Annotated in this window: 54 protein-coding genes, 2 pseudogenes and 1 riboswitch; of the genes and pseudogenes, 25 read left to right on the top strand and 31 right to left on the bottom strand. The window is 64.2% G+C overall.

Annotated features, from left to right (window positions below; translation table 11 throughout):
* Positions 1–15: 15 nt before the first annotated feature.
* Positions 16–249, bottom strand: a pseudogene (locus FXB40_RS39905) (IS5/IS1182 family transposase); the annotation flags it as partial.
* Positions 250–477: 228 nt separating this feature from the next.
* On the opposite strand from FXB40_RS39905, the gene FXB40_RS39900 reads away from it, so the two are divergent.
* From FXB40_RS39900 to acuR, 3 genes are all read left to right on the top strand, one after another.
* Positions 478–996, top strand: a complete 519-nt coding sequence (locus tag FXB40_RS39900; RefSeq protein ID WP_148777750.1) for a hypothetical protein — start codon at positions 478–480, stop codon at positions 994–996.
* An 84-nt stretch (positions 997–1080) separates the two neighbouring features.
* The gene (locus FXB40_RS39895) at positions 1081–2709 is read left to right on the top strand and encodes an alpha/beta hydrolase domain-containing protein (protein WP_148777749.1); all 1629 of its coding nucleotides are present in this window, start codon (positions 1081–1083) and stop codon (positions 2707–2709) included.
* A 127-nt stretch (positions 2710–2836) separates the two neighbouring features.
* On the top strand, positions 2837–3469 hold the full coding sequence (gene acuR, locus FXB40_RS39890; RefSeq protein ID WP_148777748.1) for an acrylate utilization transcriptional regulator AcuR: 633 nt from the start codon (positions 2837–2839) through the stop codon (positions 3467–3469).
* Between the two features lie 37 nt (positions 3470–3506).
* Here the strand turns inward: acuR and FXB40_RS39885 are convergent, their stop codons facing one another.
* Positions 3507–3959: a hypothetical protein gene (locus FXB40_RS39885; protein WP_148777747.1), complete on the bottom strand. Its 453-nt coding sequence runs from the start codon at positions 3957–3959 to the stop codon at positions 3507–3509.
* 157 nt (positions 3960–4116) lie between these two features.
* Between FXB40_RS39885 and FXB40_RS39880 the strand changes: the two genes are divergently transcribed.
* Entirely contained in the window at positions 4117–4389 is a 273-nt protein-coding gene (locus tag FXB40_RS39880; RefSeq protein WP_148777746.1) for a helix-turn-helix domain-containing protein, read from the top strand.
* Here the strand turns inward: FXB40_RS39880 and FXB40_RS39875 are convergent.
* Together FXB40_RS39875 and FXB40_RS39870 are read right to left on the bottom strand one after the other, a co-directional pair.
* Positions 4386–5618 carry an aminotransferase-like domain-containing protein gene (locus tag FXB40_RS39875; protein ID WP_148777745.1) on the bottom strand — a complete coding sequence of 411 codons (1233 nt, stop codon included), beginning with the start codon at positions 5616–5618 and terminating at the stop codon, positions 4386–4388. The genes FXB40_RS39880 and FXB40_RS39875 overlap by 4 nt on opposite strands.
* A gap of 265 nt (positions 5619–5883) precedes the next feature.
* Positions 5884–6411, bottom strand: a complete 528-nt coding sequence (locus FXB40_RS39870) for a DUF3124 domain-containing protein (protein WP_187437474.1) — start codon at positions 6409–6411, stop codon at positions 5884–5886.
* A 67-nt stretch (positions 6412–6478) separates the two neighbouring features.
* Here FXB40_RS39870 and FXB40_RS39865 point away from each other — a divergent pair, with 67 nt between their 5' ends.
* The 4 genes from FXB40_RS39865 to FXB40_RS39850 all read left to right on the top strand — a co-directional run bounded on the left by FXB40_RS39865 (position 6479) and on the right by FXB40_RS39850 (position 11930).
* Positions 6479–8209: a cation:proton antiporter gene (locus FXB40_RS39865; protein WP_148777743.1), complete on the top strand. Its 1731-nt coding sequence runs from the start codon at positions 6479–6481 to the stop codon at positions 8207–8209.
* Positions 8210–8398: 189 nt separating this feature from the next.
* Positions 8399–9475 carry a 3,4-dihydroxy-2-butanone-4-phosphate synthase gene (ribB, locus tag FXB40_RS39860; protein WP_148777742.1) on the top strand — a complete coding sequence of 359 codons (1077 nt, stop codon included), beginning with the start codon at positions 8399–8401 and terminating at the stop codon, positions 9473–9475.
* Between the two features lie 138 nt (positions 9476–9613).
* Complete coding sequence (locus tag FXB40_RS39855; protein ID WP_148777741.1) at positions 9614–10828, top strand: acyl-CoA dehydrogenase; 1215 nt, start codon at positions 9614–9616, stop codon at positions 10826–10828.
* A 178-nt stretch (positions 10829–11006) separates the two neighbouring features.
* Entirely contained in the window at positions 11007–11930 is a 924-nt protein-coding gene (locus FXB40_RS39850; protein WP_148777740.1) for an MBL fold metallo-hydrolase, read from the top strand.
* A 7-nt stretch (positions 11931–11937) separates the two neighbouring features.
* On the opposite strand, the gene FXB40_RS39845 is transcribed toward FXB40_RS39850, so the two are convergent.
* Positions 11938–12792 (bottom strand): DUF1499 domain-containing protein, encoded by an 855-nt coding sequence (locus FXB40_RS39845; RefSeq protein WP_148777739.1) that lies wholly within the window; start codon positions 12790–12792, stop codon positions 11938–11940.
* 193 nt (positions 12793–12985) lie between these two features.
* Between FXB40_RS39845 and FXB40_RS39840 the strand changes: the two genes are divergently transcribed.
* The gene (locus FXB40_RS39840; RefSeq protein WP_148777738.1) at positions 12986–14194 is read left to right on the top strand and encodes an HTTM domain-containing protein; all 1209 of its coding nucleotides are present in this window, start codon (positions 12986–12988) and stop codon (positions 14192–14194) included.
* Between the two features lie 63 nt (positions 14195–14257).
* Here FXB40_RS39840 and FXB40_RS39835 read toward each other — a convergent pair whose 3' ends face one another.
* On the bottom strand, positions 14258–15886 hold the full coding sequence (locus tag FXB40_RS39835) for a fatty-acid--CoA ligase (protein ID WP_148777737.1): 1629 nt from the start codon (positions 15884–15886) through the stop codon (positions 14258–14260).
* Positions 15887–15951: 65 nt separating this feature from the next.
* Between FXB40_RS39835 and FXB40_RS39830 the strand changes: the two genes are divergently transcribed.
* Entirely contained in the window at positions 15952–17040 is a 1089-nt protein-coding gene (locus tag FXB40_RS39830; protein WP_148777736.1) for an extensin family protein, read from the top strand.
* 42 nt (positions 17041–17082) lie between these two features.
* Here the strand turns inward: FXB40_RS39830 and FXB40_RS39825 are convergent, their stop codons facing one another.
* Positions 17083–17763 carry a L,D-transpeptidase gene (locus tag FXB40_RS39825; protein ID WP_148777735.1) on the bottom strand — a complete coding sequence of 227 codons (681 nt, stop codon included), beginning with the start codon at positions 17761–17763 and terminating at the stop codon, positions 17083–17085.
* 337 nt (positions 17764–18100) lie between these two features.
* Between FXB40_RS39825 and FXB40_RS39820 the strand changes: the two genes are divergently transcribed.
* Complete coding sequence (locus FXB40_RS39820; RefSeq protein ID WP_148777734.1) at positions 18101–19078, top strand: magnesium transporter CorA family protein; 978 nt, start codon at positions 18101–18103, stop codon at positions 19076–19078.
* A gap of 186 nt (positions 19079–19264) precedes the next feature.
* Positions 19265–19498, top strand: a complete 234-nt coding sequence (locus tag FXB40_RS39815; RefSeq protein ID WP_148777733.1) for a hypothetical protein — start codon at positions 19265–19267, stop codon at positions 19496–19498.
* A gap of 83 nt (positions 19499–19581) precedes the next feature.
* On the opposite strand, the gene FXB40_RS39810 is transcribed toward FXB40_RS39815, so the two are convergent.
* The 3 genes from FXB40_RS39810 to pdxH are packed head-to-tail and all read right to left on the bottom strand — an operon-like array spanning position 19582 to position 21811.
* The gene (locus FXB40_RS39810) at positions 19582–20352 is read right to left on the bottom strand and encodes a class I SAM-dependent methyltransferase (RefSeq protein ID WP_148777732.1); all 771 of its coding nucleotides are present in this window, start codon (positions 20350–20352) and stop codon (positions 19582–19584) included.
* 26 nt (positions 20353–20378) lie between these two features.
* Positions 20379–21131, bottom strand: coding sequence for an SDR family NAD(P)-dependent oxidoreductase (locus FXB40_RS39805; RefSeq protein ID WP_148777731.1), 753 nt, complete (start codon positions 21129–21131; stop codon positions 20379–20381).
* A gap of 38 nt (positions 21132–21169) precedes the next feature.
* Entirely contained in the window at positions 21170–21811 is a 642-nt protein-coding gene (gene pdxH, locus FXB40_RS39800) for a pyridoxamine 5'-phosphate oxidase (RefSeq protein WP_148777730.1), read from the bottom strand.
* Positions 21812–21924: 113 nt separating this feature from the next.
* Between pdxH and FXB40_RS39795 the strand changes: the two genes are divergently transcribed.
* Both FXB40_RS39795 and FXB40_RS39790 read left to right on the top strand, forming a co-directional pair.
* Entirely contained in the window at positions 21925–22332 is a 408-nt protein-coding gene (locus tag FXB40_RS39795; protein ID WP_187437473.1) for an RT0821/Lpp0805 family surface protein, read from the top strand.
* Positions 22333–22491: 159 nt separating this feature from the next.
* Complete coding sequence (locus tag FXB40_RS39790) at positions 22492–23457, top strand: DnaJ C-terminal domain-containing protein (RefSeq protein ID WP_148777728.1); 966 nt, start codon at positions 22492–22494, stop codon at positions 23455–23457.
* A 326-nt stretch (positions 23458–23783) separates the two neighbouring features.
* Here FXB40_RS39790 and FXB40_RS39785 read toward each other — a convergent pair whose 3' ends face one another.
* Together FXB40_RS39785 and FXB40_RS39780 are read right to left on the bottom strand one after the other, a co-directional pair.
* Positions 23784–24557 (bottom strand): anti-sigma factor family protein, encoded by a 774-nt coding sequence (locus FXB40_RS39785; RefSeq protein ID WP_148777727.1) that lies wholly within the window; start codon positions 24555–24557, stop codon positions 23784–23786.
* Between the two features lie 106 nt (positions 24558–24663).
* Positions 24664–25152, bottom strand: a complete 489-nt coding sequence (locus FXB40_RS39780; protein ID WP_148777726.1) for an RNA polymerase sigma factor — start codon at positions 25150–25152, stop codon at positions 24664–24666.
* Positions 25153–25323: 171 nt separating this feature from the next.
* Between FXB40_RS39780 and fabI the strand changes: the two genes are divergently transcribed.
* The 5 genes from fabI (at position 25324) to FXB40_RS39755 (ending at position 29719) form a co-directional block, all read left to right on the top strand.
* Positions 25324–26145, top strand: coding sequence for an enoyl-ACP reductase FabI (gene fabI / locus FXB40_RS39775; RefSeq protein ID WP_148777725.1), 822 nt, complete (start codon positions 25324–25326; stop codon positions 26143–26145).
* Positions 26146–26157: 12 nt separating this feature from the next.
* Positions 26158–26757: a histidine phosphatase family protein gene (locus tag FXB40_RS39770; RefSeq protein ID WP_148777724.1), complete on the top strand. Its 600-nt coding sequence runs from the start codon at positions 26158–26160 to the stop codon at positions 26755–26757.
* 88 nt (positions 26758–26845) lie between these two features.
* A complete protein-coding gene (gene aroC, locus FXB40_RS39765) occupies positions 26846–27934 on the top strand; it encodes a chorismate synthase (RefSeq protein WP_148777723.1) in 1089 nt (362 codons plus the stop codon).
* An 83-nt stretch (positions 27935–28017) separates the two neighbouring features.
* The gene (locus tag FXB40_RS39760) at positions 28018–29208 is read left to right on the top strand and encodes an adenylate/guanylate cyclase domain-containing protein (protein ID WP_187437472.1); all 1191 of its coding nucleotides are present in this window, start codon (positions 28018–28020) and stop codon (positions 29206–29208) included.
* A gap of 16 nt (positions 29209–29224) precedes the next feature.
* Entirely contained in the window at positions 29225–29719 is a 495-nt protein-coding gene (locus tag FXB40_RS39755; protein ID WP_148777721.1) for a GNAT family N-acetyltransferase, read from the top strand.
* Positions 29720–29753: 34 nt separating this feature from the next.
* Here FXB40_RS39755 and FXB40_RS39750 read toward each other — a convergent pair whose 3' ends face one another.
* From FXB40_RS39750 to leuC, 3 genes are all read right to left on the bottom strand, one after another.
* Positions 29754–31067 carry a 2-hydroxycarboxylate transporter family protein gene (locus FXB40_RS39750; RefSeq protein WP_148777720.1) on the bottom strand — a complete coding sequence of 438 codons (1314 nt, stop codon included), beginning with the start codon at positions 31065–31067 and terminating at the stop codon, positions 29754–29756.
* Positions 31068–31128: 61 nt separating this feature from the next.
* Complete coding sequence (gene leuD / locus FXB40_RS39745; RefSeq protein WP_148777719.1) at positions 31129–31731, bottom strand: 3-isopropylmalate dehydratase small subunit; 603 nt, start codon at positions 31729–31731, stop codon at positions 31129–31131.
* Positions 31728–33152: a 3-isopropylmalate dehydratase large subunit gene (gene leuC / locus FXB40_RS39740; RefSeq protein WP_148777718.1), complete on the bottom strand. Its 1425-nt coding sequence runs from the start codon at positions 33150–33152 to the stop codon at positions 31728–31730. The genes leuD and leuC overlap by 4 nt, the downstream gene beginning before the upstream one ends.
* Positions 33153–33266: 114 nt before the next feature.
* Between leuC and FXB40_RS39735 the strand changes: the two genes are divergently transcribed.
* Complete coding sequence (locus FXB40_RS39735; RefSeq protein ID WP_148777717.1) at positions 33267–34226, top strand: LysR family transcriptional regulator; 960 nt, start codon at positions 33267–33269, stop codon at positions 34224–34226.
* A gap of 4 nt (positions 34227–34230) precedes the next feature.
* Here FXB40_RS39735 and clpS read toward each other — a convergent pair whose 3' ends face one another.
* The 5 genes from clpS to FXB40_RS39710 are packed head-to-tail and all read right to left on the bottom strand — an operon-like array spanning position 34231 to position 36976.
* Positions 34231–34536, bottom strand: a complete 306-nt coding sequence (gene clpS / locus FXB40_RS39730; RefSeq protein WP_148777716.1) for an ATP-dependent Clp protease adapter ClpS — start codon at positions 34534–34536, stop codon at positions 34231–34233.
* A gap of 43 nt (positions 34537–34579) precedes the next feature.
* The gene (locus FXB40_RS39725; protein WP_148777715.1) at positions 34580–34921 is read right to left on the bottom strand and encodes a DUF190 domain-containing protein; all 342 of its coding nucleotides are present in this window, start codon (positions 34919–34921) and stop codon (positions 34580–34582) included.
* A 2-nt stretch (positions 34922–34923) separates the two neighbouring features.
* The gene (gene crcB, locus FXB40_RS39720; protein ID WP_148777714.1) at positions 34924–35352 is read right to left on the bottom strand and encodes a fluoride efflux transporter CrcB; all 429 of its coding nucleotides are present in this window, start codon (positions 35350–35352) and stop codon (positions 34924–34926) included.
* 6 nt (positions 35353–35358) lie between these two features.
* Positions 35359–35748 carry a fluoride efflux transporter CrcB gene (gene crcB, locus FXB40_RS39715; protein ID WP_187437471.1) on the bottom strand — a complete coding sequence of 130 codons (390 nt, stop codon included), beginning with the start codon at positions 35746–35748 and terminating at the stop codon, positions 35359–35361.
* A 19-nt stretch (positions 35749–35767) separates the two neighbouring features.
* Positions 35768–36976 (bottom strand): MFS transporter, encoded by a 1209-nt coding sequence (locus tag FXB40_RS39710; RefSeq protein ID WP_148777712.1) that lies wholly within the window; start codon positions 36974–36976, stop codon positions 35768–35770.
* Between the two features lie 88 nt (positions 36977–37064).
* A riboswitch (Fluoride riboswitch) is annotated at positions 37065–37143 on the bottom strand.
* Positions 37144–37380: 237 nt separating this feature from the next.
* Between FXB40_RS39710 and FXB40_RS39705 the strand changes: the two genes are divergently transcribed.
* The 3 genes and pseudogenes from FXB40_RS39705 to FXB40_RS50215 all read left to right on the top strand — a co-directional run.
* Positions 37381–38259: a DUF1194 domain-containing protein gene (locus FXB40_RS39705; RefSeq protein WP_148777711.1), complete on the top strand. Its 879-nt coding sequence runs from the start codon at positions 37381–37383 to the stop codon at positions 38257–38259.
* A gap of 126 nt (positions 38260–38385) precedes the next feature.
* Positions 38386–39021, top strand: a complete 636-nt coding sequence (locus FXB40_RS39700) for a hypothetical protein (RefSeq protein WP_148777710.1) — start codon at positions 38386–38388, stop codon at positions 39019–39021.
* A 160-nt stretch (positions 39022–39181) separates the two neighbouring features.
* A pseudogene (locus FXB40_RS50215) lies at positions 39182–39709 on the top strand (VOC family protein); the annotation flags it as partial.
* A gap of 122 nt (positions 39710–39831) precedes the next feature.
* Here FXB40_RS50215 and FXB40_RS39685 read toward each other — a convergent pair.
* Positions 39832–40890 carry a class I SAM-dependent methyltransferase gene (locus FXB40_RS39685; protein ID WP_187437470.1) on the bottom strand — a complete coding sequence of 353 codons (1059 nt, stop codon included), beginning with the start codon at positions 40888–40890 and terminating at the stop codon, positions 39832–39834.
* A gap of 234 nt (positions 40891–41124) precedes the next feature.
* Here FXB40_RS39685 and FXB40_RS39680 point away from each other — a divergent pair, with 234 nt between their 5' ends.
* A complete protein-coding gene (locus FXB40_RS39680; RefSeq protein WP_148777707.1) occupies positions 41125–41718 on the top strand; it encodes a hypothetical protein in 594 nt (197 codons plus the stop codon).
* 12 nt (positions 41719–41730) lie between these two features.
* Here the strand turns inward: FXB40_RS39680 and FXB40_RS50210 are convergent, their stop codons facing one another.
* The 10 genes from FXB40_RS50210 to FXB40_RS39635 all read right to left on the bottom strand — a co-directional run bounded on the left by FXB40_RS50210 (position 41731) and on the right by FXB40_RS39635 (position 52044).
* On the bottom strand, positions 41731–42084 hold the full coding sequence (locus FXB40_RS50210; RefSeq protein WP_347339803.1) for a hypothetical protein: 354 nt from the start codon (positions 42082–42084) through the stop codon (positions 41731–41733).
* Positions 42063–42788: a nitroreductase family protein gene (locus FXB40_RS39675; protein ID WP_347339802.1), complete on the bottom strand. Its 726-nt coding sequence runs from the start codon at positions 42786–42788 to the stop codon at positions 42063–42065. The genes FXB40_RS50210 and FXB40_RS39675 overlap by 22 nt, the downstream gene beginning before the upstream one ends.
* A gap of 152 nt (positions 42789–42940) precedes the next feature.
* Positions 42941–44185, bottom strand: coding sequence for a class I SAM-dependent RNA methyltransferase (locus FXB40_RS39670; protein WP_148777706.1), 1245 nt, complete (start codon positions 44183–44185; stop codon positions 42941–42943).
* The gene (locus FXB40_RS39665) at positions 44178–44912 is read right to left on the bottom strand and encodes a TlyA family RNA methyltransferase (RefSeq protein WP_187437469.1); all 735 of its coding nucleotides are present in this window, start codon (positions 44910–44912) and stop codon (positions 44178–44180) included. Before FXB40_RS39665 ends, FXB40_RS39670 begins: the two co-directional genes overlap by 8 nt.
* 26 nt (positions 44913–44938) lie before the next feature.
* Complete coding sequence (locus FXB40_RS39660) at positions 44939–45493, bottom strand: nucleoside 2-deoxyribosyltransferase (RefSeq protein ID WP_148777705.1); 555 nt, start codon at positions 45491–45493, stop codon at positions 44939–44941.
* A 186-nt stretch (positions 45494–45679) separates the two neighbouring features.
* Entirely contained in the window at positions 45680–47608 is a 1929-nt protein-coding gene (dxs, locus tag FXB40_RS39655; protein ID WP_187437468.1) for a 1-deoxy-D-xylulose-5-phosphate synthase, read from the bottom strand.
* A 591-nt stretch (positions 47609–48199) separates the two neighbouring features.
* Positions 48200–48451, bottom strand: a complete 252-nt coding sequence (locus tag FXB40_RS39650; protein WP_008132970.1) for an exodeoxyribonuclease VII small subunit — start codon at positions 48449–48451, stop codon at positions 48200–48202.
* Positions 48452–48526: 75 nt separating this feature from the next.
* Positions 48527–49456 (bottom strand): histone deacetylase family protein, encoded by a 930-nt coding sequence (locus tag FXB40_RS39645; RefSeq protein ID WP_148777703.1) that lies wholly within the window; start codon positions 49454–49456, stop codon positions 48527–48529.
* 121 nt (positions 49457–49577) lie between these two features.
* A complete protein-coding gene (locus FXB40_RS39640) occupies positions 49578–51236 on the bottom strand; it encodes a bifunctional metallophosphatase/5'-nucleotidase (protein WP_148777702.1) in 1659 nt (552 codons plus the stop codon).
* A 49-nt stretch (positions 51237–51285) separates the two neighbouring features.
* Entirely contained in the window at positions 51286–52044 is a 759-nt protein-coding gene (locus tag FXB40_RS39635; protein ID WP_148777701.1) for an enoyl-CoA hydratase-related protein, read from the bottom strand.
* Positions 52045–52338: 294 nt separating this feature from the next.
* Between FXB40_RS39635 and FXB40_RS39630 the strand changes: the two genes are divergently transcribed.
* Complete coding sequence (locus FXB40_RS39630; protein ID WP_148777700.1) at positions 52339–53568, top strand: MFS transporter; 1230 nt, start codon at positions 52339–52341, stop codon at positions 53566–53568.
* Positions 53569–53641 lie beyond the last annotated feature (73 nt).

Raw genomic sequence — 53641 nt, 5'->3', positions numbered from 1 at the left:
TCTGCCAAAGTAGTGCTAGGACGCGGACTCATGAAGGCGCAGCCATCGTCGGATTGATGCGAGCTGAACGACGGCAAGGTCGTTGGCGGCGAGCCTGTCGTCGCGCGTCGCCACCCGACGACATTGTTTGATCCAGTTGAAGGACCGCTCGACCTGGTTGCGAGCGCGGGAGAGCTGGGGGCTGAAGCAAATCGGATCGCTGCGATTGTTCAACGGGATGTTGGCCCACGCGCCCGGCTTAGCGGGCAAGCCTTGTCCGACAAAACGCTGTCAAAAAAGATTGATGGGCGAGATCGCCTGCAGCCACGCCGAATGCTAGACGATCGGTCTAATTTATGGCACCTCGGAAAAGCGCGGCGAAATCAGCTTCGGTTGGGGCTCGGTCGCTACCGAGCGTTGACCGGTTGATGAGGGAATTTTCAACAACGTCCGCCGATACCTTCACGATTGGGTGGATACCAGCATGAGAGGTCACGCATGTTTCGCAATATCGCGCTTGGAATGACGATCACTCTCGCAATGGTTCTAACCGCGCCGGTGGCCATTGCGCAGCAAAAGCACCACATCAGCTATGATACGCCGGCAACTCAGACGGTATACACCCAACAACACGTCATCGATGTTGGCGACATTCCGGGACATCAAGCTCGGCTCTTCGAAATTCGGCGGACCTATGGTGACGATGCCCCTCTCATCAACGGATCGAGGTTGAAGGAGCAGTGGACACGCGGCATGTCGGACTACATCGACAACAACGGTCCGGCTCTCATCTACAACGTTTGGATACTGGAGAACGGAGAGAAGTTTTTTGTCAGGACATCTCTCGTTGCTCAAAGCAGTGGAGATGGGAAGCTTACGAACATGACATCCGGCGTCATTACCGGTGGCACGGGCAGCCTCGCCCGGATACGTGGCATCATCAGCAGTCATGGCCCGTCCGAGCCGAAGGCCGGCCTCAATGCCAATCAGACGGACATTGATTATTGGATGGAGTGAGAAGGCCTTCGCGATAGGCGATGGCCCGGTGAAAAAGGTGCCGGTCCATCGTGTTCGCTCTGATACGGCGTGTCGGGATCAAAAGTGCTCGAAACCTTCCGCGATCCCCTATGGAGAATTCTCATGCCGCTCCGTCGAAACGGGCGAATCGTGATGTTCTTGTTCTGCTTGTTCAGCCTGATTTCGACGGCGCGACCAGTGAGCGCAGAAGTTACCCGGATCGAGTTCACGTCGAAGCAGCCTTCCGGCACATTTCGCGCCGGCGACTATGTGATTTGGCAGGGCAAGATCCGCGGCGATCTATCGCCACAAGAGGCCATCCCTGGGATCGACAAGGCGCCGCGCAATGAACGCGGGCGCGTCGACTACGCGGCGAAGATCATTCTCATGATGCCGGCGGCTCCGCGCGGGGAAAACTACGCGTTGCTGGTGGACGTACCCAACCGCGGGCAAGTCTGGGCCGAGGCGATCTACAACTCGCCGCGCGACGTGCGGTTTCTCCCGGGCACGCTGGAGCAGGGGACCGGCTTTCTTCAGGACCATGGTTTCGCAGTTGCGGAGGTTTTCTGGGAGCTTGGACAGGGTGCGGACCTGCCTTCGTTCACTGACGCTGATGGCAAGACACGCTTCGTCGAGGGAGTGGGCTTTGCGATCGTCCGCGATGCCGCGGATTTCTTCGCGCATGCAGCTTATGACAAGAGCGGAACGCCCAACCCGCTCAAGGGAGCGATCAACCGCGTACTCGCGAGCGGCAGGTCCCAGGATGGACGATTCCTGAAGACCTTTCTCCTGAACGGCTTCAACATGATGGGCAACCGGCGCGTCTTCGACGGAATGCATGTGTTCGTCTCGGCCGCCGGCCTTCTTCCGATCCTGCAGACGGGCCTTGGACCAATGTCGAGCGCCGAGGGAGCTCCCACATTCGACAACCCCGATTTTCCCGGCGTGAATGACGGACCGCTCACGATCGGGGAGATCACGGCCAAGGTCGAGGCGCGCGGCGAGGTGCCTCCGAGGATGATACTCGTGAACTCCACCACGGACTACTATTCGCTGCGCGCTTCGCTTGGCCGCACGGGCGCGTCCGGAACCGCGGATCAGCCACTGCCCGCCAATGTGCGGATGTACGATATCGCAGGAGGCCCGCATGTACCCGCTCCCAAGTCACCGGCCTGCAAACTGACGCCGGGCCGCCTCGATTGGTCGCCGCTGTCGCGGGCCCTCCTGCTGCACCTTGATGCCTGGGTAAGCCGCGGCTCCAAGCCGCCCGCCAGCGAACTGATGCCGCTTGAAGCCGCGGGCGGCGAGCCACCTGCGCTGCGCGCCCCCACTCGGCTTTCCGCCGCAGTGATACAAGTGCCGAAGCGCGATCAGGACGGCAATGCGCTCGGCGGCGTGCGGCTGCCGGATGTTGCGGTGCCGACCGGCACCAATGGCGCCCAGAACCAGCCGCAGACATTCACCTGCATGCTGATCGGGTCCTTCTTGCCATTCGCAGCGACGAAAGCGGAACGAGAGCGTACCGGTGACGCCCGCCCATCGATCGAAGAGCGCTATCACGGCCGCGACGATTACGTGAACCGGATCCGGATCGCCGCCCAGGATCTGATGGCGCGTGGGTTTCTGCTGCCGGAAGACGCGGCAGTGATCGTTCAGGAAGCCGCGTCGACGAACCTGTTCGCACCCGCGCCAACGAATGCCGAACCACGTTGAGTGAGCCAAGCCGGAGCCCAGGCCTGCCACCGAACGAGTAGATGAAGTGCGGGAGTCTCCGCCATTTGCAGAGCACCGCATCGCGGGCAGTTTGCTTCTCCTAGACGGTCGGTCTATTACGAACTGCATGAGCAAAACGCTGCCTCGCCGCCGTCGCGGGCGACCTCCTAAGGAACTTGCCGGCACCAGCGCGACCCGTGACGCCCTGGTCCGTGCAGGCGTCGTTATGCTGACGGAGAAGGGCTATTCCGCGACGGGGATCGAGGAAGTCTTGCGGAGCGTCGACGTGCCAAAGGGTTCCTTCTACCACTACTTTCCGAGCAAAGAGGCATTTGGAGCCGAGCTGATCGACAGCTACGCTGGCTACTTTTCGCGGAAGCTCGACAGCTTCTTCCTGAACGAGCAGCATTCCCCGCTCGAAAGGCTCAGAGCTTTTACCGACGATGCAACGTCGGCCATGAAGCGCTTCCGTTATGCGCGAGGCTGCTTGGTGGGCAATCTCGGGCAGGAGATGGGCGTACTTCCAAAATTATTTCGCCAGCAGCTGTTCGATGTGTTCATCGACTGGCAGCAGCGCACTGCCAAGTGCTTGAGAGCTGCCCAGGCTACTGGTGCAATCTCTCCCAACCAGGATTGCGACTGGCTTGCCGAGTTCTTCTGGATCGGTTGGGAGGGCGCGGTTCTTCGCGCCAAACTCGAACGCCGTTCCGAACCGCTTCATTCCTTCTCGAAGGGCTTTTTCAGGCTCCTCGGTGAATGAGTCGTTTTTCGTGTTGATGGCCGAAGGCACAAACCGCCTAATTGCAGCGTTGTTGTATCGGCGTCTTCGCGCCGGTCTTGACGTATTTACCGTCCCTGATCGTGTACTCGCCGCGCTCGCTGCGATTGTAGATCGCGCGCAAGCTGCCTTGCTCTGAGAGCAACAGTCCGAACTCCCGCGTCTGCTGCAGCGAGGGGAAGTACACCATCACATTGAGCAGGCCTTCCGCGTTGACCGTGGCCGACACCACCTCGTTCTCGTCCTTGGCGTCGCCGAAATTGCGCCGGTAGATCACCCGGCCGTCCTTCCGGATTTCGTAAGTCAGCAGTGCGCCCTTGTCGCGGTCGGGACTGACAGCGCAGTCGACCGCCCATGAGCCGAGCAAGCCCCATTGCTCGACCGTCGCCGCAAGCGTCTCGGCACGCGCGAGCGACGCGAACGCAGTCCAAAGCACCGCCGCTGTCATCCAGCGGCCCAAACAACGCATCATGTCCCGAAAAGCCCCGCCTCGAACATTCCAAGTTCTAGCATTCGGGGCGCGGCCGTCCACGGCAGCCGGGTAATCGCGCGCGAATTTGATCCGCGTCAATGAGGCCATACCCGTCGGGGGTAAGATGGCGCTCCCGAAGGCGAAATTGGTGAGAGCGATGCTGAATCAAGTGATGGATTTCGCGGGCGAGGTGCTGCCGGGAAGCTGTGCGCTGCCGCCTTATTCTGAGACCGCGTTTCTGGCGGAGCTGGGCGAGCGCCTGAGGTCCTCGCGCGCGCGTTGCGAGCTGTCGCGTCGGGAGTTGGCCCGCCGCTCCGGGATCTCAGGGCGCTACATCGCCCAGATCGAGGCCGGCAAGGGCAACGTCTCGATCGTCCTGTTGCTGCGGCTGGCCTCCGCGATCCACGGCAGCAAGCCACGGGCGGCTTAGGCGCGCTTCTCCACATTGGCGCTGCGGGCCGGCACGCCGAACTCCTTGCGGCAGACTTCGGCCAGCACCGCGACGCCTTCGCGGATCTGCTGATGCGAGGGGCTGGCAAAGCACAGCCGCAGGCGCGAGCCTGAGTGGCCCTTGTTGGTCGACCATTCCGGTCCGGGATTGATCGAGACACCGGCGGCGAGCGCAGCCTGATAGAGCTTGAGCGTATCGACCTGATCGGGCAGCTTGACCCAGAGGAAGATGCCGCCCTTGGGCTCCTCGAATTCCGCCGCCGTCCCGAACTGCTCGTTCAGAGCTTCCATCAGCGTGTCGAGCTTGGTGCGCAGCGTTTTCGTCAGCGCCGGCACGTGGCTGGCGAAATGCGGCTTGCAATAGGTGGCGAGCACCATCTGCTCCAGCGCGCCGGAGCCAGCATCCGTCTTCAGCGCCAGCATCCGCGACATCACATCCCAGGGCGCCACGATGAAGCCGACGCGCAACGCCGGCGCGATCGACTTCGAGAACGAGCCGATATGGATCACGCCGCCGTGCTTGCTCAAGGCGTGAATCGCGGGCGGCCGTTGCCCTGACCAGATGAGGTCGGCATAGCAATCGTCCTCGAACACAGGCACGCCATATTCGGCCGACAACCGCAGCAACTCGACGCGGCGTGTCTCCGGCATGATGCTGCCGGTCGGATTCTGCACGGTCGGAATGGTGTAGATGTATTTCGGCCGGATGCCGCGGCCTTTCAGCTCGGCCAGCGTCGAGGCCAGCGCGTCCATGCGCATGCCGTCGTCGTCGAGCGGAATGCCAACCACGTTGACGCCGAGGCGTGCCAAGCGGGTCAACGCGCCCTGATAGCTCTCCTGCTCGACGATCACGGTGTCGCCGCGGGCCAGCAGCGTGTTGTTGACGAGGTCGAGCGCCTGCAGCGAGCCGGAGACGATCATGAGATCGTCGACCGCGCAGCTGATGCCGGCATCGCGCTTCAGTTTTGTCACTATGAATTCGCGCAGCGGCAAGTAACCCTGCGGCCCGTGCGCGAGCCCGTAGGTGGCGAGCGACCGGCCCTCGCGCCGCAGGGCCTGATTGGCAGCCTCGATCAGCTCGTCGAGCGGCAGCTGCTCGGAATCGTTGTTGCCGCCGACAAAGCTGTATTTGGCGAGGCCCGTCCAGCGCGCAGAAGGGGCCGGCAGCCCTGCGGGAAACAGGGGCGCGAAATCGAAGCTGGACGTCATGGGAGCGTTCCTCGTTGTTTTTATTGAGCGGCCGGTCTGGTGCCGACCGGGTGCTGTGATTTCGATGATGTGATCATGCCAGTGTTTTGCCCGACGGGTCAAACAAAATTCGTAAAATCCGCATCTTCATCGCGCGTGCCAACAAGGCATTGATTTTGCTGGGCGTGGCTACTGTGCATGGGGTTGTTTTCGTGTTTTCGATCTGCGGTCGCGACAGCGCTCGCTTGAAGCCGCGGCCAATAGATGCGGGACGCTTCGACCTGCTTTACTTCTTACCCGCCGTCCTGGTCGGACGTCCCTGGCTGATGAAAGCGTAATGCGCATTGGCGATGCCGCCAACCATCAAGGCCTCGACCACCGGTTCGGCGATCTCGCCGGTGGCGGCCCAGTCGACGATGAAATTGGCTCCGGTCCCGCCGCGCACGTCGTCGGTCGGAATGAAGATCGAGATGGTCGCGAGCGGCTTTATCGCGACCGGCGCCTTCAGATAGCTTTCGACCTGCTTGCCGGTCGTGTCGAAATAGGCGATGCGCCGGACCACCAATGCTTGCGTCTCGGAGGCGTTGTGGACGCTCAGGGTCACCGAGAAATCGACCCGCAGCTTGCCCTGGCTCATCGCGACGCTGGAATAGGCCGGTACGTAGAAGCCGCCGGAAGCCGCGAGTTCCTCCTTCGGCAGCGCTGTGAGCGAATCGGCGAAGGTCTGTTCAAGGTTCACTTTGGGCTGCGCGGCCGCCGGGCCCGCGAAGGCGAGGGGGCATAGCAGCATTGCAGCGGCGAAGCCCGCCCGCATGTGACGAATTGCTCGCTTGCCGCGCTGCACTCGGTCTCTAGGGTGCGACGAAACGGACCGATCTGGCATGCACGAGCTCATTCGCGACATCACTCTCTGTATCCTGTTTGCCTGGATGCTGGGCCTGCTCGCCCATTTTTCCCGGCAACCGCTGATCCTGGCCTACCTTATCGCCGGCTTCTGCATAGGTCCATTCGGTGCCGGCTGGGTCAAGTCGCAGGAATCGATCAGCGTCATCTCCGAGCTCGGCCTGATCTTCATGCTGTTCATGATCGGGCTCGAGATCGACCTGAAGAAGATCGTGCGGGCGGGCAAGGTGATCCTGTTCGCGGCCGGCGGCCAGCTGATCGGCGGCTGCCTGCTCGGCATCCTGTTCTTTGCAGGCATCGGGCTCTCGCTCGGCGGCGGGCATTTCGATGCGCTCTATCTCTGCATTGCCTGCGCGCTGTCCTCAACCGTCATCATCGTCAAGGTGCTCTACGAGAAGCGCGAGCTCGACACCTTGCCCGGCCGTATCACGCTCGGCGTGCTGGTGCTTCAGGACATCTTTGCCATCCTGTTCCTGGCGGTGCAGCCGAGTCTCGCGAACCTGCAGATCGGCGTCATCCTGCTGTCCATCGGTCGCGTCGCAGTGCTGGTCGCTGCCGCGCTGCTGGTCAGCCGCTATGTGCTGCCGAGGTTATTCCACCAGATCGCCCGCCGCCCCGAGCTGATCCTGCTCGGCGCTCTTGCCTGGTGCTTTCTCGTCGCCGAGACCGCCGAGCAGCTCTCGCTCTCGCGCGAGATGGGCGCGCTGATCGCCGGCGTCTCGCTCTCGACCTTTCCTTACGCGCTCGACGTCACGGCCAAGGTCACGACGCTCCGCGACTTCTTCATCACGCTGTTCTTCGTGGCGCTGGGCATGACCATTCCCGTGCCCGGCCTCTCGGTGATCGGGCTGGCCTTGATGATTGCCGCGTTCACGGTGGTGAGCCGCCTCGTCACTACCTTCACGCCGCTCTATCTGATGAAGCAGGGTCTGCGCGCGAGCCTGCTGCCCGCGATCAATCTGGCGCAGATCTCCGAGTTCTCTCTGGTGGTGATCCAGACCGGCGTCGCCGACAATCACATCGCGGCTGAAACGGCGAATGCGGCCTCCTTCGCCTTCGTGGTGCTGGCGGTGCTCTCGACCTTCGTCATGGCGCGCAGCGACAAGGTCACCCGCTGGGCCATCGGCCCGCTCAAGCGGATCGGCTTGCGCGATCTCGACCATGGCAGCGGCCACGCCGAGGAGGGGGGCGAAGGCGGCCATGGCGAAGCGCGCCGCATCGTCATCCTCGGCTTTTTCCGCAGCGCGAGCGCGCTGCTGGCCGAGATCGAACGGCAGACCCCGGTCCTGCTGGAGCAGATCACGGTGATCGACTTCAACCCCAATGTGTACCAGACCCTGCTTTCGCGCGGCCTGCACGTGATCTATGGCGACATCAGCAGCGCCGACACGCTGCTCCATGCCGGGATCGGCAAGTCCGAGATGATCATTCTCAGCGTGCCGGATGCGCTGCTGAAGGGGGCCAGCAATGAGAAGCTGGTCCGCCACGTCCGCACCCTCAATCCCAAGGCCCTGATCGTCGCCACCGCCGATCTCCTGTCCGACGTCGGCGAGCTCTACGCGGCAGGCGCCAGCTATGTCACCGTGACCCGGCTCAGCGACGCTCATGAATTGTTTACGGTGATCGAGGCCGCCCAGGCCGGCCTGTTGGCCGACAAGCGCGCCGAGCTCGATGCTCGGCTTGGCGAGCGGCGCGAAGTGCTGCCCTGAGGGCGGTGCGGCCGTCTTCCGTCCGGGCCGGGCGCGCCTATATCCGTGGTATCTTCGGTGCAAGCGTGAAAGCCTGGCTGGGAGCGGCCTCCGGGCATATGCGGTTGCATCCAGGACACTAGCGCTTGGGCCCAAGTCCAGCTAAGGCGTCCGCTAAGCCTCCGGCCCATAACCAATAGAGATTGGGACATGCCCGATACCGTTCAGGAAGTTTTGCAGGCCTTTGCCCGGGGCGAGCTTGTCGTCGTGACCGACGACGAGGATCGCGAGGGCGAGGGCGATCTGATCGTCGCCGCCTCATTCTGCACAGCGGAAAAGATGGCCTTCATCATCCGCCACACCTCCGGCATCGTCTGCGCGCCGATCACCACCGAGGACGCGCGGCGGCTGCGGCTCGATCCGATGGTCGCCCACAACGATTCCGCCCACACCACAGCCTTCACGGTCTCGATCGACTACAAGCCCGACGGCGGCACCGGCATCTCGGCCGAGGAGCGCGCCTCCTGCTGCCGTGCGCTGTCCAATCCCAACGCTGGCGCCAACGACTTCGCCCGTCCGGGCCACATCTTCCCGCTGATCGCCAAGGACGGCGGCGTGCTGCTGCGCTCCGGCCACACCGAGGCCGCGGTCGATCTCTGCAAGCTCTCAGGGCTGCCGCCGGTCGGCGTCATCAGCGAATTGATGAACGACGACGGCAGCGTGATGAAGGGCGAGCAGGTTTCCCAGTTCGCCGCCAAGCACAAGTTGAAGCACGTCACCATCGCCGACATGATCGCCTATCGCCAGGCACGCGAAAAGCTGATCGAGCGGGTCTCGACCTTCACCACCGAAAGCCCGATCGGGCCGCTCCAGGGCTATGCCTACCGCTCGCCGTTCGATTCCATCGCCCACGTCGCTTTCGTCTACAACGGCGTCGGCGACGGCAAGAACGTGCTGACGCGCTTTCACAAGCCGAACATCGTCAAGGACACCTTTACCGGCCACAAGCGCATGGCGGCCGTGCTCGAGCAGTTCAAGAAGTCCGGCCGCGGCGTGCTGGTTTATCTGCGCGATGGCGCGGCCGGCGTCCCTGTGGCCCCGCTGGCTGATGAGAGCGCGACGGAAGCCGACCGCAACCGCCAGTGGCGCGAAGTCGGCGTCGGCGCCCAGATCCTGCGCGATCTCGGCGTCACCTCGATCCGCCATCTCACCTCGTCGGTGCATGACTACAAGGGCCTCTCGGGCTTCGGCATCGAGATCGTCGCCAACGAGCAGCTTGAAAGCTAGCGCTGTCATTCCGGGGCCTGCGACGCGCATCCCCGGGATTCACGCAGACCGATACATCTGCAATGCAATTGCACTTGTTGCCGCGGCGTTTTAGTTTGTCGGCAATTTTTAGACGGAACCAGACCGAAAGGACGTTTCATGAGCGTGCGCCCTCAGACCAAGGACAAGCCGGCTGCGGCTTCCTTCCAGTGGGACGATCCGTTCCTGCTCGATGAGCAGCTGACCGAGGACGAGCGCATGGTGCGCGACACCGCCCGCGCCTACGCCCAGGACAAGCTGCTGCCGCGTATCACCAAGGCCTATCTCGAAGAGACGACGGATCGCGAGATCTTCAACGAGATGGGCGAGCTCGGCCTGATCGGCATCACGCTGCCGGAGGAATATGGCTGCGCCAACGCGAGCTACGTGGCTTATGGCCTCGTCGCGCGCGAGATCGAGCGGGTCGATTCCGGCTATCGTTCGATGAATTCGGTGCAGTCCTCCCTGGTGATGTACCCGATCTACGCCTATGGCGACGAGAACCAGCGCAAGAAGTACCTGCCGAAGCTCGCCAGCGGCGAGTGGGTCGGCTGCTTCGGCCTGACCGAGCCCGATGCCGGCTCCGACCCGTCCGGCATGAAGACCCGCGCCGAGAAGGTCTCCGACGGCTATCGCCTGACCGGCAGCAAGATGTGGATCTCGAACGCGCCGATTGCCGACGTGTTCGTGATCTGGGCCAAATCGGCCGAGCACGGCAACCAGATCCGCGGCTTCGTGCTGGAGAAGGGCATGAAGGGCCTCTCCGCGCCGAAGATCGGAAGCAAGCTCAGCTTGCGCGCTTCCATCACCGGCGAGGTCGTGATGGACGGCGTCGTGGTCCCGGAAAGCGCGCTGCTGCCCAACGTTTCCGGCCTCAAGGGTCCGTTCGGCTGCCTCAACCGCGCCCGCTACGGCATCTCCTGGGGCGCGCTCGGCGCCGCCGAGGACTGCATGCATCGCGCCCGCCAGTACACGCTCGACCGCAAGCAGTTCGGCAAGCCGCTCGCCGCGACCCAGCTGGTGCAGAAGAAGCTCGCCGACATGGAAACCGAGATCGCACTCGGCCTCCAGGGCTCGCTTCGCGTCGGTCGCCTGATGGACGAGGGCAAGTTCGCGCCCGAGATGATCTCGATCATGAAGCGCAACAATTGCGGCAAGGCCCTCGACATCGCCCGCGTCGCCCGCGACATGCACGGCGGCAACGGCATCTCGGCTGAGTACCACGTGATGCGCCACGTCCATAACCTCGAGACGGTCAACACCTACGAGGGCACCCACGACGTCCACGCCCTGATCCTGGGCCGCGCGATCACGGGCATTCAGGCGTTTTTCTGAGCAAAGCCGCCCGAGCGCGGGATGCGACTGAACTCTCCAAGTGCGTCATGGCCGGGCAAAAGCGCGAAGCGCGTCTTCGCGCTAGATGTCCCGGCCATCCGCGTCTTAGACCACGCGAAGAACGTGGATGCCCGGCACAAGGCCGGGCATGACGAAGTCAGCAAGGTATGTGCAAGCCATGTCCGACAACGACGATGTCCCGTTCAACCGCAACTTTCCGCTTAAAGCCGGTGTCGTCGAGGAAGTCCGCCCTGGCGTGCGGCGGGTGCTCTGTAACAATCCGAGCCCGTTCACCTTCACCGGTACCGTCAGCTACATCGTAGGCACTGGCAACGTCGCGATCATCGATCCCGGTCCCGACGATGAGGCTCATGCGGCCGCGCTGCTCGACGCCGTGCGCGGCGAGACGGTGAGCCATATCTTCGTCACCCACACCCACCGCGACCACTCGCCCAACACACCGCGCATCAAGCAGGCGACCGGCGCGCCGGTTTATGCCGAGGGCCCGCACCGCGCCTCGCGCCCGCGCTTCGAGAGCGAAAGGCACAATCCGGAATCCGGCTCTGATCGCGACTTCGTCCCCGATATCAGGATCGCTCATGGTGACGTCGTCGAAGGCTCCGGCTGGCGGCTCGAGGCCGTGGCGACGCCCGGTCACACCGCCAACCATCTCGCCTTTGCCTGGCCCGAGCGCAAGTTCAACTTCGTCGGCGATCACGTCATGGGCTGGTCGACCTCGATCGTGGCGCCGCCCGATGGCTCGATGATCGACTACATGGAATCGCTCGACCGGCTCGCTGCGCGCGAGGAGGATCTGTATTTCTCCGGCCATGGCCCCGAAATCCCAGACGGCCCGCGCTTCGTGCGTTTCCTGATCCGCCACCGCAAGGCGCGCGAGGCCTCGATCCTGCACCGCCTTGCCAAGGGTGAGACCGACATCCCGACCATGGTGCGCGCAATCTATATCGGCATCGATCCCAGGCTGACCACGGCCGCCGGCTATTCCGTGCTGGCGCATCTGGAGGATCTCGTCGCGCGCGGCGTTGTCGCGACAGACGGCGATCCCGTGATCGGCGGAACGTACCGGATGGCGAACGCCTAGCTCGCGGTTACTTCTTCACTGTCTTCGCCGGCGCCTTCGGCGGCGCGACCGGGGTCTTCTTCACCGGCTTCAGCGCGTCGGCGTCGGCTGCGGTGTTGAGGTCATCGATGAATTTCGTCACGCGCGCGGCGTTGCTTCCGAGATCGCTCTCGAAATAGCGCGAGGCGGAGCGGATATCGACCCGGGAATCGTCGCCGTCAGGCACGACCCTGATCGAGATGTCCTCGCGAAAGCCCATGATCGGCGTGCGCGCCACCGCCTCGATGCGGCCCATGCGGCGCGGTGGCTGCGGCTCGCGTTCGTCGATGACGGTCCATTTGCGCTTGATGACGAGCTGGCGCGCGATCGCATAAGCGCGGTCAACGGGGATCTCGAGCTCGATCGGCTCGATGTCGGGATAGAAGTGGCGCTGCTGCTCGGCCGAATAGAGACCGGCATAAACGGCGGTGTTGGTGCCGTCGCCGGTGCGCAGGCGCGACAGCGCGTCGAAGCGCGGCGGATCGATCGGGTCGGTGGTGATGTCGTGGATCGGCGGCAGCTTGCGGTACAGCAGGGCCTGATAAGCGGGATAGGCGAGGATCGCCCCGTCGATCAGGAAGGCGAGCAGGATGCGCGCCATGCCGCGCGACCCGTTCTGCCAGATCGCGGCAAAGCCGGCGAGGCCGAACAGAATGGAAAGCGCGGCGATCGCGAGCCCGCCGAAGAAGGTCGCCAGCGCCGGCTTCATCTCCAGGAAGTCGAAACGGACGATGATGATCGATACCACCACCGCCACCACCGCGAACACGGCCAGATTGCGCGCCCAGCTCGCGAGGCTGGACACGGGCTCCGACTGGTAGGGAGCGGAAAACCTGCGGGCCATGCTGTTCCATCACCGATGTAAGTCGCCGGGAGAGGGCACGGGCGACCGGAGCAAGCTGACCTAGCGCATTTTCCGCAGGGCTGTGAAGCGGTTTATCCCCGGTCCTGAACCGGTGAAAGTCCGGGCAGTGGCGATCGAACCAACGGCCCGCGACGCGCCACATAGGTGTGTATGGCGGTTCGAGGGAGAGGCCATGGGGAAGCAAGGGCATATGGGGAAGCAGGGCAACGCGGAGGATAGCGGCGCGGCACAGCCGCAGCGCCTGTTTCTGCTGCGGCTGACGATCCTTGTCGCATTTTGCACCGGATTAGCGATGTCCCCGGGACTATGGATGGGGCCCCGGTCTTATCCACAGGTGCCGGTCTGGTCGCTGCTGCCACCGATCGAGGGCGCCGTGGCGGCAGCACTCTATGGCGCGCTTTTCGTGCTGGCGGCGCTTGCCGTGATCGTTCCTCGCTCGCGCTGGCCGATCGCAGGATTTCTCGCCATTATTGTCGCGTTCTGCCTTGCCGACCAGACGCGGTGGCAGCCCTGGATGTTTCAATACAGCTTCCTGCTCGCGGCCGCAGGGCTCGCGGGCGGAGGCGGCGCGGCGCCGGTCGACGATCTCCAGACGCTGAACCTGGCCCGCCTGGTTATCGTCTTCACCTACGTCTTCTCCGGACTCCAGAAGATCAACCTCAACTTCATGGAGAACGAGTTTTCCTGGATCATCACGCCGATCACCAGCCTGCTTCCGTCGATGACCACGCCTCTCGATGCCTTCGGCTTCTTGGTCCCCTTCGTTCAGGTTGCGTTCGGCGTCGGTCTATTGACCCGCCGTTTCCGTCGCGCCTCGCTCGCGGCCGCGGTTGGCATGCATGTCTTCATTCTGGCGATGTTCGGTCCCCTGGGCTTGAACTGGAACGACATCGTCTGGCCATGGACTGCGGCGATGGCGATGTTCGACGTGCTGCTGTTTTCAAGCCCCGATGACTTCACCTGGCGCGACATCGTCTGGAACGTGCGCGACCTTCGTCATGGCGCGGCAGTGGCGCTGTTCGTGGTGCTGCCGGCGTTGAGCTTCTTCAATCTCTGGGATTCCTACCTGTCCTCGGCGCTCTATTCCGGCAATCTCACCGAGGCGCAGATCTATCTCAGCGATCTCGGCGCGGCGTCGACGCCGGGCAACGTTCGCCCGTATCTGGTCCACACCTCGGAGAATACCAACGTGCTCAATCTCCAGCGCTGGGCGATCGCGGATCTCAACGTGACGCCTTATGCCGAAACGCGCGTCTTCAAGACCATTGCCGGCGATCTGTGCCACGCCCTGCGCGATCGCAGCCAGCTCGTGCTCGTGGTGAAGGAGCAGCGTCTGTTCTTCAGCCGCCCGGAGGTTGGCCTTCGCTGTTCGCAATTGTGAGCGGCCCGAAAACAATGCGGCCCCTCGAGGGGCCGCATTGCCGATGCCGTTGCAGCGCAGCGCTTACGCTGCCGCGTTCGGGAAGCGATATTCCTTGAACTGGTCGCGCAGCGCGGTCTTCAGGATCTTGCCTGTCGCGGTATGCGGGATGCCGTCGACGAAGGCGACGTCGTCGGGCATCCACCATTTGGCGATCTTGCCGTCCATGTATTTGAGGATGTCGTCGCGCGTGGCCTGCTGGCCCTGCTTGAGCTGCACGATCAGTAGCGGCCGCTCGTCCCATTTGGGATGGAAGACGCCGATCACGGCGGCTTCCGCCACCGCCGGATGGCCGACCGCGAGGTTTTCGAGGTCGATCGAGGAAATCCACTCACCGCCGGACTTGATCACGTCCTTGGAGCGGTCGGTGATCCGCATATAGCCAGCCTCGTCGATGGTCGCGACGTCGCCGGTGTCGAAGAAGCCCTCCTCATCGAGGATGTTGGCGTCGAGGCGGAAATAGGCCTTGGCGACCGCGGGCCCGGAGACCTTCAGGCGGCCAAAGGTCTTGCCGTCCCACGGCAGCTCCTTGCCGGCATCGTCGGTGATCTTCATCTCGACCGCGAACGGCGCATAGCCCTGCATTTGCAGCACGTCGAGCCGTGCCTCGCCGGTCGCATTCTGGAACGGCGGCTTCAGCGCCGCGACGCTGCCGATCGGGCTCATCTCGGTCATGCCCCAGGCGTGGCGGACGTTCGCGCCCATGTCGAGGAAGGCCTTGATCATCGAGCGCGGCATCGCCGAGCCGCCGCAGATCACCATCTTCAGGTCCGGCAGCTTCAGATTATTGGCGGTCATGTGCTGGAGCAGCATCAGCCACACCGTCGGCACGCCGGCGGTGTGCGTCACTTTCTCGGTGGAGAGCAGCTCGTAGACCGAGGCGCCGTCGAGCTTGGGCCCGGGCATCACCAGCTTGGTGCCCTGCGAGGGCGCGGAGAAGGCGATGCCCCAACTGTTGGCATGGAACAGCGGAACCACCGGCAGCATCGTCTCCGAGGCGCTGGTGCCGAGCGCGTCGACATTGTTGGCCATCAACGCGTGCAGCACGTTGGAGCGATGCGAATACAGCACGCCCTTCGGGTCGCCGGTCGTGCCGGACGTGTAGCACATCGCCGCCGCCGTGTTCTCGTCAAAGTCCTTCCATTTGAATTTGCCGTCGGCCTCGGCGATCCAGTCCTCGTAGGCCACGACGTTCTTCAACGTGGTCTCGGGCATATGCGCCTTGTCGGTGAGGATGATGTACCGTTCGACGCTCGGCAGCTTGTCGGCGAGCTTTTCCAGTACGGGGACGAAGGTGAGATCGACCATCACGATGCGGTCTTGCGCATGGTTGATGATCCAGCCGATCTGCTCGGGGAAAAGCCGGGGATTGACGGTGTGGCAGATGGCGCCGATGCCCATGATGCCGTACCAGACCTCGAGATGGCGCCAGGTGTTCCAGGCGATCGTGGCGACGCGGTCGCCGAGCTTGATGCCGTCGCGCTCCAGCATCTGCGAGACCTTGAGCGCGCGCTGGTGGATTTCGGCGTAGGTGGTGCGATGGATCGGTCCCTCGACCGATCGCGTCACGACCTCCTGCTTGCCATGAATCTTGGCGGCGTGTTCGATGATCCGGTGGCAGAGCAGGGGCCAATCTTGCATCAAGCCGAGCATTCAGACGTTCCTCCGAGAAGTCGCTGGGCGCGTTATCGCTCTCAGCGCAGGGCCAAAGAATTGTCATGAGTTTTAGCCTGCCGGACTTTCGCCGCAAATGGTCTTGTCGCGGCAATATGTCCACCCGCGCGGCAATGGTTACCGCTGCGCTGGGGCTAACGCTTGTGCTCGCGGATCGGGCGGAGGCGCGAAACTATGCTGCGCCGCTCGATATCTTTGGTCTTGGTACCCCACGGCCGCACAGAAGCCCTCGTTCCGCCAAGATACCGCTACCAAAGCCTCGCCCCGAGGAGGCCCCCAAAGCAACGGACAAGGCCGCGACGGAGACCGACGGCAAGCCTTCGCTAGACAAGCCTTCCCCGGACAAACCCAGCAAACCGGCCGAGGCCGCGCCGCCGCCCGAGAAGCAACTCTCGGCCTGTCGTATCGCGCTGACCGAGGAGATCGCAGTCGCGCCGTCCATTCCCGATATCCATGGCCCCGGCGCCTGCGGCGGCGAGGATCTGGTGCGGCTGGAAGCGATCGTGCTGCCGGACAAGCGCAAGGTCGCAGTCAAGCCGGCGGCAATCCTCCGCTGCACCATGGCATCGGCGATCGCCGATTGGGTCCGCACCGACATGGTGCCGCTGGCCGCGAGCCTCGGCTCGACCATCACCGACCTCGACAATTTCGACAGTTTCGAGTGCCGCGGCCGCAATCGCATCGTCGGCGCGATGCTGTCCGAGCACGGCAAGGCCAACGCGCTCGACGTGCGCTCGCTCAAGCTCGCCAACGGCCAGTCGATCGGCCTGACGGAGCGCACCATGTCGCGCGACGTGCGCGAGCGCGTGCTGCATTCGGTCTGCTCGCGCTTTTCCACGGTGCTCGGCCCGGGCTCGGACTGGTATCACGAAGACCACATCCACCTTGATCTGGCGCAGCGGCGCAACGACTACCGGATCTGCCAGTGGAACATCTGGGACCCCTTGCCCCAGGTCGCGCCTCTGCTGCCGGCCGAGCGCCCCGAGGAGGCGCCGCCCCGCGAGGTCGCGGCCAAGTCGGAGGGCACCAAGGATGGGGCTGACGATCAGGAGAGCGCGAAACCTGCCGCGCCGGCGGACAAGCCGGCAGCCGACTCCGGCAAGAGCAAGCCGCCAACAAAAAAGCGCCGGTAAAACCGGCGCTTTTCAAAAACCTTCAGATCACGCGGAGATCAATTAGTTGCTGGTCTGATAACCACCGCCCTGGAGGGCCAGCCGCGAATTGTACGGCGAGTCGCCGTGCTTGGGCTCGAGCACAACCACGATGGTGCCGAGCTTGACGCGGCCGTAAAGATCGATCGCATCCTCGTTGGTCAGGCGGATGCAGCCCGAGGAGATCGAGGCGCCGATATATTCAGGCTGGTTGGTACCGTGGATGCGGAACAGCGTGTCCTTGCCGCCGGAATAGAGGTACAGCGCGCGCGAGCCCATCGGATTGTCGGGGCCGGGAGCGACAAAGGTCGGCACGCCCAGGCGCGAGATCTCGCCGGGCGTCGGATGCCACGCCGGCCATTCCGTCATGCTGCCGACCTTGGCGATGCCCGACCAGGCCATGGCCTCTTCGCCGACGGTGATGCCGTAGCGGATCGCCTTGCCGCCATCCATCACGTAATAGAGGTAGTGGTTGTCGGAATCGACCACGATCGAGCCCGGCGATTCCTTGCGGTGGTAGTCGACGATGGCGCGGCGGAAGGGCTCTGCGACCGGGGTGTTTTCATACCGGATCTTGGCGAGCAGTTCCTTGTCCTTGGGCTTGAAGCTCTGGGTGTTGGTGGCCTCATAATGCGTGCCCTGCATGCAGCCCGACAACATGAAGCCGGCGGCCAAAATACCAAGCGTAACTTTCAGCGACGACATGATTTGGTTCCAATCGAAAACAACAAGCTTTCGCGGGGCTTGAGCCAAGCTCAATTCCACGACTCCTTGGACCCTATTATCGTTGAAATCTGCCACAATTCCAGCTTTTAGGGGCTTGTCCCGCGCTGCGAGACCCAACCTGTGGCTTTTTTGCCGCAATTTTTGCGACCTTAAGCTGGATTTTGGGCGTGGAATTCCGGATTGTCGATTCTGTGCCACAGTTGGGCCATGCCGTCGCCATAAATGCAAACGCCCCGTTAATGTGCTTGTCATCATGAACTTGTCAGAATCGCGCTAAGGGCTGTCATTCTGTCGCAGGCCCTCCCTGGAGTTGTTCATGTTTTCTGTGTTCGTTCCCACCGACTCCTCCCTGAAGAAGGCCGTTGTCGACGATCTCGCCGCTGTGCCGGAACACGCCGTGTGGATCGATCTGTTCAATCCGACCGCAGCCGAGGACAAGGCGGTGGAGAAGCTCTCGGGGATCGCGATCCCGACGCGGGAGGACATGCAGGAGATCGAGATCTCGAGCCGGCTCTATATCGAGAGCAGCGCGCGCTACATGACCGCGACGCTGATGTGCCACTCCGACACCGACATGCCCCGGACCACGGCGGTGACCTTCATCCTTGGCGACCATCGCCTGGTCACGGTCCGCTACGACCAGCCCAAGCCGTTCGCCCTGGTCGAGGCCAAGCTGGCGCGGTCCTGCACCCCGGGGATCACCGGCGAGATGGTGCTGATGGAACTGCTGGACGCCGTGATCGACCGTTGCGCCGACATTCTGGAACGCTGCGGCGCCGAGATCGACCAGGTCTCGCATGACATCTTCGAGCCGGAGAGCGAGCGTCACGGCCACGCCAAGCAATATTCTCAGATCCTGATCTCGATCGGCCGCAAGGGCGATTTGACCTCCAAGGTTCGCGAGAGCCTGGTGTCGATCGGCCGTGTCGTCGCCTTCCTTTCGGCGGTGGTGGAGGGCGTGAAATGGTCAAAGGACATGCGCGAGCAGCTCAAGACCATGCAGCGCGACGTCGTCTCGCTGACCGACCACGCCTCCTATCTCTCCAGCAAGATCACCTTCGTGCTCGACGCCATGCTCGGCGTCGTCAATCTCGAGCAGAACAACATCATCAAGCTGTTTTCGGTCATGGCTGTTGTCCTGATGCCGCCGACACTGATCGCCTCGATCTACGGCATGAACTTCAAGTCGATGCCGGAACTCGAATGGACGCACGGTTATCCCTTTGCGCTCGTGTTGATGGTGTGCGCTGCGATCGTTCCGTACTGGATCTTCAAGTGGAAGAAGTGGCTTTAATAGCTACCGAGACCTTACGCCGGTCGCAGAGACAGGGCTGATGGTGTCGCAGAATAGAGCGCCATTGCGGCGACGCGGTGATGCGTGTGCTGCGCCCCAATTCCTCCGGTAAAATTTGAGCGGTGGGCTGAACGTTTGCGCGAAACTTGTCTGCGATAAGCAGAGGGTTAGCCGCGAGGAAAAACCATGGTTGAAAAACACATAACGACGCCCCGCAACGTCATCGATCTGACGAGCTATCGTCAGGCCGTGGCGAGCGGCAAGGCGCCGTCGTTGTCGGCACGCATGTGCCGGCACTGTGGTGCTCCGCTGCTCGATGGCGAGAACGACGATGACTGCTCGACTGCATTCGACGCTGCCGCTCCAAATGCTGCAGCTTTGAGGCTGCGCGAACGGTCGCGTCGGATTCGCCTGGATTGAGGAGCGGAAGGAAGGGCGGGCGATCCAGTCTTGCGGCGGCGTTGTCTGGATCGCCTTGCTTCCCGCCTTTCGCGGCAAATCCCCTAGCGCTTCACGATCTGCGCCGTCGAGACGATGGTCTCGGCGATTAAGCCGTCGCGGCTGAACGATGCCAGATGGCTCTCGACGTCCCGCAACACGGCCTCGACGTTGTCGCCCAATGCTTCCGGTGAGGACGACGAGTAAGTAAGGGTGCGTTGCGCCAGGTCCTGCATGCTGACCATGTGGCTGGTCTCGACGGTGACGAGCTCGGTCGGGGCAAAGGCGCTGCCGCGGAAGAACGCGGGCAGGTCGCGATGGGTCCGCGTGCCCTTGCCGGCCTCCTCCCAGAGCTTGGCGGGCGACCAGCGGCGGCGGATCTCGTTGTAGCCATCAAGCCATGGGTTGCGGCCGTCGGTGACCGAGAACGAAGCGCAGATCAGGATCGCGCCGTCGCGCGCAACCAGCCGGTCGAGCCGCGCGAGCGTTGCATCGCGATCCATCCAGTGCAGCGCGCGGCCGATCGTGACGATGTCGAACGTGCCGATCTCGGAGGCGAGCGTCTCGGCCTTGCCCGCGATCAGTGCAAGCTCTTGCCCCGCGCGCGCCGCCGCCTGTCGCGCAGCCTCGAGCATCGCCGTTTCAGGGTCGACGCCGACGATACGGCCGACATAGGGCGCGAAGCCGAGCGCGAGCAGCCCGGGCCCGGTCCCGAGATCGATCAAGGCGCATCGTTCGGAGAGGCCGAGCTTGTGCGCGACGCGGCGAAAGAACTCGCTCGGGTAGGGTGGTCGCAAGTGCTCGTAAGTTGACGCCGTGCTCGCAAACCGGCCCATGCGTCACCCTCGATGCGTCACCTGGCCTAGACGTGCTGGCCGCCGTTGATGTGGATCTCGGCGCCGTTGACGTAAGAACTGGTGTCCGTGCACAGCACGTAGATGATCTTGGCGACCTCGTCCGGTGTGCCGAGGCGGTGCATCGGAATTTGCTGGTCGACGATCTTCTCGGTGCCCGGCGACAGGATCGAGGTGTCGATCTCGCCCGGCGCGATCGCGTTGACGCGCACGCCGACGCGGCCGAAGTCCGAGGCCATCTCGCGCGTCAGGGACGCGAGCGCCGCCTTGGAGGTCGCGTACGCCGCGCCCGCGAAGGGATGCACGCGCGAGCCCGCGATCGAGGTGACGTTCACGACCGAGCCCCTGGCCGCCTTCAGCTCCTCGATCAAGCCGCGCGCGATCATGATCGGCGCGAAGAAGTTGACGTGGAAGACGTGCGTCCAGGTGTCGAGGTCGGTGTCGACCGAACCGAGGCGTGAGCCGCCTGGGCCTTTCGGCGAGATCGCGGCGTTGTTGACCAGCGCGTGCAGCATGCCGCCTTCGAGGCGATCGCGGATGTCGGAGATCGCGCGCGTGGTGTCCGCGGGATTGCCGAGGTCGACCTGGATGTGATCCTCGGGGCCTGCGTCCCACGGGCAATCTTCCGGGAAGGGATGCCGCGAGCAGGTGATGACGCGCCAGCCCGCCGACGAGAAGCGGATCACGGTGGCGTGGCCGATACCGCGACTTGCTCCGGTCAGGAGTAGCGTGCGGCGCGGCGCATTGGACGAATGCGGCATGGACATCTTTCAGGTCGGCCTAAAGATCGAGACAAGGCTCAAGGATACATCCGCGTCTTGGACCACGGCCGACCGGCCGCGTCACGGCGAAATTCGATGCGGTCGTGCAGGCGGAATGGGCGGTCGTGCCAGAACTCGATGCGTGAGGGCGTGATGCGCCAGCCGCTCCAGCCCGGCGGCCGCGGCACGTCGCCGATGACGTGTTTGGCCGCGACCTTTGCGATGGCCTGCTCGAAGGCGAAGCGGCTCTCGAGCTCTTGCGACTGCTTGCTCGCCCAGGCGCCGATCTGCGCCTGTTTCGGTCGCGTCGCGAAATAGGCGTCGGCCTCGGCATCGGTCACCGGCGTCACGTTGCCGCGGATGCGGACCTGACGGCGCAGCGACTTCCAGTGAAAAAGTAAAGCCGCCTTAGGATTTGCGGCGAGTTCGCGGCCCTTTTGGCTTGCGATGTGGCTGTAGAAGACAAATCCTTCGGTATCGAAGCCCTTCATCAGCACCATGCGCACGTCAGGCAGGCCATCGGGATCGACGGTTGCGAGCGCCATGGCGTTCGGATCGTTCGGCTCGCTCTTGATCGCCTCGTTCAGCCAGGCCTCGAACAGCGCAAAAGGCTCGTCGGCGGCGGTGAAATCACCGGATGTTAAGGGTGTCTGGTGTTTCATCGAGGTCGTGTCGGTCATGTCTGGAGTCCGAATTGCGTCCCGCGGCCCAAAGCGCGCTGTTGTCTGCTACGGCCCTATATAGGGCATGGCGACGCGTTGGCCTATCGGCGATGCGGCCGTCGGGCCTTGCGATGACGATGATTTTGATCGGGCTCGGCGCCGGCGGCTGCAGTCTGTCCCGCACTGACACCAACGCCTATGCCAAGGCCGACGACAACGACCTCACCGGCTCGGTCGCACGGCCGGCGAAGGAAGCTCCGCCGACCGAGACCGATCTCGCCTTCGCCCGCAACGCCGCCTCCGACGTGCTGAGCATGGGCGACAAGGATGCCAGTCAGCACTGGGAGAATCCTGAAACCGGCGCGCGCGGTTCGGTGACGCCGATCGCGCAATCCTACGCCGCCGAGGATGGCCGCAAGTGCCGCGATTTCCTGGCGAGCTACGTCAACGGGACGACCGAAAGCTGGCTCCAGGGCGCCGGCTGCCAAAGCAGCCGTGGCCGTTGGGAGATTCATACGCTAAAGCCGTGGCGGAGCTGAGCATGATCCGGGAACCCATTTTCCGATAAGATCGTGCTCGAATCGTAACGGGTCGCTTCACTCGACTAGTTGCAAAAATGCCACTCGCCCCCCACATGAGGCTCAGCTGGGGCGGGGAGCCCTTTGAACAATCGACTTTCCCTAGAGGAGACGTGACGGATGCGCGACCCCTATGAGGTCTTGGGGGTGCCGCGGAGCGCCAACGCTGCCGCGATCAAGAGCGCCTATCGCAAGCTGGCCAAGAAGCATCATCCCGACAGCAACAAGGATGATCCCAAGGCCGCCGAGCGCTTCTCCGAGATCAATTCGGCCAACGAGATCATCGGCGACGAGGACAAGCGCAAGCAGTTCGACCGCGGCGAGATCGATGCCGATGGCAAGCCGCGCTTCCAGGGCTTTCCGGGCGGCGGCGGGCCGCGCGGTCGTGCCGGTCCCGGCGGGTTCGAGAGCTACAATTTCCGTGGCGGCGGGGCAGGCCCCGGCCAGGGCGCGGGCGCCTTCGAGGACATCCTCAACAGCATGTTCGGCGGCGGGGTGCGCGGTGCGCGGCCCGGGGCCGGCGGCGGCGCCCAGTTCGAATTCGACACCGGCGGGGTCGGGCTCGATCTCGACGTCAACGTCGCCATGTCCGTCTCACTGGAAGAATCGGTCAAGGGCGGCGAGAAGCGCGTCCGGCTACCGAATGGCAAGGAACTCAACGTCAAGATTCCGGCCGGCGTCGTCGAGGGTCAACAGATCCGGCTGCGCGGCCAGGGCGAGAGCGCCCAGGGCCATCCGCCCGGCGATCTCCTGATCACCATCAGCATCGCGCCGCACCCGTTCTTCAAGATCGAGGGTGCTGACCTCAGGATCGACCTGCCGGTCACGCTCTACGAGGCTGTGCTCGGCGGCAAGGTCCGCGTGCCCACGCTCGGCAATGCCGTGGAATTGTCGGTCCCGAAAAACACCTCCAGTGGCCGGACCTTCCGCCTCAAAGGTAAGGGCTTGCCGAAATCTGGCGGGACCGGGGATCTCTTCGTCACCGTCAGGATTATGCTACCGGACGGGAACGACGCCGAGCTTGAAGCATTGATGGAAAAGTGGCGGGACCAACACCCCTACAATCCACGTAGCGGACTTGGTTAGGGCGAGATCGGAACTGAAGGGGTTCTCCTAAAGACTGTGAGCATTGCCCGTACGGATGATGCTCGTCATATCTCCGAGGCGTGGTAGCGCTTCTTGGCTTGCATGGTCGACGCGTCGACTGTCCGGCGGGGCAGCCGATAAAAAGGTGCGGCCTCGAGAGGGGGACCAGCGCGGTACCAAAAACCCCAATCGAGGCCGCCCGCGTCGATCGGCGGATCGAACGCTGCTCATAATCGCGTGAGCACCCGGTGCGATAATGAGACGCACACATGTCTTGATTCCAAATTTTCAATGACGGAATCGAGGCACGGCGTTTGCGCGGTTGTTTAGCCGCCGGTTTTCTCTGCCTGGTCGTACACCGCCTGCGCCACCTTGGTAAGGCGATCGCGGTCGGCGCCGCCGCCGCTGACGACGTAGCCGACGCCGCGCTCGGCCCAGAACAGCGCCCCGTCCTTGTCCGCCCTGGCGTATCGCATCTGCGTTGCGCCGCTCTCGGTCTTGGAAGTGTAGATCGTGTAGCGCTCGCCGGAGGCGCCCTCATACATCAGGAAGGACGCCGGCCCGTTCGGGCCCGGCAGCAGCCGGCCGCCGACCAGTTTCAGCCCGCTCGCCTCCAGATTGGGCGCGAACACGGTCCAGCCGCAACGCCGGGTCAGCCAGGCCTGGAGGTGGTCGCGCTCGTTGCCGCCGACCTCGACGGGATGGCGGACCTCGACGACATAGAGGCGGTGGGCATCGAGCGCATCCGTCGTAAAGCTCTGGAAGGTCGAGGGCGCGTTGGCGGCGCCATGCGCCACCCAGCCGGCCGTGCCGCCGGCGACGAAGGCGACCAGCGCAGCCGCGACCGCACCGTAGAGCCATTGCCGCGGACGGCGCTCCAGCCGCTCGAGCTCCAGCCGGGCCGGCACCGGCTCCTGGGCGACGTTGTCGTAGCGGGCGTGCAGCATCTCGGCCATGGCGCGCCAGGACTGCACCCGCTCGGCATCCTCGGGGTGCGCGGCAAGCCAGGCCTCGACGTCGGCGCGGCGCTCGGTCGGCAGCTCGCCATCGACAAAGGCGTGCAGCTCGTCTTCGGTCACGGGAATATTGCGGTCGTTCATATCGGTCGTCTCTGGCTCTGCGGCCCAAAATATCTGACGCGGTTCAACTGCGCTGCTTCTCTCTCCGTGCAGCGGACGCGGTATGCGCGATGCATCAATCCTGCCATCATTTCACCCGCCTGAGCGACGGACGCTCACCCTCCAGCGACGCTTTAACGTGTGCGCGGGCGCGCGCCAGGCGGGACATGACGGTGCCGATCGGCACGCCCTGGATGTCGGCGACCTCGCGGTAGCTCATGCCTTCCAGCATCACCAGGAGCAGCACCGAGCGTTGCTCCTCGACCAGCGTCGAGAGTGCCCGTTCGATGTCGCGTCCTTCGGCCTCCGTCCCGCTGGCATCCGGGTTGTTCTCCGTCAGCTGGATGAATTGCGGACGCCTTGCCAGCGAGCGCCGCCGATTCTTGTTGAGGTTGGTCAGGATCGTGTAGAGCCAGCTCCTGACGTCGCCTCCGAGAAACAATCGCTCCGAACGCAGCGCACGCACCAGCGTGTCCTGCACCAGATCGTCGGCCGCATCCGCATCGCGCGTCAGCGCACGGGCGTAGCGGCGCAACGCCGGGATCATGGCTTCCACGCTCTGGCGAAACGCACTCATTGCCGTCTGGACGTCCTTCACATCAGGCGCGAGCGCCTCAACGATCATAACACCCGAACGGAACGGCTATTCCGGCGCTGGAAACAGCGTTAACGCCGCGTATTAGGACTGTACCGCAGGGGAGGGCTGGTGTACCTCCAGACCTTAACGGGAGCTACAGGACGTTAGCAAATGGCGCAGAATTCAGGTCTGATGCAAGGCAAGCGCGGGGTGATCCTCGGCGTCGCCAACAACCGCTCGATCGCCTGGGGCATCGCCAAGGCATGCCAGGCCGCCGGCGCCGAGATTGCACTCACCTACCAGGGCGATGCGCTGAAGAAGCGGGTCGAGCCACTCGCCGCCGAGCTCGGCGCGCTCTTGCTCGGCCATTGCGACGTCACGGATGCTGCGACCATCGATGCGGTGTTCGACGTGCTGAAGGAGAAGTGGGGCAAGATCGATTTCGTCGTGCACGCGATCGCATTTGCCGACAAGGATCAGCTCGAGGGCCGCTACGTCGACACCACCGCCGACAACTTCTCCAAGTCGATGCTGATCTCCTGCTACTCGCTGACTGCGGTCGCGCAGCGCGCCGAGAAGCTGATGACCGACGGCGGTTCGATCATCACGCTGAGCTATTACGGCTCCGAGAAGTGGATGCCGAACTACAACGTCATGGGCGTCGCCAAGGCGGCGCTGGAGGCGAGCGTGCGTTATCTGGCCGCCGATCTCGGCGAGAAGGCGATCCGCGTCAACGCAATTTCTGCGGGACCGATCAAGACGCTGGCGTTCGCCGGCATCGCCGATTCACGCCTCCTCCTGAAATACAACGAGGTCAACGCGCCGCTGCGCCGCAACGTGACGATCGAGGAGGTCGGCGACAGTTCGCTGTATTTCCTGTCCGACCTGTCGCGTGGCGTCACCGGCGAAGTGCATCACGTCGATGCCGGTTACCACGTGCTCGGTATGAAGCGCCCCGACGCGCCGGATGTGTCGATCGGTAGCAAGGACTAACCACCACCCGGAATGCCCGTGCCCACGATCTACTACCTTCGCCACGGCGAGACCGAGTGGAATGCGCTCGGCAGGCTCCAGGGCACCAAGGACGTTCCGCTGAACGCGCGCGGCCGCGGCCAGGCCGTGCAGGCAGGCCTCATCCTGGCCGATCTCTTCAAGCGAGACGGCCGCGACAAGGCGGCGCTGCCCTATGTATCGAGCCCGCTCGGCCGTGCCCGCCAGACCATGGAACTCGCGCGCGGCAAGCTCGAATTGCCGGTCGGGGATTATGCGCTGGACGATCGCCTGCGCGAGATCGGCTACGGCGTTTGGGAAGGGCTGACGCTGGCCGAGAGCGAGGCGAAAGATCCCGACATCTATGCCAGGCGCCTCGCCGACAAATGGACGGTGGGGCCCGCGGGCGCGGAGACCTATGCGGATGTGCAGGTCCGCGTTCGCGCCTGGTACGACGAGCTTCGGACCGACACCGTTGCGGTCGCCCATGGCGGCACCTGCCGGGCCCTGATGGTCTCGCTCGGCCTGGAGACGCCGACCAGCGCCGCCGAGCTCTATATCGAGCAGGGCGCCGTCTACGTGTTCCGCGACGGTCGGCTGGACAAGTATAGTTAAGCCTTGAGGTCCTTCCGGAGCGACAGCCGGGTTTGACCCCCGGCCCCCCGCGCGTTACCACACGCCGGAACCGAGCCAGCGAGCAGCGATGTCCTTCAACACCTTCGGCCACATGTTTCGCGTCACCACCTTTGGCGAGAGCCATGGGGTGGCGATCGGCTGCGTGGTCGACGGCTGCCCGCCCATGATCCCGCTCACCGAGGCGGACATCCAGCAGGATCTCGATCGCCGCAAGCCGGGCCAGTCGCGCTTCACCACCCAGCGCCAGGAGCCGGACCAGGTCAAGATTCTGTCCGGCGTAATGGCGCATCCCGAGACCGGCGTGCAGGTGACGACGGGCACCCCGATCGGGCTCCTGATCGAGAACACCGACCAGCGCTCGAAGGACTATTCGGAGATCAAGGACAAGTTTCGCCCCGGTCACGCCGACTTCACCTATGAGGCGAAATACGGCCTGCGCGACTATCGCGGTGGCGGCCGCTCCTCCGCGCGCGAGACCGCGATGCGCGTCGCCGCCGGTGCGATCGCGCGAAAAGTGCTGCCCGACGTCAAGGTCCGCGGCGCGCTGGTGCAGATGGGGCCGCACAAGATCGACCGTGCGAAGTGGGACTGGGACGAGATCGCCAGAAATCCGTTCTTCTGTCCGGACAAGGACAAGGCCGCGTTCTTCGAGACCTATCTCGACGGCATCCGCAAGAGCGGCTCCTCGATCGGCGCGGTGCTCGAAATCGTCGCCGAAGGCGTGCCGGCAGGCCTGGGCGCACCGATCTACGCCAAGCTCGATTCCGATCTGGCGGGCGCGATGATGACCATCAACGCGGTGAAGGGCGTCGAGATCGGCGCCGGCTTTGGCGCCGCCGAACTGACCGGCGAAGAGAACGCCGACGAGATGCGCACCGGCAATGACGGCACGCGCTTCCTGTCCAACCATGCCGGCGGCGTTCTGGGCGGCATCTCCACGGGACAGCCGATCGTGGTGCGTTTCGCGGTGAAGCCGACTTCGTCGATCCTGCAGCCGCGCCTCACTGTCGATCGCCAGGGCGCCGACACCGAGATTTTTACGAAAGGCCGTCACGACCCCTGCGTCGGCATCCGCGCCGTCCCGGTCGGCGAAGCCATGATGGCCTGCGTGCTGGCGGATCACTTTATTCGCGATCGCGGGCAGGTGGGGCGCTAGAGCCCCTGCTTGAAGCTTTTGTGTCGCGGTACCAGCCCACCGCGCAGCTTGACGATCCCACAACTTCGTCGGCAAATGCGACCATGGAAAACCCGGAGCTCCAGCGCATCATCAACTGGCTGATCGACGGCGCCAGGTCGTCGCGGGGGCCGGCCGAGATGATCGCCGACGCCTGTGAGCAGCTGGTCGCCGCCGGCCTGCCGTTGTGGCGGTTCGGCGTCTTCATCCGCACGCTGCATCCCGAGATATTCGGCCGCAACTTCATCTGGCGACAGGGCGAGGAGGTCGAGGTCGGCACCGTCGATTTCGAGATCCTGGACACGCCCGAATTCGCGCGGAGCCCGCTGAAGATCGTGTTCGAGGATGGGCTGGAGGTCAGGGGCCGCATCGACGACATCGACACCAGGCGATTTCCGTTCCTGGAGGACATGCGCGCCGAAGGCGTCACCGACTACATCGCGACGCCGATGCGCTTTCTCGACAGCTCGATCCACGCGATCAGCTGGACCACGCGGCATCCCGGCGGCTTTAGCGACGACGACATCGCAACGATCCGCTCCATCGTCGCCCCGCTGGCGCGCGTCAGCGAGATCGTCACCCTGCGTCGCACCGCCGCGACGCTGCTCGACACCTATGTCGGCAACCGCGCCGGCGAGCGCATCCTCGGTGGCCAGATTCGCCGCGGCCACAATGACACCATGCAGGCCGCGATCTGGCTGTCGGATTTGCGCGGCTTCACGGCGTTGTCGGACCGGCTGCCGGCCGAGACTGTGGTCGATATCCTGAACCGCTATTTCGACTGCCAGGTCACGGCGATCCGCGCCCATGGTGGCGAGGTCCTGAAATTCATGGGCGACGGCCTGCTCGCCGTATTCCCGATCGACGAATATGTCGGCGATGCCACCCATGTCTGCACGCGCGTGCTGGAAGCCGCACGCGAAGCCCGCGCCAGCGTCGATGCGCTCGCGCACCCGGTTGGCGACGTCATCGAGCGCTTCCGCTTCGGCGTCGCGCTGCATGTCGGCAACATCCTCTACGGCAATATTGGCGGGGGCAACCGGCTCGACTTCACCTGTATCGGCCCGGCCGTCAACCTCGCGGCGCGGATGGAAAAGATCGCGGGCCGGCTTGGTCGTACCGTCGTCGCATCGGAAGCCTTCGCCGATGTCTGCCAGCACGACTGGCGCGATCTCGGCGATTTTCCGATCGCAGGATTTTCCAAGGCGCAGCGCGTGTACGGGATCGCCGAGGAGACGCCCGTGGTGATGGCGTGATGCGACGAGATTGCAGATGACCGTCGAACTCCGCCAGATCCAGGTCGCCGAGACCGACGCCTTTCGGGCCGCCGTCGACATCGTCGCCCGCGAGCGCAAATACATCGCGCTGGTCGAGGCGCCGCCGATCGAGCAGGTTCGCGCCTTTGTCGCACGCAATGTCGAGCGCGGCTACCCGCAGATCGTCGCCGTCGTCGACGGCGCCGTGGTCGGATGGTGCAACGTGCCGCCGGCCAGTCGTGCGGTCTCGGCGCATGTCGGCGATCTCTTCATGGGGCTTGTACCGGAGTTCCGAGGCAGAGGCTTTGGCGAGCGGCTGTTGCGGCACGCTGTCCAGGCCGCGGATGTATTCGGCTTCCGACGCATCGAGCTCGGCGTCTTCGCGACCAACACCGCCGCTGCCGCCCTTTATCGCAAGGTCGGGTTCGTCGAGGAAGGCATCAAGCGGATGGCGATCCTGGTCGACGGCACCTATCACGATGAAATCATCATGGCGCGCCTCAAGGGCTAGCCGGCGTTGCGGGGAACGCCGGCCGCTGTGTGCCCTAGTAGGCGATCTTCATCGCCAATGTCGCGGTCACGATCATGATGGCGCCGCCGACGCGGGTTGCGATCTGGGCGAAGGCCATCAGGCCCATGCGGTCCGCGGCGCCGAGAATGGCGACGTCGCCGGTGCCGCCGAGGCCGGAATGACAGGCGGTGACGATTGCGGCCTCGACCGGATACATGTTCAGCCATTTGCCGACGAAGAAGCCGGAGGCGATCATCGCCAGCACCGTCGTCGTGCAGATCGCGATGTAGCCGGGATTGAAGGACGCCACGAGTTGCTGCCATGACACCAGCAGCGTTCCCATCGCCACCAGGATCGCGAAGGTGAGGTTGGTCGACATGAATTTGTTGATCTGGTAGGCGCCGAGCTCCATCTCGGCGGGCAGCAGCTTTGTCAGCTTGAGCGCGACCGCCGCGATGATCATGAGGATCGGGCCGGGAATGCCGGTATAGGGCGCGAGCACCATGCCGAGCACGAACAGCACGCAGGACAGCACGATGCCGGCACCGAGCAGGCCGAGGTCGATCGGGTGGTCGGATCGTGCCGGGCCCAGGATGTCGTCATCGCCTGTTTTCACCAGCATGCCCTGGCCGTTGAGGTCACGCCGCTTCTCTGCGAGGCGGGCGAGCAGTCCGGCCGCGACGATGGCGACGACGTTGCCGAGCAGCGCCGCAGGCACCATCTGCGCCACCAGATCGGCCTGCGGCCGATGCAGCATTTCAGAATAGGCAATCGACAGCGGCAGCACGCCTTCGGCGAGGCCGCCGCCGATGATCGGGATGATCACGAAGAAGAACGTCTCCTTCGGGCTGTGGCCGAACAGCAGCCCGACCGTGACGCCGATGGCGATGGCGCTGAGCGTGCCGACCAGCAGCGGCACGAACATCCGGAGAAAACCCTGCACCAGCACGCGGTGGGGCATGCCGAGGATCGAGCCGGCGACGAGGCAGGCGATGAAGAAATACTGGAAATTGGCGGTGCGGAACGTCGTCGCGATCGCCTTGAGCGCCGTCTCCGGCATCAGGCCGTAGGCGACCAGCGCGGCCGGCACGAACAGGCACATGATCGCGGTGCCGCCGATCCGCCTCAGAACCGGAATGATCTGGCCGAGCTTGCCGAGCAGGAAGCCGAGCAGCATCAGCACCGAGAGCCCGCCGATCGCGTCATTGGGCAGCTTTCCGGAATAGACCGCGGCGGCGCAGACGAGTGCTGCGGGAACATAGACGGTGATCGGCAGCGGGCCGATCTTCAGTGCAGCGAGCGCGGACGGTTGCGTCGTCTCCGCGAGCTTGATGGTGGTGTCAGTCAAGAATGCCTCCCTCTGTCGTTTTGTGTTTGTTTGTCTGCAGGTCCGCGTGCTCCAGTCGCGCTCAGAACCAGGGATTGTCCGCCCGGTGCCGCGCCTCGAAGGCGCGGATGTCATCGGCAAAGACCAATGTCGAGCTGATCGCATCGCGCCCCGTGAGGAACGCCTGCTTTCGCTCGGGCTCGATCGCGAACGGGATGGTGCCGCCGCCCTCGACGCGGACGGTCTGCTGTTCGAGGTCGACAGTGAGGCGGTTGCTCGCAGGGCTCGCGACGATGTCGGCGAGGGTGCCGACCGTGGCGGCATCGAGGCTGATCGTCAGCAGGCCGTTATTGGCGCAATTGTCGTTGAAGATGCCGGCGAAGGTGGTGCCGATGAGAGCGCGGATGCCGAGCTGCTGAAGGCCCCACACGGCATGTTCTCTGCTCGACCCGCAACCGAAATTCGGTCCCACGACGAGGAAGCAGGCGTCGCGATAGCCGTCTTTGTTCAGCACGAAGTCGGGATCGGGCTTGCCCGCGATGAACCGAAGCAGGTTGAAGGCGCCGTCGCCGAGACCGCTGCGATCGACGCCCTTCAGGAACATCTTTGGCATGATCACGTCGGTGTCGATATTGGGCGTCGTCATCGGCGCAGCCGCGCCGGAGACACGATGGAATGGCGTCATGGCAAATCTCCTCCGATCAGGTCGCGCACATCGGTGATGCGGCCCGTGACTGCGGCGGCCGCGACCATCGCCGGGCTCATCAGATGCGTGCGCGCGCCGGGCCCCTGGCGGCCCTCGAAATTGCGGTTGGTCGAGGAGGCCGAGCGCTGGCCCGGCGCGAGAATGTCGTCGTTCATCGCCAGGCACATCGAGCAGCCCGATTGCCGCCACTCCACGCCCGCATCGATCAGGATCTGCGCGATCCCTTCAGCCTCGGCCTGCGCGCGGACTTGCGTCGATCCGGGAACGACGATGGCGCGGACGCCGGTTGCGACGTGACGGCCTCTGAACACGCGCGCCGCATCGCGCAGATCCTCGATGCGCGAATTGGTGCAGGAGCCGATGAAGGCGAAATCGATCGGCACCGACTGGATCGGCGTTCCCGCCGTCAGGCCCATATAAGCGAGCGCACGCGTGGCCGCCATCTTGCTGTCTGCCGTGGAATTGCTGTCGGGATCCGGCACGCGATCGGTCACGGCGATCGCCTGATCCGGGCTGGTGCCCCACGTCACCAGCGGTGCGACACCGCCGGCATCGATCGTCATCTCCCGGTCGAAGCGGGCGTCGGAATCGGAGCGAAGCTGCAACCAGGCTCGCGCGGCGCGGTCCCACATCTCGCCCTTCGGCGCACGCGGCCGTCCCTCGAGATAATCGAGCACCTTGTGGTCGGGCGCGATGACGACGCCGCGTGCGCCGGCCTCGACGATCATGATCGACATCACGATGCGTCCCTCGACGCTCATCTCGGTCACCGCAGGGCCGGCGAACTCCACCGCATAGCCGGTGGCTCCATCGGCGCCGATGCGGCGGATGATCTCCATGACGATGTCCTTCGACGTCACGCCGAGCGGAGGATGCCCGGCCACATTGATCCGCATCGTCTTCAGCCGGCGGTAGCGCACCGTCGAGGTCGCGAGATAATGCTCGATGTCCGAGGTGCCGATGCCGTAGCCGAGCGCACCGAAGGCGCCGTAGGCCGTGGTGTGGCTGTCACCGGCGGCGATCACCATGCCCGGCATCACCAGCCCTTGCTCGGGGGCGACGACATGCTCGATGCCCTGGCGCGGATCGAGGATGTCGAAATACTCGATGTCGAAATCGCGCGCATTGTCGGCGAAATAATCGACCTGCCTCGCGGCATCGGCATCCGGCATCTCGCGCGTACGACGAGCCGCGGTCGGGTTGACGTGATCGACCACCATCAGCGCGGCGGACGGGTTCCACACCTTGCGCCCGGCGGCGCGCAGGCCGGCAAAGGCTTGTGGGCTGGTATATTCATTGAGCACGGTGCGATCGACATAGAGCAGCACCAGCCCGTCATCGTCGAGGCGGCGAACCACATGCGCGTCGATCAGTCTGTCGTAGAGCGTGCGCCCGGACATTCGGCCTCCCAAAGGAAAATCTGACTTTCAGGAAGGGTGCAGGCCGGCCTTCTGGAAATCCAATGTCACCTCATGATATGATTATGCAGGATTTGCATAAGCAGGATGGATGCGATGGAGATCAACTGGCTGCACGATTTCATCGCGGTGGCGTCGACCCGCAGCTTTTCGCGCGCAGCCGAGCAGCGGAATTCGTCGCAACCCGCGCTGAGCCGCAGGATCAAGGCGCTGGAAGTGTGGGCCGGGGCGGCGCTGTTCGAGCGCACGACGCATGCTGTCAGCCTCACGCCTGCCGGCGATGCGTTCCGCCTGACTGCCGAGGACATCATCCGCCGCCTGTCCGCCGGTCGCCTCGAGGCGCAGGAGCTCGCGCGCGGCGCCTCCGACGTGCTGAAATTCGCATCGACCAATGCGCTGTCGCTGACGTTCTTTCCGGATTGGCTGCGCCAGGTCGAGGCGACGCTGTCGTTCGTGCCGAATGTCCAGCTCGTCGCAAACCACATGGAGGCGTGCGAGCGCATGCTGCTGGCGGGCGAGGTGCACTTTTTGCTTTGCCACCATCATCCCGCCGTCGTCACCGCGCTGACGACCTCGCAATTCCGCTCGGCGCATGTCGGCGATGACTGCCTGATCCCGGCATCCGTGCCAGCGTCGCGATCAGGCAAGGCCGCTCGCTTCAGGCTTCCGGGAACGCAGGCCGCGCCGGTGCAGGTCCTGAGCTATCGTCAGGAGTCCGGGATGGGAAAGATCCTCGACGCGGTACGCTCGACCTCGCCGCTTGGCGCGCATCTGAAGCCGGCGTTCACGTCGCATCTTGCGAAGCTTCTCGTCACCATGGTCCAGGCCGGCCGCGGCATGGCCTGGCTTCCCGAGAGCCTCATCACTGATCAGCTCGCATCGGGCGAGCTGGTGAGGGCCGGCGGACAGGAGTGGGAGATTCCGATCGAGATCCACGTGTTCCGCCCGCGATCGCGACTGACGCAGGCGGCCGAAGCGTTCTGGACGCACGTTCAGGAGCATCCGCCTGCGAGCAACGCGCGCAAGGCGGTGCGCTCGCGCCGCGGTCGCGGCTAGCGGCCTATTCTTCCGGCTCCGTCGTGAACAGCAGCGGATAGCCCTTGGTGCGGGCGGCATCGGTGGCACGCGTGGCCTTGGTCTCGGCGACGTCCTTGGTGAACACGGCGACGACGCAGGCGCCGAGCTTGTGCGCGGTGATCATGACCTTGTAGGCCTGATCCTCGGTCATGCGGAATTCAGCCTTCAGGATCATGGTGACGAACTCACGCGGCGTGTAGTCGTCGTTGATCAGGATGACCTTGTGCAGCTTGGGCCGCTCGACCTTGGTTCTGGTCCTGGTTTTCGGTTTGGTAACGGTGTCGTTCATTCCGCCTCCCGGAAACGGCGGGCTGGGGTTCCTGCCAGAGCGATCAGCTCGTGGCCTTCTCACCATATTGCAGGACCTGCACCTTCTCCAAGGTGATCAGCCCGCTCGACATCATGCCATCCAGGATGGGCAGGAATGCGTTGATGTTGTCCTCGCTGTCGACGATCTCGATCAGCAGCGGCAAATCCTCCGACAGCCGCAGGATCTTTGAGGTGTGCAGCCGGCTCGACTTGCCGAAGCCCATGGGGCCGCGCAGCACGGTGGCACCGGCGAGGTGCAGCTCGCGCGCCTTCATCACGATTGCTTCATAAAGCGGCTTGCCGTCGAAATGGTCGCTCTCACCGATGAATATCCGGAGCGAGACTGCCTGATTGGGAATTTGCATGGTCAGCTCCTTTTCAAGCGGTTGTAGCGGCTCGCCATCATATGGCCGAGCCAGACCGAGACCAGCCAGCAGACGACGGACGCCGCGACATAGGCGAGCGCGGTCCATTTCAGGCCGCCATGGAACAGGCGGAAGGTTTCCAGGCTGAAGGCCGAGAAGGTGGTATAGCCACCGCAGAATCCGGTCATGACGAACTGCCGGTGCTCGGGCCGCGCCAGCACGCGGCCGTCAGGACCGGTCAGCGTCGCATAGAAGCCGATGATCATGGATCCCGTGGCGTTGATGAACAGCGTCGCGAACGGAAAACCCGGGCCGGTGTCGAGCACGAGCGAGACGAAATAGCGCGCCAGCCCGCCAATGATGCTTCCGAAGGAAACCCAGGCATAAAGCAACGCGCTCGGCCAGCGGTCGGTGAAGGAGGGCAATTTCATCCGCCTCTAGCCTCCAAAGAGGTCGGCGAGGAAGAAGCCGCAACTGACGGCGAAAAGGCACAGCCCGACCGAGAAGGCGACGTTGCCGAGCGCAGAGAGCGACTCGCCATTGCGGGCGAGCGTCAGCGTTTGCAGGCTGAAAGAGGAGACCGTGGTGTAGCAGCCGAGGAAACCGGTGACCGCGAACAGCCAAGGATTGGGCGAGGCGAAGACCGAGCCGGGATGCGTCGCCAGCGCGCCGAAGATACCGATCAGGAAGGCGCCGCTGACATTGATGGTCATGGTGCCCCAGGGAAACGTTTCGCCAAGCCGCCGCGCGATCGCCCCGGAGACGAAATAGCGCGCGCAGCCGCCGAGGATGCTGCCGATCACGATCGCGATCACTCCGCCCAGCACGATATTTGGCCTCCCGTCATCACTTGCGCTCCGTTGCCAGCCCGTTGCCGACGGTGAGCAGTCCCACGAGCGCTATCAGCGCGAACCCGAGCCCTGCGAGGAACGTGCCGGCCGGGCCGTAAACGTCCCACAGCGCGCCGGCGATCACGCTTGCGGCCAGCAGCGCAAGCCCCGTGAACAGGTTGAAATAGCCGAATGCGGTGCCGCGCAAGCTCGGCGGTGCAGTATCGGCGACGAGGGCCGAGAGCAAGCCTTGCGTCAATCCCATATGCAGACCCCACAGCACGACGCCGAGCGCGAGGCCGGACAGACTCGGCAGCAGCGCCAGTGCGAGGTCGGCGCCTGCGAGAAAAATGAGGCCGAGCGCGAGCAGAGCGGTCCGGTTGATCCGGTCCGACAGCACGCCGGCCGGATAGGCCGAGAGCGCGTAGGTGATGTTCATCAACACCAGCACCGCCGGCACCCACATCGCATTGAGGCCGATGTTCTGCGCACGCAGGATCAGGAAGGCCTCGCTGAAACGGGCGAGCGTGAAGACGACGCCGATTGCGATGACGCGCCAATACACGGGCCCAAGCTGCCGCATGGCGGCGGTGTTGAGCGGGTTCCTCGCAGGTGTCCTGCTCGCATCCGGCTCCGGCTCGTTCAAGGCAAATGCGATCAGTCCGAAGGACAGGAATGCAGGCACCACGGCCACCCAGAACACGGCGGCAAAATGATCCGACGTCCACCACATCAGGCCGATCGCGGCGAGCGGTCCGACGAAGGCGCCGACCGTGTCGAGCGACTGCCGCAGGCCGAAGCTCGCGCCGCGCAGGCCCGCCGGCGCAATATCGGCGATCAGCGCGTCACGAGGTGCGCCGCGGATGCCCTTGCCGACGCGGTCGACGAAGCGCGCCGCGACCAGCCAGCCGATGCTGGGCGCGAGCGGGAACAGCGGTTTTGTCACCGCGGCCAGCCCATAGCCGAGGGCCGCAAGCAGCTTCCGGCGGCCGAGCCAGTCCGACAGCGCGCCGGAGAAGATTTTTGTGATCGAAGCGGTTGCCTCCGCGATACCCTCGATGAAGCCGACGGTGAGCGTGGAGGCGCCGAGCACGGTGACGAGATAGACCGGCAGCAGCGCGTGGATCATCTCGGAGGAGATGTCCATCAGCATCGAGACGAAGCCGAGCACCCAGATTCCCCTGGGTAGCCTGGTGCGCGCAGCATTCGGTGTGGTCGTCGTCACGTCCTTCGCCTTTGCATTCAGGCAACAAAAAACCCGCCACCGGCGGGTTTGTCCATGCTCCCGCCAAAGGCAGAGGCTGATTGCCTCACCTCGAGCAGGAGTCATCAGCCCACTACGATCATGCGACCGCCGGGCGGTTGTCGGGGGACTCCATCCCCATCTGTATGGTCAGCCTAGCATGGAAATCACAGGGAACAAGTAGGCGGGGCGCTCTGTCCCATGGCGCGAACGCGCGGCGGCGCAAGCGTGGCGACACGGCGGCGGTTTCGCGCAACGCACGAAAATCCCAACTCGCAAATCTCTAACCTGCAAATCTCTAACCCAATTGTGAAGCACAAGCGATCTTCGCGCTTTGCGGCAAGCCGTTTGCATGTCACCATCGCGTCATACGACGGGAGACTGCGATGCGGTTGCTGTTCTCGATCGGGGCTGTGCTGGTGGCCGGCGTGCTTGCCGGAGGGGATGTTGCGGGCATCGCGGCACCAAGTCCTAAATTTGAACCGCCGAAATTTGAACCGTCAAGACATCAGCGACAGGCGGCCGACGGCGACGCGCAGTCGGTTGATGTCGAGCTGATCCTCGCGGTCGATGTCTCCTACTCCATGGACATGGACGAGCTCGCGATCCAGCGCGAGGGTTATGCGCAGGCGATCCAGTCCAAGGAGTTTTTGCAGGCGCTGAAGGCCGGCCCCAACGGCAGGATCGCGGTGACCTATTTCGAATGGGCCGCATCCTCCGACCAGAAGATCATCATCCCCTGGCGCCTCATCGACGGACCGGAGACGGCGGACGCGGTCGCCGCCGAGATATTGAAGACGCCGATCCGGCGCGCCTCGCGCACTTCGATCTCCGGCGCGATCGGATTCGCGATGCCGCTGTTCGATGAGGATCCCTATCACGGAATTCGCCGCGTCATCGACATCTCCGGCGACGGCCCCAACAACAATGGCGGCCCGGTCACCGTGGCGCGCGATGCCGCGCTCGAGAAAGGCATCGTCATCAACGGCCTGCCGATCATGGTCAAGGAGCCGTCCTATTCGACGATGGATATCGACAATCTCGATTACTACTACGAGGATTGCGTCATCGGCGGCCCCGGCTCCTTCGTCATCTCGATCAAGGATCGCGAGAAGTTCAAGGAAGCGATCCGCACCAAGCTGCTGATGGAAGTTGCCGGCCGCACGCCCGAGCGTCCGGTCGTGCACGTTGCGGACAAGGACAAGGAGCCGCGCGTGAGCTGCCTGATCGGCGAGAAGATCTGGTCGGACCGCTGGGGCCGCTGAAGGTCGACCCCGATGAGGCCGTTTGCCTCATCGTGTCAGGCGTCCGAAATTAACTTCTCGTTAACGGTGGCATGGTCCTAATCGAATTGTTTCAGAATATTTCTGACGCTGCGTCCGAGCAGATCCATGGCCATCGTCACGCAAAGCACCAGCCAGATTTCGCCCGCCAATGAGCGGATGTATCACCAGAGCGCTCTGCTCGGCGAATGGAAAGGCAATTGGGCGGGCAACAACCAGCCCGTCGGCTTCAAGGTCGTCAACATCCGCGGCAGCCGCGCACAGGTCGAGTACACCCACAACGGACACACCGAGCGTGGTTTTGCCCAGATCAGCGGCTCGCTCATCACCTTCGGCTCGGTCACGGTCGGCACCAAGGACGGCAAGAACCTGGTGCTGTTGTTCTCCGCGGGCGGCGCCGGCAAGCAGACCGCGACGCTGGCGAAGCAGGCGCCGCCGGCCTCCGACAGCCGCCTGATGGGAAGCTGGGGCGGCTATTCCAGTGACAACGGCAAGAGCGCGAGCTTTCGCGTGCTCGCCGTCAACGGCAACGAAGCCCAGGTCAGCGTCACCACCGACGGCATCACCCGTCAGGGCACCGGCATCGTCTACAAGAACGTCATCATGTTCGGGCAGTCGCAGATCGCGACGGACGACGGGCAGAACGGCAAGATCATCTACCAGGTCGGCATGAAGTCCTTCATGGTGCCGGTGACGAAATATCCGCCGGCGGATTCATCGTCCTCGGTCGATGTGACGGCGTAGCCAGCTTACGGCTGCTTCTGCTGGGTGCGTTGTCTCCACTCAGTCATTGCGAGCGCAGCGAAGCAATCCAGAATCCTACCGCAGCGGCAGTCTGGATTGCTTCGCTGCGCTCGCAATGACGACACTATTAATTCCGTCATCCTGAGGTGCGCGTGGCGCGATGCGCAGCATCGCGCCGGGAGCCTCGAAGGATGCACGGCCACGCTGCGAGAGTGGGGCCGTCGCCCTTCGAGGGCCGCTGAAGAAGCGGCTACCGTCAGGGGTGACGGTGATGGAATTACGCGCGCTGCAGGGTCCAGCTATTCTGCCTAGTTCGATCGCCAGCTTACGGTGCGGCGCGACCCCTGCAAGATCTCCGCTGAACATGCTAGGCTGCGCACTGGAGATCGCTTGCCAGATGGAGCACCTCATGACCGACGAGCATCCGATGATGGTCGGCTCCGCGACCGTCTTCGTCGTCTTCGACATCGAAGCGAGCCTCGCTTATTACCGTGACGTGCTCGGCTTTCAGGTCACTTTCGAATACGGCTCGCCCTTGTCCTATGCTTGCCTGTGCCGCGACGAGGTGGCCCTGCATTTGCTCGCGGCGGTGGCAACGAAACGATTGCCCGGGCAGGGCGCCCTCTGCATCTTCGTCCGGGACGTGGACCGGCTTTACACCGAGCTGTCCGGACGTGGCGCGAGGCCGATCAACCGGCCGGAGGACCGCGACTACGGCATGTGTCGTCGATGCCGACGGCAATCAGGTCACATTTGGAATGGGCACGGACGCGGCGGCCTGACGGCCGGCCGCGCCCGTCGCGATCAGGATCAGATCCGTGCTTCCAGGATCAGGTTGAAGGGTGTCTCGGCGGCCCGTCGAAAGCGCGACAGGCCGCCTTCGCTGGCGACCTTGCGCAGCCTTGCCTCGCCGGCTTGCGCGCCGAGTGCGAGGCCGACCTCCTGATCGAGCGAGGCCGGCGTGCAGATCATGGTCGACGCCGCGTAATAGACGCGCCCGACCGGGTTGAGATTGTCCTCGAGGCGGTCGCCTGCGAACGGCTCGACCAGCATGCAGGTGCCGTCCTTCGCCATGGTTTGACGCACGTGGCTGATTGCGCCGACGGGATCGCCCATGTCGTGCAGGCAATCGAAGAAGCAGACGAGATCGTAGCCCTCGGCCGGATAGGTCTTGGCCGAGTGAACCGCGAAGCTGACGCGATCGCCGAGCCTGGCCTCGACTGCCGCCTTGCGCGCCGCCTCGATCGAGCCCTCGTGATAGTCGAAGCCGTAGAAGCGCGAATTCGGGAAGGCCTCCGCCATCAGCCGCGTCGAGACGCCGTGCCCGCAGCCGACATCGGCGACCTTGGCGCCACGCTTCAGCTTGTCCACGACGCCGTCGAGCGCGGGCAGCCACTCCTGCACCAGATGGTGCATGTAGCCGGTGCGGAAGAAGCGGGCCGTGCCGCAGAACAGGCATTCGCTGCGCCGGTTCCAGCCGACGCCCTTGCCGGACTTGAATGCATCCGAGATCTTCGGCTCGTCGAGAAACGCTGCGGCAATAACGTTGCCGACCGCGCCGAGGAAGACCGGGCTGTCCTCGTCGGCGAGCGCCATCGCCTGCTCCGGCAGCATCGAGAACTTTCCTGAACCGGTATCGTATTCGACGTAGCCAGATGCCGCCTGGCTCGCCAGCCATTCGCGGACGTAGCGCTCCGCCGTTCCAGTAGCCTTTGCGAGCTCGGCGGAGTTCATCGGTCCCTTCGCGGCGAGGGCGCGGTAGAGGCCGAGCTTGTCGCCCAAGAGAACGAGCGATGCGTTCATCGCCGCGCCGACGTCGGTGATCATCTTACCCATAAAGGCATTCAACCTGTCGGAATTGACCTCCATGACAGCCTCCATACAAACGTTGGGCATTTTCAAGGGTCTGCGCAATTGCGCGCTGCGGGACAGCGCCGCGACTTGGGCTGCGCGTCCTCTATGTGGGTCAATGCGGCGCGGGGGAGGTTCAACGCGCCAGGACAACGTCATCCTGGAACTGGATCATGCGATGTGCCGCGCCCCTCCACTGGCATTCGCGCGATCCCGAGGTTATAATTTGGAACCTTTTCGACGGAAGCCTGAATGTCCAGCCTTGCAGGTTCTTGTGGTCTCGCAGCTCTCCTCGCCGTGCTTTGCCTCGGTGGAGCACCGGCGCATGCGCAAGTTGCGCCGCTGAGTTATTGGATACCGGGCGGAGCATTCGGCTTCGGTGGCAGTGCCGGCCAGAGCTCCGATACCTACGGCAATTTTCCGAGCTTCGATGCCAGCGGGCGGACCAATTTTGCGAACGGCTTCTTTGTCGGGAGCCAACGCGGCAATCTGAATTGGAGCGGCCTCAACCAGACTGGACCAATAGGCAATTTCAGCGCGCTGTCCTACGACAGCACGCAGTTCGGCTACAACTTGAAGACCGCAGGCGGCTCGCCCGTGACGTTCTTTGCCGGCTTCGACACGCTGAAATATGGCAACGGGATCGGCAGTTCGGTTGCGCCGCTGACCTCCGGCGCTGCGCCGGGCTACGGCGGATTTGCCGGTGTCGAGTTCAAACCGACATCGAACCTCAGCCTGTCGTTCGGGGCCGGTTTCACCCAGCGAGGCTCAGGCCGCATGGACAGCGATATCAGGTCGGACATGCTGCCCGGCGAGTCGCCGGCACTGGGCGCCCTTCGCCACTAACACATTACCGCGTCAAGCGCGTATCACTTGTTCCGGGGCACGCCGCAGCGATTTCGGCAGATCCGGCCCGGTTCCGAAGCGTATCACGATATCGGGACGCCGTTCGCCGAGTCCCAGTGAGGTCGCGAATTGCGGCCTCAGGGCAGCCACCTCGACCGGCTGGTTGATGAAGGAATATTTGAGCCCGAGCGCGGTCGCCTGCAAGCCGAACCGCTGGCGGGCGCGGCCGACAGCGATCCAGTGCGACGTGTCGCTCCGATCGGCGGCAAGCACGACGACGCCCGCAGAACTGTCGATCTCGTCGCGGTATTTCTTGTTCTCTCCGCCCTCGGTGAAGACGAACCTCAGGAGCGGCCGCGCGACCATGCCGGCAGGGACGGGTTTCCGGAGACGTGCGAGAACAGCCCATCCATGGTCGCGACCGCATCCGCCTCGTTGAAGCGCATCCAGCTCACGAGCTCTCTCATGAAGGCCTTGTCGCGCATTTGCGCGGAATTGGCTTCGAGCACATAGTCCGCGACCTTCGCGATCGCGGCGCGTTCGGTCATCAGGATCGCCGAGACGTTCGGCTCGCCACAGGCTCTCTCGAGCTGGCGCAACATCTCGGGCACGACCGGCCTGCCATCGAACGCCGCACGGGTGCATTGCCTGACGGGAATCGCGCCAGCCAGCGCTGATGCTGCGGGCGGGGCCTGCTCGAGCGCGATCACGATCCGGTCGCCGTCGACGACCGGATTGGCGCGCCAGCCCAGCGTCGACGCCGCGAGGACAAGATTTTCGGCGGCGCAGCCGAGGCTGACGTAGAGGTGATGATCGTCCGGATCGACCGCCGGACACCGGCGAGCGAAGTCGGGCGCTATCACGATTTCATTGCCGCGGGCCGAGAAAATCCAGGGCTGGGTGTTGTGGCTGTTGGCCGCGAGTGTCGCAAAACGCACGAGTTCGCGGTCCCTCGGTGTCGATCGCAGCGGTGTCCGCGACGCCTGCACCGCCTCCTCATAGCTCATCGTGGAAGCGGCCGAGGGGCGGCTGCTGATTGCCGCTGCGGAAAGCCCGAGCGCGGTCGTCATGAGTTGTCGCCGGTCAATCGCCATCATCCGCTCCGCGGGAGTTCCGCATGACGCTTCTAGCACCGCCGCAGACCCGGACGGTTGATCGGCATCAAGGTTCGGGGTGGTGCGAGCTGGCGCGCCCCCGGAGCGGGTGCCGCGCAGCTAAGCAGCTACCTCGTAAACCGCGCGACCAACTCTACATGCGGCGTGTGCCGGAACTGGTCGACTGGCACCACGGTTTCGATCCTGTAGCCACCGTCGATCAACAGCCGCGCGTCGCGGGCAAAGGTTGCGACGTTGCAGGACACCGCGATCACGACCGGCACCTTGCTTGCCGCGAGTTTCAGCGCCTGCGCCTGTGCACCCTGGCGCGGCGGATCGAACACCACGGCATCGACATCGCGCAGCTCCGGCGGCACCAGCGGACGGCGGAACAGGTCGCGCGACTCGGCCTTGATCGGCTTCAGGCCCGGCGTGCGCGCGGCCTTGGCTAGCGCGGCGATCGCGCCGGCGTCGTTGTCGTAAGCCGTGACACGCGTCTTCTCCGCAAGCCTCAGGGCGAACGGGCCGACGCCGCAGAAGAGGTCGAGAACCTCCTTTGCCTTGCCGACACGCTCGGCAACGAGTGCAGCGAGCGTCTCTTCGCCTGCGACCGTTGCCTGCAGAAACGAGCCCGGCGGCAGCGTCACTTCAGCGCGGCCCATCCTGACCGTTGGCGGCAGGCGTTGCAGCACCAGCTCGCCATGCCGCGTCAACCGCGCCAGGCGATGCTGCTCGGCAACGCGCGATAGCGCCGTGACCAGCGGCGTCGGCAGTGGCCCGGAGCCGCGCACGTCGACATCGAGACCATTGGCGGTGGCTGTGACCTGAATGTCGAGCGGCTTCGTCACCGGCATTTTCGACGTCAGTGGCTCGGCAACCGCCCAGGCGGCATCGAGCGCGCCCTCAAGCGCGGGATCGAGGATCGGGCAGCGATGGATCGGAATCACGTCGTGCGAGCTCGCGGCCGAGAAGCCGACCTTGAGCACGTGATGCGTGCCGAACCTTCCGTGCAGCGTCACACGCCTTCGGCCGGCGCCATGGGCATCGACCAGCGGCGCGACCTCACAATCGATGCCAGCCTGCGCCAGCGTCTCGACCACGATATTGCGCTTCCAGGCATGATACGGCTCCGCCGCCCAATGCTGGATCGCGCAGCCGCCACAGACCCCGAAATGCGGACAGAACGGCTCAACGCGCGCGGGGCTTGCAACGTCGACCGCGAGCAGCTTGCGGCGGTCGGGATGGCCCGCGACATGGTCGACCTCGACACTCTCGCCGCCAAGCGTGTAGGGCACGTAGACCGCATTGCCGGTCGTGAGCGAGACGCCGTCGCCGCGATGGCCGACATGATCGATCGTGACGCGTTCAACCACGGCGCGCGCCCAGGAAGAATTCGATGTTGCCGTCGCCGCCCGCAATCGACGAGGGAAACACCTCTATGTCTGTACAGCCGAGCGACGCGGCAAAGGCCGCGATGTCGTCGCAGATCTCCTGATGCACCGCGGCGTCGCGGATGATGCCCTTCTTGTTGTGCTTCCGATCGGCCTCGAACTGCGGCTTGATCAGCGCCAGCAGGCTCATCGGCGCGGCTGCGAGCGACAGCGCCACGGGCAGCACGGTCTTGAGCGAAATAAAGCTGACGTCGATCACGACGACATCGGGCCGCGCCGGCAGGCGTTTGCCCTCATAGCTGCGAATGTCCGTCTCCTCCATCGATACGATCTTGGGATGATCGCGCAGCGAGGCATGCAGCTGGCTGGTGCCGACATCGATGGCGAACACCAGGCTCGCGCCATTCGCCAGCAGAACCTCGGTGAAACCGCCGGTCGAGGCGCCGACGTCGAGGCAGACATGGTCCTCGATCTCGATCGGGTAACGCTCCAGCGCGCCGGCGAGCTTGACGCCGCCGCGCGAGACGTAGGGGTGCGCAGGCTCGGCCTGGATCACCGCGTCCTCGGCGATCGTCTCCGAGGGCTTTGCGACCTGCTTGTCATCAGCCGTGACGAGGCCGGCCTCGATCGCCGCGCGCGCCCGCGCCCGGCTCTCGAACAGGCCGCGCTCGACCAGCAGAACATCCGCGCGCTTGCGGGCAGGGGGCATGATCTCTCCGGAGACGAGTGAAGCGTCTATGGTACGATCAATCGCGCGGCCGCCATCCGGACGCAAGCCTCGAACGCGGCGAGATCGTGCCAGACGTCGGCCGGCGGCTCTGCCGGCGTCACCAGCGGGCAGCCGTGCAGCTCCAGCGCATGGATCATCATGAGATTGTCGACGAGCCCGAAATTCTCGACCGTCAGCCCCTGTGCGTCAACCAGCCGCCCGTCCTCGGGGGTGACGTGCATCAAGCGGCCGACACGGTCGGCATAGCTGGTGCCATCGTTGGAATAGGCCAAGCAAAACTTGCGGCGGCCGGCCATGTAGCCGAGCTCGTAGACGGTGCCGGGATCGGCACCGGCGCCGCGGAAGGGGGTGAGATTGGCGATGATGGCGTCGGCCCCGTCCATCATGGCCTCGTTGCCGCAAAAGATCTGCCGCGACGCGTCAGGCGCGGTGAGGTCGATGGCGTTGTCGAGGGGATAGAGGCCGGTGAGGCCGTGGGCAGCGCAGATCGCGGCCTTCTGCCGGCCGATCTCAACCGCATCCGGCAGGAACACGTCGGGACCTGCCAGATAGATTTTCATGAGGTCAGAGCCGAAAAATGTGGATCGAAGGTGCGAGCCGCAGTGCGCGCTCTGCTCCCTCTCCCGCTTGCGGGGGAGGGTTGGGGAGGGGGTGTCTCCGCAGGCGAGAACCCCCGAGAGGAGAAAGCCCTCACCCGGATCGCTTCGCGATCCGACCTCTCCCGCAAGCGGGAGAGGTGAAACCAATCAGGCGAGCTTGACCGTCTCGGTCTTGACGTCCTTGCCGAGCGCCTCGAACACCTTGGCGACGATGCCCTTGGCGTCGAGACCGGCGCGGGCGTACATCGCGTTCGGCGTGTCGTGATCCAGGAACACGTCGGGCAGCACCATCGTGCGGAACTTGACCATGCCGGTGTCGAGCACGCCCTGATCGGTCAGGAACTGCGCGACATGGGAGCCGAAGCCGCCGACCGAGCCCTCTTCCACCGTGATCAGGACGTCGTGGTCGCGGGCGAGCTTGAGCACCAGCTCGGTGTCGAGCGGCTTCATGAAGCGCGCATCCGCAATCGAGGTCGAGAGGCCATGGGCGGCGAGCTCGTCGGCTGCCTTCTCGCATTCGGCCAGACGCGTGCCGAAGGAGAGCAGGGCGATCTTGTTGCCCTGGCGGATCATGCGGCCCTTGCCGATCTCGAGGGGAACGCCGACGTCGGGCATCTCGATGCCGCGGCCTTCGCCGCGCGGATAGCGCAGCGCGCTCGGGCGGTCGTTGATCGCGACCTGGGTCGCGACCATGTGCACCATGTCGGCTTCGTCGGCCGCCGCCATGATCACCATGTTCGGCAGACAGCCGAGATAGGCGTTGTCGAACGAACCGGCATGCGTCGCGCCGTCAGCGCCGACGAGGCCGGCGCGGTCGATGGCGAAGCGGACGGGCAGGTTCTGGATCGCGACGTCATGGACGATCTGGTCGTAGCCGCGCTGCAGGAAGGTCGAGTAGATCGCGCAGAACGGCTTGTAGCCTTCGGTCGCAAGACCGGCGGCAAAGGTCACCGCGTGCTGCTCGGCGATGCCGACGTCGAAGGTGCGGTCGGGGAACGCCTTGTTGAAGATGTCGACGCCGGTACCGGACGGCATCGCCGCGGTGATGGCGACGATCTTGTCGTCCTTCTGCGCTTCCTTGACGAGGCTCTGGCCGAACACGTTCTGGTAGGCCGGCGCGTTCGGCTTGGCTTTCGCCTGGGTACCGGTGGCGACGTCGAACTTGACGACGGCGTGGTACTTGTCGGCGGACGCTTCCGCCGGGCCGTAGCCTTTGCCCTTCTGCGTCACGACGTGGACCAGGATCGGGCCGGTCTCCATGTCGCGCACGTTCTTCAGCACGGGCAGGAGATGATCGAGGTTATGGCCGTCGATCGGGCCGACATAATAGAAGCCGAGCTCCTCGAACAGCGTGCCGCCGTCCATCATGAAGCCGCGGGAATATTCCTCGACGCGGTTGGCGCGGTTGGCGAGGATCTTCGGCAGGCGCTTGTTGATCTGCTTGGCCGCATCGCGCAGCGTGCGATAGGTCTTGCCGGAGTAGAGGCGCGACAGATAGGCGCTCATGGCGCCGACCGGCGGCGCAATCGACATGTCGTTGTCGTTGAGGATGACGATCAGGCGCGAGTTCATGGCGCCCGCGTTGTTCATGGCCTCGTAGGCCATGCCCGCCGACATCGCACCGTCACCGATCACTGCGATAACGTTGTTCTTGCCGCCGGCGAGGTCGCGCGCGACGGCCATGCCGAGGCCGGCGGAAATCGAGGTCGAGGAATGCGCGGCGCCGAACGGATCGTAATCGCTCTCGCTGCGCTTGGTGAAGCCGGACAGGCCGCCGCCGGTGCGCAGCGTGCGGATGCGGTCGCGGCGTCCGGTGAGGATCTTGTGCGGATAGGCCTGATGGCCGACATCCCAGATCAGCCGATCGCGCGGCGTGTCGAAGACGTAGTGGATCGCGGTGGTGAGCTCGACCACGCCGAGACCCGCGCCGAAGTGACCGCCGGTCACCGAGACGGCATCGATGGTCTCCTGACGCAGCTCGTCGGCGACCTGGCGAACCTGCTCGATCTTGAGCTTGCGCAGGTCGTCCGGCGTCCGGATGGTGTCGAGAAGCGGCGTTTTACTGTATGCGTTCACGGCGATTTCCAATTTGTCAGCGCCGGAAAACCGTTCCGGTGCGCGATGGGTTTGCACAATGTCGGCGCAGCGCGAGTCCTTAAACCGTCGGAGCCACCTGCATGGGGCAAAAGCCCCCGTCTTCAAGCTTAGGTGAGCTTAAGTGCGCTCCGGTTCAGTCTCTGTGATCCCTGTCACGTAGATCGGCTTCGTCCGTCCCAGCCAATTTCATCAGCGATTTGAAGCGCTTGTCGTCGGAAATCGGTCCCCACGTCAAAGCTAACAAAAAGCCACACTCCGCGCAGCTTTACACCAAAGCTTGGGCCAAAGCCAACCCGCCCAACCGATTACGGGTATGCAGGTGCAACCGGCGGGCCAATTTGGTTAATCGCGGCGCCGGAGGGGAAGTTCCAATCCTGCCCGGTTCCTTGGCAGGATTTTTGGGCGAAGGACAGGGATTTTAGCGGGATTCGCTGGGCCAAAACGCACCGGCGAGGGAACTCGTCAATTCTAGTGCCCGGCCACCCGGCCCGTGAACGGAGTTAGCGGCGTGCGATCTTGAAAAAATGCAGGCGGGCGATGTTTGAGACGGGCAGCTTTGGGACGGCCCCTTTATTGCACGTCGAGCGGGGCGGTGCCGGTGGCCTGGCCGCTGGCATCGGTGGTGATCTTGTCGACGCGCGCCTCGGCCTGGCGCAGAAGTTCCTCGCAGCGGCGCTTCAAGGCTTCGCCGCGCTCGTAGATCGTGACGGATTCCTCGAGCGGCACCTTGCCGTCCTCGAGCCGCTTCACGATCGTTTCGAGTTCCTCGATCGCGCGCTCGAAGGTGAGCCGGGAGACGTCGACTTGGGTATTTTCGGCCATATCCGTTTCCGATTGCCCGATTCGCTTCTGGTGTAAAACAGCAGAGTTTTGCGGGCTTAATGTGGCGGGTCTGTCTTAAGCGCCCATCAGGGCGCCGACATGCGCCGTAACAGATTCTTTCAGTCCTTGCAGGTCGTAGCCGCCTTCGAGCACAGAAACAACGCGGCCCTCGGCGGATTTGTCGGCAAGGTCCATCAGCTTGCGCGTGACCCACGAATAGTCCTCCGCACGCAAATTCAGCGAGGCCAGCGGATCGCGGTAATGCGCGTCGAAGCCCGCGGAGATGATGAGCAATTCGGGGCTGAATTTTTCGAGCTGCGGCAGGATCAAATTCTCGAACGCCGAGCGAAATTCGGGCCCGCCGTCTTCCGAGGCGAGCGGCGCGTTGACGATGGTGTCGTGGTCGCCGCGCTCGCCCTTGGCGCCGGTGCCCGGAAACAGCGGCATCTGATGCGTCGAGCAGTACATCACGGTCGGGTCCGACCAGAAGATGTCTTGCGTGCCGTTGCCGTGATGCACGTCGAAATCGACGATGGCCGCGCGCTTGATGCCGTATTTGCGCTGCGCGTGGCGCGCCGCGATCGCGACATTGTCGAAGAAGCAGAAGCCCATCGGCTTGCCAATCTCGGCGTGATGGCCGGGCGGGCGCACCGCGACGAAGGCGTTGCGATGCTCGCCGTTCATCACCGCTTCGGTCGCAGCCACCGCGCCGCCGACGCCGCGCATCACCGCTTCCCACGTGCCAGGGGACATCGAGGTGTCGCCGTCGACATAGACCTGGCCGCTGGTTGGGGCGATGTGACGAAGCTCGGTGACGTAATCCTCGTTGTGGCATAGCGTGACGAGGTCGAGATCGCCCTCCGGCGCCAGGTCGCGCGCCAGGAACTGGAAGCGCTCAGCCGACAGCGCTTCCTCCACCGCGCGCAGGCGGTCGGGTCTTTCAGGGTGTCCCGGCGGCGTGACGTGGTCGAGGCAGGCCTTGTGGGAAAGGAGAAGCGTGCTCATCAGGTCGGCCTCACAGGGAACGAACTCTCGACGTCGCTTGGCGCATCCGGCGCCAAAACGCAATGCAAAACCCAATCTATGCGTTCCACCGCGAATGGCAAAGGGCTGTCCCGTTCCCGGATCAGTTCACGCGCAGGATACGGGTCGGTGGCAGCGGGCCGATCGGACCATGTGCCTTAAAGAAGGCAAACAGTGCATCGGCATCATAGCCGCCATATTGCGGCGAAGCGCCCTGTTTCGCGACTGTAAAGCCGTCGCCGCCGACGGCGAGGTAATCGTTGACGGTCACGCGGTAGCCGGTGCCCGGCTCGATCGGCTTGCCGTTGAGCGTCATCTTGTCGGTGATCACGCGTTCGCCGAGCGGCTTTGATGCGTCCCAGCTGTAGCTGAATCCGATCGACACCTGGAGGATCCGCGGCCGCTTCGGATCGAGCCATTGCTGCTCCAGCATGTCCTTGAGCTGGCTGCCTGTGAGCGTCATGGTGACGAGGCGGTTGCGGAATGGCTGGCTCGCGAACAGTTCGCCGTAGGACACCGCGCCATTTTCTTTTGGGATGATGTCGGTGCGGATGCCGCCGGGATTGGTGAACGCGATGACAGCGCTGCCATCCTTGGCGTCCTTAGTGGCGGCAAGCTGTGCATCGGCGATGACGTCGCCGAGCGCGCTTTCGCCGGCGTCGTTGGGACTTCGCGACAGCGTCTGCGTCACCGATCCGGCCGGCCGGTTGGCAATGGGCGCCGAGAGCTTGTCATAGGCGTCGATCAGCGCGGTCTGCTCGGGATCCTTGGCCAGCGAGGCGTTGGCGACGATGACGTTCTCGGCCCTGGCGCTGACGATGTCGCGTGTTGCCGGATCGAGCTTGAGATCGATCGCGGTGACAAGCGTGCCGTATTTGTCGCCGCTGGTGACCAGCCTGCCGTCGATGTCGCAAACATAAGCACGATGGGTGTGGCCGCTGACCACGACGTCGACGGCGCGGTCGAATTTTTTCACGATATCAACGATCGGTCCCGTGATTGCCGGGCATTCGTTGTAATCGCCCGAGGGCTCGCCGCCCTGGTGGATCAGCACGACGATCGCTTCGACGCCCCGCGCTTTCAGTTGCGGTACCAGCGCGTTCACCGTCTCGGCCTCGTCGCGGAATTCGAGTCCGGCAATGCCTGACGGCGAGACGATGCCGGCGGTCTCCTTCAAGGTCAGCCCGATGAAGGCAACCGGGATACCCTCGAATTCCCTGATTTCGTAAGGCGGCAACACGCTCTTGCCGGTCGCAGTCTCGATGGTGGAGGCCGCGAGATAGTGGAATTTCGCGCCGGTGAACGGATGCGGTCCCTGACATCCGTCTTCCGGATGGCAGCCGCCGTTCTGTATCCTCAGCAGCTCGTTCTTGCCCTCGTCGAATTCGTGATTGCCGACCGAGGTGATCGCAAGCCCCATCATCGAGAGCGCCTCGATCGACGGCTCGTCGTGAAACATCGCCGACAGGAACGGGCTCGCCCCGATCAAATCGCCGGCGGCGACGAAGATGGTGTTCTTGTGCCCCTCGCGCAATTGCTTGACCAGCGTCGCCATGTATTCGGCGCCGCCGGCGGCGACAGCTACCTTCTTGGCTCTATCCTCGGGATCATTGATGCGGATGCCGCCCGGCGGTGGACGGAGATTGCCGTGGAAATCGTTGATCGCGAGAATGCGCAGCTCGACGGGTGCCGCGGTCTGGGCCGCGGCGGGCAGGGCGGCGAGCGCGAGGGCGAAGCTGGTCAGGCGGAGAAGATGTCGCATGGAACAAGAATAATCTTTCCCCGCGAAGATTTCACGAAAGTTCTCCTGCTCACCTCTTCTTCCTGTTCGCAAACGCATTGAACGCGGCCGTGGCCTCGTCCGATTTCAACCGTTCGCTGAACAAATGGCCTTCCTGGTCGATGCGGCGGCTGAGCTGTTCCGGGGCTGCGCGCAGCAATTTGCGCGAGATTGCGACCGCCTCGGCCGGCAGCCGGCAGATCTCGCGCGCCACCTTGCGGGCCTCGACCTCGGTATGTCCCGGCGACACCACGGTGTTGACGAAGCCGGCGGCATGGGCCTCGGCGGCGGTGAAGCTGCGTCCCATCACCAGCATGGCAAAGGCACGCTGGTAGCCCATGGTGCTCGGCATCAGCAGGCTGGCGGCGCCGACCGGAACGAGCCCGAGATTGATGTAAGGCGCCGAGAAGGTCGCGGCATTGGAGGCGAGCACGTAGTCGCAGTGAAACAGCATCACGGTGCCCATGCCGATCGAGGCACCATCCACGGCTGCGATGATCGGCTTGACGTTGAGGGCCAGCGAATAGAGGAATTTGACGCCGTCCGACAACGTCTCGGGACGCGACGCGTCGGCCTTCATGAAATCGTCGATGTCGTCGCCGGCCGTGAACACGCCGGAGCCGCCGGTGATGATCATGCAGCGGATATCGGGATTGTTCTGGGCCGTGTCGATCGCGCGGCTCATCTCGCGATACATGTCCTGGGTGATCGCATTCTTCTTGCCCGGGCGGCGCAGGGTGATGACGCGCGTTCCACGCTCTTCGGTGACGACGATATTGCCGGTCGGCATGAACACTCCCTGCGGCCGCCGCGGCGCCTGCCGTCGGCGAGTCTTGCGATACTGAGCCTACATGATCCCTCAGGCGTGCCAATCCTGCGGTTGACCATTTCGGCGGCGATACCCGTGAGCGGTTGCATGACACCCGTCCGGTGATGGCGCTCGCCCGGGAACCGTGGCGCGAAAGCTGCATCACATATGCGGTGTTTTTCGCATTGCAACAAATGGCTACAATGTTTCATTTGAAAAACCGGTGGTTGTGCGTCACGATCAACCGTCTCGTTCCATGAGGCCGACACTTGATCGATGATTGCCGCAACAGGCGCTGACGAATCCTCGGTTCACTACCGCGGCTGGCGCGTGGTGCTGGCCTGCTTCCTGATGGCCTTCTTCATGTTCGGCTTTGGCCTCTACGGCCAGGGCGTCTATCTCGCCGAGCTCCAGCGCGCCCATGGCTGGCCCGGTACGCTGGTGTCCGCGGCCAGCACATTCTCGTTCCTGCTGACCTCCGTCCTCGTCATCTTCACTGACGTTCTGATCGCCCGCATCGGGCTGCGGGCGCTGATCCTGTGCGGGCTGACGGCGCTTGGCGCATCGACCGCGCTGCTGGGACTGATGCGGGCGCCCTGGCAGCTCTATCTTGCCTATGCGCTGATGTCGGTCGGCTGGACCGGCATGGGCTCGGTGGTAATCGCGACGGTGCTGAACGCATGGTTCGCGCGGCGCCGCGGGCTCGCGCTCAGCCTCGCCTTCAATGGCGCCACCTTCGGCGGCATCGTCCTCGTTCCGGTCTTGTTGGCGCTGAGCAGCAGCATCGGTTTCCGCTCGGCCATGCTGGCGGCCACGATCGTGATGGTGGTGCTGGTGCTGCCGGTGGTCGTCGTCTTCACCAGCTGGCCGGTCGACGCGTCGCCGGATGCGGCAAATGTCTCCGGGGGCAAGGCCGCGCGTCATTCGCGGAGGGAGCTGCTCGCCAACGCGTCATTCTGGACCATGGTGCTGCCGATCGCGATCGCGCTGTTGGCGCAGATGGGATTCATCATCCATCAGGTGACGTTTCTCGAGCCGCTGATCGGCCGCGCCAGTGCAGGACTCGCGGTCACCATCATGGCGGCGATGGCGGTGGTCGGCCGGCTGTCGCTGGGCCTGTTCGTCGACCGGCTCGATCCGCGGCTCGCCTGCGCGGCGTCGATGACGAGCCAGGCGGCGGCGCTGCTCGTTCTCCTGCAAAGCCAGAGCCCGACCGTGCTGCTCTTGTGCTGCGCCGTCTATGGCTTCTCGATCGGCAACATGATCACGTTTCCGCCCCTCATCATCCAGCGTGAGATCGGCAGCTCCGCTTTCGCGGCTGCGATGGGGCTGGGGACGTCGATCAGCGGCATTGTCAGCGCCTTCGGGCCGGGCATCGTCGGCCTCGTGCGCAGCGTAAGCGGCGACTACACCATAGCGTTTGCGATGTGCGTGGTGCTCGACGTCGTCGCGGCCGGCATCGTGCTGTGGCGGCCGGGAAAAAGGGCCGAGGTCGCGACGTCGTAGCCCGTAGGGTGGATTAGCGAAGCGTAATCCACCTCTTCTTTTTACGCGGTGGCAGAAGCGGTGGGTTACGCCT

The sequence above is a fragment of the Bradyrhizobium rifense genome (assembly GCF_008123425.1).
Taxonomy (GTDB): Bacteria; Pseudomonadota; Alphaproteobacteria; order Rhizobiales; family Xanthobacteraceae; genus Bradyrhizobium; species Bradyrhizobium rifense.
This window is presented reverse-complemented; position numbering and strand designations above follow the sequence as displayed.

Excerpts from the sequence above, each read along its gene's own strand:
- fabI (WP_148777725.1), top strand. The coding sequence starts at position 25,324 with ATGGCGCAGAATTCAGGTCTGATGCAAGGCAAGCGCGGGGTGATCCTC.
- FXB40_RS39675 (WP_347339802.1), bottom strand. The coding sequence starts at position 42,788 with ATGACGACCGCGCTCGGGCTTTCCGCAGCGGCAATCAGCAGCCGCCCC.
- FXB40_RS39680 (WP_148777707.1), top strand. The coding sequence starts at position 41,125 with ATGTCCAGCCTTGCAGGTTCTTGTGGTCTCGCAGCTCTCCTCGCCGTG.
- FXB40_RS39725 (WP_148777715.1), bottom strand. The coding sequence starts at position 34,921 with ATGCAAATTCCCAATCAGGCAGTCTCGCTCCGGATATTCATCGGTGAG.
- leuC (WP_148777718.1), bottom strand. The coding sequence starts at position 33,152 with ATGTCCGGGCGCACGCTCTACGACAGACTGATCGACGCGCATGTGGTT.
- aroC (WP_148777723.1), top strand. The coding sequence starts at position 26,846 with ATGTCCTTCAACACCTTCGGCCACATGTTTCGCGTCACCACCTTTGGC.
- FXB40_RS39815 (WP_148777733.1), top strand. The coding sequence starts at position 19,265 with ATGGTTGAAAAACACATAACGACGCCCCGCAACGTCATCGATCTGACG.
- FXB40_RS39835 (WP_148777737.1), bottom strand. The coding sequence starts at position 15,886 with ATGCTCGGCTTGATGCAAGATTGGCCCCTGCTCTGCCACCGGATCATC.
- FXB40_RS50210 (WP_347339803.1), bottom strand. The coding sequence starts at position 42,084 with ATGGTCGCGCGGCCGCTCCTGAGGTTCGTCTTCACCGAGGGCGGAGAG.
- FXB40_RS39885 (WP_148777747.1), bottom strand. The coding sequence starts at position 3,959 with ATGATGCGTTGTTTGGGCCGCTGGATGACAGCGGCGGTGCTTTGGACT.
- FXB40_RS39840 (WP_148777738.1), top strand. The coding sequence starts at position 12,986 with ATGGGGAAGCAAGGGCATATGGGGAAGCAGGGCAACGCGGAGGATAGC.
- FXB40_RS39900 (WP_148777750.1), top strand. The coding sequence starts at position 478 with ATGTTTCGCAATATCGCGCTTGGAATGACGATCACTCTCGCAATGGTT.
- FXB40_RS39770 (WP_148777724.1), top strand. The coding sequence starts at position 26,158 with ATGCCCGTGCCCACGATCTACTACCTTCGCCACGGCGAGACCGAGTGG.
- acuR (WP_148777748.1), top strand. The coding sequence starts at position 2,837 with ATGAGCAAAACGCTGCCTCGCCGCCGTCGCGGGCGACCTCCTAAGGAA.
- FXB40_RS39700 (WP_148777710.1), top strand. The coding sequence starts at position 38,386 with ATGGCCATCGTCACGCAAAGCACCAGCCAGATTTCGCCCGCCAATGAG.
- FXB40_RS39785 (WP_148777727.1), bottom strand. The coding sequence starts at position 24,557 with ATGAACGACCGCAATATTCCCGTGACCGAAGACGAGCTGCACGCCTTT.
- FXB40_RS39630 (WP_148777700.1), top strand. The coding sequence starts at position 52,339 with ATGATTGCCGCAACAGGCGCTGACGAATCCTCGGTTCACTACCGCGGC.
- crcB (WP_148777714.1), bottom strand. The coding sequence starts at position 35,352 with ATGAAATTGCCCTCCTTCACCGACCGCTGGCCGAGCGCGTTGCTTTAT.
- FXB40_RS39685 (WP_187437470.1), bottom strand. The coding sequence starts at position 40,890 with ATGGAGGTCAATTCCGACAGGTTGAATGCCTTTATGGGTAAGATGATC.
- FXB40_RS39735 (WP_148777717.1), top strand. The coding sequence starts at position 33,267 with ATGGAGATCAACTGGCTGCACGATTTCATCGCGGTGGCGTCGACCCGC.
- FXB40_RS39875 (WP_148777745.1), bottom strand. The coding sequence starts at position 5,618 with ATGACGTCCAGCTTCGATTTCGCGCCCCTGTTTCCCGCAGGGCTGCCG.
- pdxH (WP_148777730.1), bottom strand. The coding sequence starts at position 21,811 with ATGACCGACACGACCTCGATGAAACACCAGACACCCTTAACATCCGGT.
- FXB40_RS39650 (WP_008132970.1), bottom strand. The coding sequence starts at position 48,451 with ATGGCCGAAAATACCCAAGTCGACGTCTCCCGGCTCACCTTCGAGCGC.
- FXB40_RS39870 (WP_187437474.1), bottom strand. The coding sequence starts at position 6,411 with ATGCGGGCGGGCTTCGCCGCTGCAATGCTGCTATGCCCCCTCGCCTTC.
- FXB40_RS39855 (WP_148777741.1), top strand. The coding sequence starts at position 9,614 with ATGAGCGTGCGCCCTCAGACCAAGGACAAGCCGGCTGCGGCTTCCTTC.
- clpS (WP_148777716.1), bottom strand. The coding sequence starts at position 34,536 with ATGAACGACACCGTTACCAAACCGAAAACCAGGACCAGAACCAAGGTC.
- FXB40_RS39645 (WP_148777703.1), bottom strand. The coding sequence starts at position 49,456 with ATGAGCACGCTTCTCCTTTCCCACAAGGCCTGCCTCGACCACGTCACG.
- ribB (WP_148777742.1), top strand. The coding sequence starts at position 8,399 with ATGCCCGATACCGTTCAGGAAGTTTTGCAGGCCTTTGCCCGGGGCGAG.
- FXB40_RS39790 (WP_148777728.1), top strand. The coding sequence starts at position 22,492 with ATGCGCGACCCCTATGAGGTCTTGGGGGTGCCGCGGAGCGCCAACGCT.
- FXB40_RS39880 (WP_148777746.1), top strand. The coding sequence starts at position 4,117 with ATGCTGAATCAAGTGATGGATTTCGCGGGCGAGGTGCTGCCGGGAAGC.
- FXB40_RS39665 (WP_187437469.1), bottom strand. The coding sequence starts at position 44,912 with ATGCCCCCTGCCCGCAAGCGCGCGGATGTTCTGCTGGTCGAGCGCGGC.
- FXB40_RS39825 (WP_148777735.1), bottom strand. The coding sequence starts at position 17,763 with ATGTCGTCGCTGAAAGTTACGCTTGGTATTTTGGCCGCCGGCTTCATG.
- FXB40_RS39810 (WP_148777732.1), bottom strand. The coding sequence starts at position 20,352 with ATGGGCCGGTTTGCGAGCACGGCGTCAACTTACGAGCACTTGCGACCA.
- FXB40_RS39795 (WP_187437473.1), top strand. The coding sequence starts at position 21,925 with ATGACGATGATTTTGATCGGGCTCGGCGCCGGCGGCTGCAGTCTGTCC.
- FXB40_RS39755 (WP_148777721.1), top strand. The coding sequence starts at position 29,225 with ATGACCGTCGAACTCCGCCAGATCCAGGTCGCCGAGACCGACGCCTTT.
- FXB40_RS39660 (WP_148777705.1), bottom strand. The coding sequence starts at position 45,493 with ATGAAAATCTATCTGGCAGGTCCCGACGTGTTCCTGCCGGATGCGGTT.
- FXB40_RS39705 (WP_148777711.1), top strand. The coding sequence starts at position 37,381 with ATGCGGTTGCTGTTCTCGATCGGGGCTGTGCTGGTGGCCGGCGTGCTT.
- FXB40_RS39830 (WP_148777736.1), top strand. The coding sequence starts at position 15,952 with ATGAGTTTTAGCCTGCCGGACTTTCGCCGCAAATGGTCTTGTCGCGGC.
- FXB40_RS39640 (WP_148777702.1), bottom strand. The coding sequence starts at position 51,236 with ATGCGACATCTTCTCCGCCTGACCAGCTTCGCCCTCGCGCTCGCCGCC.
- FXB40_RS39805 (WP_148777731.1), bottom strand. The coding sequence starts at position 21,131 with ATGCCGCATTCGTCCAATGCGCCGCGCCGCACGCTACTCCTGACCGGA.
- leuD (WP_148777719.1), bottom strand. The coding sequence starts at position 31,731 with ATGACGCCATTCCATCGTGTCTCCGGCGCGGCTGCGCCGATGACGACG.
- FXB40_RS39760 (WP_187437472.1), top strand. The coding sequence starts at position 28,018 with ATGGAAAACCCGGAGCTCCAGCGCATCATCAACTGGCTGATCGACGGC.
- FXB40_RS39845 (WP_148777739.1), bottom strand. The coding sequence starts at position 12,792 with ATGGCCCGCAGGTTTTCCGCTCCCTACCAGTCGGAGCCCGTGTCCAGC.
- FXB40_RS39780 (WP_148777726.1), bottom strand. The coding sequence starts at position 25,152 with ATGAGTGCGTTTCGCCAGAGCGTGGAAGCCATGATCCCGGCGTTGCGC.
- FXB40_RS39635 (WP_148777701.1), bottom strand. The coding sequence starts at position 52,044 with ATGCCGACCGGCAATATCGTCGTCACCGAAGAGCGTGGAACGCGCGTC.
- FXB40_RS39865 (WP_148777743.1), top strand. The coding sequence starts at position 6,479 with ATGCACGAGCTCATTCGCGACATCACTCTCTGTATCCTGTTTGCCTGG.
- FXB40_RS39850 (WP_148777740.1), top strand. The coding sequence starts at position 11,007 with ATGTCCGACAACGACGATGTCCCGTTCAACCGCAACTTTCCGCTTAAA.
- FXB40_RS39820 (WP_148777734.1), top strand. The coding sequence starts at position 18,101 with ATGTTTTCTGTGTTCGTTCCCACCGACTCCTCCCTGAAGAAGGCCGTT.